General features: G+C 44.9%; 45 protein-coding genes, 1 pseudogene and 1 riboswitch (1 of these 47 running past the window's edge). Of the genes and pseudogenes, 18 read left to right on the plus strand and 28 right to left on the minus strand.

Going from position 1 to position 57,671, the window contains the following annotated elements; translation table 11 throughout:
• Window positions 1-148: 148 nt before the first annotated feature.
• The 4 genes from QT996_RS13560 to QT996_RS13575 all read right to left on the minus strand — a co-directional run bounded on the left by QT996_RS13560 (window position 149) and on the right by QT996_RS13575 (window position 3,380).
• Window positions 149-1,207: a DUF2207 domain-containing protein gene (locus QT996_RS13560; protein WP_333047087.1), complete on the minus strand. Its 1,059-nt coding sequence runs from the start codon at window positions 1,205-1,207 to the stop codon at window positions 149-151.
• Between the two features lie 317 nt (window positions 1,208-1,524).
• A complete protein-coding gene (gene cbiQ / locus QT996_RS13565; RefSeq protein WP_333047088.1) occupies window positions 1,525-2,328 on the minus strand; it encodes a cobalt ECF transporter T component CbiQ in 804 nt (267 codons plus the stop codon).
• Window positions 2,325-2,657, minus strand: a complete 333-nt coding sequence (locus tag QT996_RS13570; protein WP_333047089.1) for an energy-coupling factor ABC transporter substrate-binding protein — start codon at window positions 2,655-2,657, stop codon at window positions 2,325-2,327. The genes cbiQ and QT996_RS13570 overlap by 4 nt, the downstream gene beginning before the upstream one ends.
• A 3-nt stretch (window positions 2,658-2,660) precedes the next feature.
• A complete protein-coding gene (locus QT996_RS13575) occupies window positions 2,661-3,380 on the minus strand; it encodes an energy-coupling factor ABC transporter permease (protein ID WP_333047166.1) in 720 nt (239 codons plus the stop codon).
• Between the two features lie 61 nt (window positions 3,381-3,441).
• A riboswitch (cobalamin riboswitch) is annotated at window positions 3,442-3,588 on the minus strand.
• Window positions 3,589-3,821: 233 nt separating this feature from the next.
• Here QT996_RS13575 and QT996_RS13580 point away from each other — a divergent pair.
• Both QT996_RS13580 and QT996_RS13585 read left to right on the plus strand, forming a co-directional pair.
• Window positions 3,822-4,583, plus strand: coding sequence for a Uma2 family endonuclease (locus QT996_RS13580; protein ID WP_333047090.1), 762 nt, complete (start codon window positions 3,822-3,824; stop codon window positions 4,581-4,583).
• 248 nt (window positions 4,584-4,831) lie between these two features.
• Window positions 4,832-6,406, plus strand: a complete 1,575-nt coding sequence (locus QT996_RS13585; protein WP_333047091.1) for an FAD-dependent oxidoreductase — start codon at window positions 4,832-4,834, stop codon at window positions 6,404-6,406.
• Window positions 6,407-6,688: 282 nt separating this feature from the next.
• Here QT996_RS13585 and QT996_RS13590 read toward each other — a convergent pair whose 3' ends face one another.
• Genes QT996_RS13590 through QT996_RS13600 form a run of 3 tightly spaced genes read right to left on the minus strand, consistent with a single transcriptional unit; the run spans window position 6,689 to window position 9,553 of the window.
• Window positions 6,689-7,048: a DUF2834 domain-containing protein gene (locus tag QT996_RS13590; protein ID WP_333047092.1), complete on the minus strand. Its 360-nt coding sequence runs from the start codon at window positions 7,046-7,048 to the stop codon at window positions 6,689-6,691.
• Between the two features lie 30 nt (window positions 7,049-7,078).
• Window positions 7,079-9,211, minus strand: coding sequence for a pentapeptide repeat-containing protein (locus tag QT996_RS13595; RefSeq protein ID WP_333047093.1), 2,133 nt, complete (start codon window positions 9,209-9,211; stop codon window positions 7,079-7,081).
• Between the two features lie 15 nt (window positions 9,212-9,226).
• Window positions 9,227-9,553, minus strand: a complete 327-nt coding sequence (locus tag QT996_RS13600; RefSeq protein ID WP_333047095.1) for a hypothetical protein — start codon at window positions 9,551-9,553, stop codon at window positions 9,227-9,229.
• A 97-nt stretch (window positions 9,554-9,650) separates the two neighbouring features.
• Between QT996_RS13600 and QT996_RS13605 the strand changes: the two genes are divergently transcribed.
• Window positions 9,651-10,100, plus strand: coding sequence for a hypothetical protein (locus QT996_RS13605; protein ID WP_333047096.1), 450 nt, complete (start codon window positions 9,651-9,653; stop codon window positions 10,098-10,100).
• A 102-nt stretch (window positions 10,101-10,202) separates the two neighbouring features.
• Here QT996_RS13605 and QT996_RS13610 read toward each other — a convergent pair whose 3' ends face one another.
• The 5 genes from QT996_RS13610 to folK form a co-directional block, all read right to left on the minus strand.
• Entirely contained in the window at window positions 10,203-10,850 is a 648-nt protein-coding gene (locus tag QT996_RS13610) for a Uma2 family endonuclease (RefSeq protein WP_333047098.1), read from the minus strand.
• A 17-nt stretch (window positions 10,851-10,867) separates the two neighbouring features.
• Entirely contained in the window at window positions 10,868-11,479 is a 612-nt protein-coding gene (locus tag QT996_RS13615; protein WP_333047100.1) for a Uma2 family endonuclease, read from the minus strand.
• A 301-nt stretch (window positions 11,480-11,780) separates the two neighbouring features.
• Window positions 11,781-13,226, minus strand: a complete 1,446-nt coding sequence (locus tag QT996_RS13620; protein ID WP_333047101.1) for an FAD-binding domain-containing protein — start codon at window positions 13,224-13,226, stop codon at window positions 11,781-11,783.
• Window positions 13,227-13,364: 138 nt separating this feature from the next.
• The gene (locus QT996_RS13625; protein ID WP_333047168.1) at window positions 13,365-13,913 is read right to left on the minus strand and encodes an NUDIX hydrolase; all 549 of its coding nucleotides are present in this window, start codon (window positions 13,911-13,913) and stop codon (window positions 13,365-13,367) included.
• A gap of 178 nt (window positions 13,914-14,091) precedes the next feature.
• Window positions 14,092-14,580 (minus strand): 2-amino-4-hydroxy-6-hydroxymethyldihydropteridine diphosphokinase, encoded by a 489-nt coding sequence (gene folK / locus QT996_RS13630; RefSeq protein ID WP_333047102.1) that lies wholly within the window; start codon window positions 14,578-14,580, stop codon window positions 14,092-14,094.
• Window positions 14,581-14,870: 290 nt separating this feature from the next.
• Here folK and QT996_RS13635 point away from each other — a divergent pair, with 290 nt between their 5' ends.
• Window positions 14,871-15,338, plus strand: a complete 468-nt coding sequence (locus QT996_RS13635; RefSeq protein WP_333047103.1) for a hypothetical protein — start codon at window positions 14,871-14,873, stop codon at window positions 15,336-15,338.
• 188 nt (window positions 15,339-15,526) lie between these two features.
• Window positions 15,527-17,878 (plus strand): PhoX family phosphatase, encoded by a 2,352-nt coding sequence (locus tag QT996_RS13640; protein WP_333047105.1) that lies wholly within the window; start codon window positions 15,527-15,529, stop codon window positions 17,876-17,878.
• Between the two features lie 202 nt (window positions 17,879-18,080).
• Here the strand turns inward: QT996_RS13640 and QT996_RS13645 are convergent, their stop codons facing one another.
• The 3 genes from QT996_RS13645 to QT996_RS13655 form a co-directional block, all read right to left on the minus strand.
• The gene (locus QT996_RS13645; protein ID WP_333047107.1) at window positions 18,081-18,644 is read right to left on the minus strand and encodes a Uma2 family endonuclease; all 564 of its coding nucleotides are present in this window, start codon (window positions 18,642-18,644) and stop codon (window positions 18,081-18,083) included.
• 255 nt (window positions 18,645-18,899) lie between these two features.
• Entirely contained in the window at window positions 18,900-19,133 is a 234-nt protein-coding gene (locus QT996_RS13650) for a hypothetical protein (RefSeq protein WP_333047108.1), read from the minus strand.
• A 252-nt stretch (window positions 19,134-19,385) separates the two neighbouring features.
• On the minus strand, window positions 19,386-20,948 hold the full coding sequence (locus QT996_RS13655; RefSeq protein WP_333047109.1) for a glycoside hydrolase family 75 protein: 1,563 nt from the start codon (window positions 20,946-20,948) through the stop codon (window positions 19,386-19,388).
• Between the two features lie 1,209 nt (window positions 20,949-22,157).
• On the opposite strand from QT996_RS13655, the gene QT996_RS13660 reads away from it, so the two are divergent.
• Window positions 22,158-23,513, plus strand: coding sequence for an NB-ARC domain-containing protein (locus QT996_RS13660; RefSeq protein WP_333047110.1), 1,356 nt, complete (start codon window positions 22,158-22,160; stop codon window positions 23,511-23,513).
• Window positions 23,514-23,527: 14 nt separating this feature from the next.
• On the opposite strand, the gene larC is transcribed toward QT996_RS13660, so the two are convergent.
• Window positions 23,528-24,928, minus strand: coding sequence for a nickel pincer cofactor biosynthesis protein LarC (gene larC / locus QT996_RS13665; protein WP_333047112.1), 1,401 nt, complete (start codon window positions 24,926-24,928; stop codon window positions 23,528-23,530).
• Between the two features lie 75 nt (window positions 24,929-25,003).
• Here larC and QT996_RS13670 point away from each other — a divergent pair, with 75 nt between their 5' ends.
• The gene (locus QT996_RS13670; protein WP_333047113.1) at window positions 25,004-25,669 is read left to right on the plus strand and encodes an L-threonylcarbamoyladenylate synthase; all 666 of its coding nucleotides are present in this window, start codon (window positions 25,004-25,006) and stop codon (window positions 25,667-25,669) included.
• A gap of 69 nt (window positions 25,670-25,738) precedes the next feature.
• On the opposite strand, the gene QT996_RS13675 is transcribed toward QT996_RS13670, so the two are convergent.
• Window positions 25,739-26,023, minus strand: coding sequence for a DUF427 domain-containing protein (locus QT996_RS13675; protein WP_333047114.1), 285 nt, complete (start codon window positions 26,021-26,023; stop codon window positions 25,739-25,741).
• Window positions 26,024-26,120: 97 nt separating this feature from the next.
• On the opposite strand from QT996_RS13675, the gene recQ reads away from it, so the two are divergent.
• Window positions 26,121-28,316, plus strand: coding sequence for a DNA helicase RecQ (gene recQ, locus QT996_RS13680; RefSeq protein WP_333047115.1), 2,196 nt, complete (start codon window positions 26,121-26,123; stop codon window positions 28,314-28,316).
• Window positions 28,317-28,928: 612 nt separating this feature from the next.
• Here the strand turns inward: recQ and QT996_RS13685 are convergent.
• Together QT996_RS13685 and QT996_RS13690 are read right to left on the minus strand one after the other, a co-directional pair.
• Window positions 28,929-29,669, minus strand: coding sequence for a peptidylprolyl isomerase (locus QT996_RS13685; RefSeq protein WP_333047116.1), 741 nt, complete (start codon window positions 29,667-29,669; stop codon window positions 28,929-28,931).
• An 85-nt stretch (window positions 29,670-29,754) separates the two neighbouring features.
• Window positions 29,755-30,603, minus strand: a complete 849-nt coding sequence (locus tag QT996_RS13690) for a hypothetical protein (RefSeq protein WP_333047117.1) — start codon at window positions 30,601-30,603, stop codon at window positions 29,755-29,757.
• Window positions 30,604-31,331: 728 nt separating this feature from the next.
• Here QT996_RS13690 and QT996_RS13695 point away from each other — a divergent pair.
• Window positions 31,332-31,634: a hypothetical protein gene (locus tag QT996_RS13695; RefSeq protein ID WP_333047118.1), complete on the plus strand. Its 303-nt coding sequence runs from the start codon at window positions 31,332-31,334 to the stop codon at window positions 31,632-31,634.
• 279 nt (window positions 31,635-31,913) lie between these two features.
• Entirely contained in the window at window positions 31,914-33,674 is a 1,761-nt protein-coding gene (locus tag QT996_RS13700) for a DUF4347 domain-containing protein (RefSeq protein ID WP_333047120.1), read from the plus strand.
• Between the two features lie 146 nt (window positions 33,675-33,820).
• Here the strand turns inward: QT996_RS13700 and QT996_RS13705 are convergent, their stop codons facing one another.
• The 6 genes from QT996_RS13705 to QT996_RS13730 all read right to left on the minus strand — a co-directional run bounded on the left by QT996_RS13705 (window position 33,821) and on the right by QT996_RS13730 (window position 42,558).
• On the minus strand, window positions 33,821-35,134 hold the full coding sequence (locus QT996_RS13705; RefSeq protein WP_333047121.1) for a calcium-binding protein: 1,314 nt from the start codon (window positions 35,132-35,134) through the stop codon (window positions 33,821-33,823).
• A 240-nt stretch (window positions 35,135-35,374) separates the two neighbouring features.
• Window positions 35,375-35,845, minus strand: coding sequence for a HetP family heterocyst commitment protein (locus QT996_RS13710; protein WP_333047122.1), 471 nt, complete (start codon window positions 35,843-35,845; stop codon window positions 35,375-35,377).
• A gap of 59 nt (window positions 35,846-35,904) precedes the next feature.
• Window positions 35,905-37,707 (minus strand): HlyD family efflux transporter periplasmic adaptor subunit, encoded by a 1,803-nt coding sequence (locus tag QT996_RS13715; protein WP_333047123.1) that lies wholly within the window; start codon window positions 37,705-37,707, stop codon window positions 35,905-35,907.
• A gap of 178 nt (window positions 37,708-37,885) precedes the next feature.
• Window positions 37,886-41,029, minus strand: coding sequence for an ABC transporter transmembrane domain-containing protein (locus QT996_RS13720; RefSeq protein WP_333047124.1), 3,144 nt, complete (start codon window positions 41,027-41,029; stop codon window positions 37,886-37,888).
• Window positions 41,030-41,752: 723 nt separating this feature from the next.
• A complete protein-coding gene (locus QT996_RS13725; RefSeq protein WP_333047125.1) occupies window positions 41,753-42,121 on the minus strand; it encodes an ISAs1 family transposase in 369 nt (122 codons plus the stop codon).
• Window positions 42,013-42,558 (minus strand): ISAs1 family transposase, encoded by a 546-nt coding sequence (locus tag QT996_RS13730; RefSeq protein WP_333047126.1) that lies wholly within the window; start codon window positions 42,556-42,558, stop codon window positions 42,013-42,015. The genes QT996_RS13725 and QT996_RS13730 overlap by 109 nt, the downstream gene beginning before the upstream one ends.
• A gap of 311 nt (window positions 42,559-42,869) precedes the next feature.
• Here QT996_RS13730 and QT996_RS13735 point away from each other — a divergent pair.
• The 8 genes and pseudogenes from QT996_RS13735 to QT996_RS13765 all read left to right on the plus strand — a co-directional run.
• Window positions 42,870-43,103: pseudogene (locus QT996_RS13735) on the plus strand (DEAD/DEAH box helicase); the annotation flags it as partial.
• Between the two features lie 258 nt (window positions 43,104-43,361).
• On the plus strand, window positions 43,362-43,448 hold the full coding sequence (locus tag QT996_RS28655) for an RQC domain-containing protein (protein ID WP_445304569.1): 87 nt from the start codon (window positions 43,362-43,364) through the stop codon (window positions 43,446-43,448).
• Window positions 43,449-43,657: 209 nt separating this feature from the next.
• A complete protein-coding gene (locus tag QT996_RS13740; protein ID WP_333047127.1) occupies window positions 43,658-44,620 on the plus strand; it encodes a hypothetical protein in 963 nt (320 codons plus the stop codon).
• Window positions 44,621-44,835: 215 nt separating this feature from the next.
• On the plus strand, window positions 44,836-45,960 hold the full coding sequence (locus QT996_RS13745; protein WP_333047129.1) for an AAA family ATPase: 1,125 nt from the start codon (window positions 44,836-44,838) through the stop codon (window positions 45,958-45,960).
• Complete coding sequence (locus QT996_RS13750) at window positions 45,960-46,649, plus strand: hypothetical protein (protein WP_333047131.1); 690 nt, start codon at window positions 45,960-45,962, stop codon at window positions 46,647-46,649. Before QT996_RS13745 ends, QT996_RS13750 begins: the two co-directional genes overlap by 1 nt.
• Window positions 46,650-46,792: 143 nt before the next feature.
• Window positions 46,793-48,742, plus strand: coding sequence for a long-chain fatty acid--CoA ligase (locus tag QT996_RS13755; protein ID WP_333047132.1), 1,950 nt, complete (start codon window positions 46,793-46,795; stop codon window positions 48,740-48,742).
• A gap of 144 nt (window positions 48,743-48,886) precedes the next feature.
• The gene (locus tag QT996_RS13760) at window positions 48,887-49,327 is read left to right on the plus strand and encodes a YlqD family protein (RefSeq protein ID WP_015179467.1); all 441 of its coding nucleotides are present in this window, start codon (window positions 48,887-48,889) and stop codon (window positions 49,325-49,327) included.
• A 173-nt stretch (window positions 49,328-49,500) separates the two neighbouring features.
• A complete protein-coding gene (locus QT996_RS13765) occupies window positions 49,501-50,796 on the plus strand; it encodes a dihydrolipoamide acetyltransferase family protein (RefSeq protein ID WP_333047133.1) in 1,296 nt (431 codons plus the stop codon).
• A gap of 317 nt (window positions 50,797-51,113) precedes the next feature.
• Here QT996_RS13765 and QT996_RS13770 read toward each other — a convergent pair whose 3' ends face one another.
• The 3 genes from QT996_RS13770 to QT996_RS13780 form a co-directional block, all read right to left on the minus strand.
• Window positions 51,114-52,544 carry a DUF3370 domain-containing protein gene (locus tag QT996_RS13770; protein ID WP_333047135.1) on the minus strand — a complete coding sequence of 477 codons (1,431 nt, stop codon included), beginning with the start codon at window positions 52,542-52,544 and terminating at the stop codon, window positions 51,114-51,116.
• A 107-nt stretch (window positions 52,545-52,651) separates the two neighbouring features.
• The gene (locus QT996_RS13775; RefSeq protein WP_333047136.1) at window positions 52,652-52,786 is read right to left on the minus strand and encodes a hypothetical protein; all 135 of its coding nucleotides are present in this window, start codon (window positions 52,784-52,786) and stop codon (window positions 52,652-52,654) included.
• Window positions 52,787-52,880: 94 nt separating this feature from the next.
• Window positions 52,881-57,671 carry the 3' portion of an AAA family ATPase gene (locus QT996_RS13780; RefSeq protein WP_333047138.1) on the minus strand. Its footprint extends 501 nt past the window's final position, so the window shows 4,791 of its 5,292 coding nt (coding positions 502-5,292); its start codon lies off the right edge, out of view — the gene reads right to left on this strand; its stop codon occupies window positions 52,881-52,883.

The following is a 57,671-nucleotide window of genomic DNA, read 5'->3' on the forward strand; positions in this document are numbered from 1 at the left end:
ATCGCTGGCATTTATAATTATGAACTTTCTTTAAAGACTAAATTAGAGATCGCCTGAGACTTTCGCAAGAGGTCTAATACTTCGTTACAACCCACAGATTCAGTAAAAACCCGGTTTCTTTAATTGTGATGCGTAAGTCGCGTTGATATTAACCACCGCCACCGCCACCGCCACCACCACCGCCACCGCCGCCACCACCGCCACCGCCACCGCCACCACCACCGCCACCGCCATCACTGTCATTGCTCAAGATTCCCATTACTACTTCATACTTGTGATGGTAAGAGCAGTTTCGACATTTGCAGGTAACTTCCTTGTTTCCTGCACTGGTATATGTAGGCTTCAACAAAACTTTATAAGTCCGTTTGAGTTTGAGTGTTTGGCACTCAGGGCAGCTTCGATTCTTGATGTCCTCCTCAATAAAGCTGCGGATGCAGAAGATAGTTGCTACAATGCCGGGAAACACCACAAAGATTAGTACCCCAAAACTGCCGTCGTGGTCTTCCCCTTCCGAAGAAGATTGAGATTGATTGCCAGTTTGTTGCCAGCGAGGTTGAGGTACATTGAGAATTTGCTGGGGAAATGCGATTTGTACTTCTAATTCTTGTTCCGGTAACACAGGCTGACTTGCCACAAATTCAAATGTTTTAGCATCTACTTTGTGAGGGATGGCTGGCGTACCAAAATTCGTAAACGAGAGAACTTTACCTGACAAAGGTTCTGGTAATTTTACTCTAACTTTTGCGGCATTGATCGGAGCTTTGCGACCTGATGAAATGGCTTTCCAATAAACTTGAGTATCCTGACCATCTAGCTGCAATCCACCTACTACGCGATATTTGATCACAAAAGTATGTGATTCTGGCGCTTTTAATTGATGTTGCCAACGAATCCAAAGTTGATTGTTTTCAATCCCGGTGGTACTGGCGATTTTTTGATTATTTTCGGCAACTGTCACATCTTTGATTTCATCGACTTTGCCTAAAGGAATATAGCGATATCGTTCGGTGTTGTAGTCGCCAGTAAATACATATTTTTGCGTTTCGGTGACTAACATATCTCCGTTCGTCTGAACGTCGATTAGGACGTTGATATTCTCCCAGTAGAAAGGTAGTTGTTGGGCGGCTACATGAGTGACTGTGACCATAAATATGGTCAATAAGGTGGTGAATAAATAAAGTATTTTTTTGAGTTGCCGTGGATTCATAATATAATTCCTACTGAACAGCTATTGATAACTATTATTCAATAGGTTTCTGGTGAGGTCAACTCATATAATTCATTGATTTAGTTCATAAAAGTCATATTTATAAGATGAAGCTTGGGAGAGTGGGCTTTTTTGGGACGGGCTAGAAGCCCATCCCACATTTTTTTTTGATTGCTAAGGTGGTGTTAATCGGATTTTTATAATCCTGTCTTTTGAAACTATTGTGGGGTGGTCTTGGAGCAGCGACCCAAAGTTTAATTTTTACAATCCTGTTTATTGAAACTATTGTGGGGTGGGCTTCTAGCCCGCCCCAAGGTTTAATTAGGTTGAAATACAATACTTAACAGGGTTAAAACCGTGCAGCCAAACACAGCTTCAAATGTATATCTTCGCGAAGGCTTGTAAGGATAAGAATTCCAAACGCGCAGTTCTCCATTAAAGCCGCGAGACGCTAAACTCAGCGAGACTTGACGGTAGTTTTCTAAAGTTCGCTGCAGCAATTGCCCGATTAAAATGCCTAAACTACGCATTCCCAGTTTCCAAGTGCGATAGCCGCAGCGCGAGTTTTGTGCTATCCAAAGTTCATCGGCGATCGCCAATAAGCTAAAAATAAACCGATACATTAGTAATAGCAGTTCTGTGACTAACTCTGGACAGCGTAATTGTCTGAGAATCTGCAAGATTTCGGTAAATGGCACCGTCAAGAGGATGAAATACATACAGCTTGTCGATGCGAAGGCACGGGCAAATAGCAAGCTCACTTGGTATATTCCTGTGCGACTTAGATACAGATAAAAAGTGCCGATGCTAATGCCCCAACCTTGCCAAATATCCCACTGAATCGCGGGGATACGATCGCCCGCAACCGCACCCAGCGCCAAAGCAGGCAAACTTGTCAGCAAAAACATCAACGGTAGCGACAGCAACCGCAAATACAGTTTCCCCGGAATACCCGCATAGACGACGATCCAGACGGCCAACCAAAGGCCGATCGACAATTGGACGATCGCCCCAGAAACTAGAGACAGAATTAAAAGGGCGATCGCAAATGATAACTTGTGAGCTGGCGGCAACCCGCGCAAGCGATTGCTATAAGCCAGACTATCAATCTGATGGTTCATTCCGACGATTTATTATCAGACTGCTGCCGAGATTGCGATCGGCCTTTATACAACCCAATGACGTACCCAACTACGCCAGCCCCCATCGCCGCTTGAGACGCAAACAATAGACTGGCAATTTCTCCGCTAGCCGGCTCAAACAAATGATTAAACCAAGGTTTATAACCCGGTTGAATTTCGGTAATTGCTTTCTTAGCTTGGTCATCGGAACCCCCGTATTTACCGCGCACAAAAACGAGAGGAAACGCTGCCAGAACAATCACAGCGCCAGCCAACAGCCAATTTTGCCGCGAAGTAGATTGGTGATTTTTTGTAGGTTTTTGATTCACGGCTTATGACTCCTGTCTCAATAATTTCAAAGTTTCCAACTCCGGCTTCCCGTAAGAATGCAGCCAATTCCAAACCAATAGAGTTAGCAATCCCTCACTGATGGCCAGCGGTACTTGAGTGATAGCAAAGATGCCAGCAAACTTGAGAAACGAAGCCATAAAACCGCCACTTGCTGCCGGAAAAGCTAATGCTAATTGAATCGAAGTCGTTACATAAGTCAGTAAATCTGCCAAAGCCGCCGCACAAAAAATTGCCGCCCGCTGGCTACCAGTTCGCAACAGCAATTGATAGATAAAATACGCAGCGAAAGGGCCGACAATCGCCATCGAAAACATATTTGCTCCCAGCGTAGTCAAGCCACCGTGCGCTAACAGTAACGTTTGAAACAACAAAACTAAAGCCCCCAGTACAGCCATCACCGAAGGGCCGAACAAAATTGCACCCAAACCAGTACCCGTCGGGTGAGAACAACTGCCCGTTACCGAGGGAATTTTTAAAGCAGAAAGCACAAAAGTAAACGCACCCGCCAAAGCAAGCAATAATTTAAGTTCCGGGTGTTCTTTTGTAATGCGAGTAATCGATCGCAAACCTACTGCAAAAAAAGGCAACGCCACCATCCACCAAAATGCAGCCCATTGCACCGGCAAAAAACCTTCCGAAATGTGCATAGCTGCGGCAGGCGTTGCCGAACCCAAGACAATATAACAACTCAAGCCAGCCATCAATCCCAAGCTGACCAATTTCCGATTTCTGGTCTTCACACTGAACCTCGCAGATGAGACTATGTAAACTAACACATCGGCGGGCATCCTGACTCAGAAAGCGACAATACTCTCATTACAGTTGCGGGACAGCGCCGGACTTGCACCGAACTTTCCCCGTTTCCTCTAACGGCTGCTCCCCATTAGAACCGACTGGTTAGACATAGTTTAGTCGATCGCGTAAGTCTCAGCAAATCTTTTACAAAAATTCATTTAGATTAACTCAGTCGAGATTACCTATCTTCTTCGTTCTATTTTTTCTCTTCCTTCGCGTCCTTCGCGCCTTCGCGGGTGGTTAAATAAATATTCTTTTAGTATTTACAAAGTAGTTTGTAGCCAGATAAACAAGTATCGCAAAACAAGTAAAGGCTATAATCTTAGTGAGTTTTGAGGAAAGTCGCCATGTTAGATTACAAATTTCCGAGGCACTGGCCCTCAGCCGATGAACTACCCGACTCTGATGAAACGCCTGTGGATAACGAACTGCAAGAACTAATACCAGGGTTGTTAAAAGCAATATTGCTCATACTTTGGGCAGAACGCATGGACTGGTTTTTTGGCATAGATATGGGTATCTACTATCACCCCGACAAACCTGCCATTGTGCCAGATGCTTTCTTGAGTTTAGGTGTAGAAAGGTTTTATGATGAAGAATTGCGCCCCAGTTACGTGCTGTGGGATGAAAATGTTCTGCCGACTTTTGTGCTGGAAGTAGTTTCCCCAACTTATCGCAAAGAATACACCACAAAGTTAGAGGAATATCAAGCTTTAGGCGTACTTTATTACGTCATTTATTCTTCTCGCCGCCGTCGTAAACCTCATTTGGAAATACACAAGTTAGTCAATGGGAAGTATGAGTTACAGTCAGGAAATCCAGTTTGGATGCCAGAGATTAGTTTGGGGATTGGTTGTGAAAGGGGAAGTTATTCTGGGGTGACAAGGGAGTGGTTGTATTGGTATGATGCCGATGGAAAACGTTATCTGACTCCTGAAGAACAGGTGAAAGAATCAGCCCAGCGCGCCCAACAGGAATCGCAACGCGCCCAACAGGAATCGCAGCGCGCCCAACAGGAATCGCAGCGCGCCGATCGACTGGCTGAACGTTCCGATCGACTGGCTCAGCGATTGCGGGAGTTGGGGATAGATCCTGATAATCTGAGTTGATGGCAATCAAGAGTACCAGACTGACCGACTCTAGATGCTCAGAAACCGGGTTTTTCAACAGAGATCGATCGTCCTCAACGAAAGATTTTCTGGAAAAAACCCGGTTTCTGCATCCAAGAATGTGTGAATATTTATCGCAAAAATCAGGAAAGATCGAGCTAGATTTGGGAAAAACAGAGAGTTGGACGGCAAACATTGAGATTCAGCTCGAAAAGATGAAAATTAGGAGAGGGTATTAAATAATGGTCATGGATGTGCGTTCTTACGATGTCATCTGTTTTGGTGATGAAGTTCCTGGAGTTCTAGCTGTTATCTCTGCTTCCAGAGAATATCTTCGCCGAACAAAGCGTTATCCGCGAATTCTACTGATGTCGAAAGCAAGCTTGCAAGAAGGAATTGGCGGGCATTTGGTAAGAGGGGGTCTTGCTTATTTAGATAGAAGTCAGATTAGTGAAGAACTTCAACAATCTTTAAAGTTAGATATCTTTGGTTCACCCGCGACAATCTATAAAGAATTCTTACAAAAATCCGGTGTCACCGCAATTGCACTTGACCCCCGCAAAGCCAGTGCAGCGCTGAAAGAAATGCTGGTACAAGCTGGGGCCGATCTCCTCAGCAAAGTAGAAATTCAATCAGTCACTAAAGCCGGTCAAAAAATTGCCAGTATAACCACCTCTAAAGGCGTAGTTTATGCCGGTAAGCAATTTATTGATGCCACTGTCAATGCCGAATTAGCTCAAGCTGCTGGTGTGAGAAAGCTGAAGGGATTTGAAACATTTGGTCTGCCTAACTCAGAACTTCCAGTCACCCTCGTTTTTGAAACCCAAGGACTCAGTGCAAGAACACTGAAAGAATTCGATTATCTGTATCTAAAACGGTTCACAAACCTGGCAGATTCAGAGAGTCAAAAATTTTTGCTGTACGCTGCAGACAAGGATGCCCAACTAGCAGAAGAACTTCGGCGAGAAATGATCGACACCCAAGGCAATGTCAAAACTCTGTGGGCGGGCAACGATTACATCGATGTACGCTCGCCGGCTTTGTCTGTAGCTTACCACTCTTTTAGAGGAATAAAACTATCTTTTCGTGAAAGCGGCGTAATTTTAGACGAGGGAAATATAGCCATACTTCCAAATGATAGACTTTCCTGGAATGCGCTTTTATTTGCAGTCACCAGCAGCGAAGCGGAAGCCTTAGCGAGAAGCGGCAGCAAACCCACGGCTAATATGCAAAGAGAGATGTTATTTGTTACAACTTGGCTGAGGAGTTTGGGCGCTACTTCTGTTACTTATGCCTCAGAAATTTATATCAGACACGCTGGCAATGTGACGGGAGTTGTAGAACCTTTAACCGGCGCACAAATGCTGTTAGGTGGCGTACCTGCTAATGAGGCGCTGGCAACATTTAGCTATCATTTTGATGTACGCGGAGGCATCCCAGGTATTGGCGAGAAAGCAAACAGTCTAGGATGGTTTAAAAGTCTGAGTTTTAAACACCCTATCTTTAATGTTGGCATCCGCCACGCATTAATTAAAAACGTTCCTAACCTGGCAGTGGTCAGTCCGTGTTCTGGATTTCAAGGGTTTGCTTGTTCTGTCGGCAGAATTGTGGAATTCAACGCCGCAGTTGGTCAAGGTGTGGGTATCGCTGCGGTTAATGCAATTCTAAATAACAAAAATCTAGCCGATGTATCTAACCGAGAAGTGAGACAAGTTCTCGCTGAAACAGGTCAGTTACCTAAAATTTTTGGAACTCCAAATAATGGTGATGCAATGCTATTGGCGCAATTCGAGACTCTTGCCAGTTCGGATGCTATTGCGTAATATCAATTTCAATAAACAATGCAATACTAGGTTTGGCCCGGGGAACGAAACTCAACACAACACTTTTTAGCAAGAAATGAGTAAAAATGCTATTAATATTATGTCCCCTCAAACGACAACAATCACGTTGGTTTGTAATGACGAATTTAATCCTGATAAAATTCTGAGGACTTCCGTCGTCACTACAAACATATAACGGTGATTTTACCGGAAATTATATAATACCTCGATCGCCTGCACCGAATTATTGTGCTGCGTGGCACTAACCGGTTAAAAAACTATTCAACTTGAGACTTCGCTTGATTTTTCCAGCTTGGTTTCCCGCACAAACAAGAAAAGTGGGAAAGCACATGAAAACGAAACAAGCACACCCAGAAGTATGTACAGCCCTACAAAACTTATATCCAATCGTTTTGACTCAGCGTACATCCAAGTGCTGCCTGCTACAGTTGCGATAAACAAATCTAAACTTACCGATTTCGCCGCAAGATTAGTCGAACTCTCGTTTACAAAGTCGAGCAAGCCAGCATTGCTAAAAAACTGCAAGTTATAGTACCAAGGCAGCACAAGGCCCAGAATTGCTAGGATGAGGTAAATGATTCGCTTAACGCTCATAATTACCCTACCTGTTGGTTGATCCACTGTATTAGCCTACTCGCTAACAACCAATCCTTACTTCTTCTGCGGGCACTTCGGATGAATCCCCCCCTGCAAACAAATGTAAGCAATTTGACTTTTATCTAAATTCTTAGCCTCCGTAAAATCAACTCCTAGGAATCGACCCGATTTACTCCCCGTCGGACTTTGAATAAATTGATCCGGAGCTGTTTTCCCCAGAAACACAGCGCCTTTAAAATTCGCGCCCGCTAAATTCGCGCCCCTAAAATCAACGGAACTCACCTCCGCATTCCGAAAATTCGCATCTTGCAACCGAGCATCTTTTAAATTCACGTTGGCGAGTTTAGTTGAACTCAAGTCGGCATTTTGTAAGTTAGCGCCGCTCAAATCAGCACCGGACAAATCAGCACCTTGCCATTCAGATTTAGACAAATTTGTCAAGGACAACTGAGCGCCTTGAGCCTTCACTTTGGCCAAACGGGCACCTGACAAATCCGCTCCCGACAAATTAGCGCTTCCGATATCTGCACCAGTAAAACTTGCATTTTTTAACTGTGCTTCCTGCAAATTGGCGCCGATTAAAATAGCACTGCTGAAATTAGCTGAGTTCAAATTGCCGTTTGACAAATTAGCTTTGTTCATGACAGCGCGCACAAAAGTAGTGCGGTTCATTACAGCACTGTTCAAAAACGCCCCGGTCAAATTTACTCCTTCCAAATTAGCGCCGCTCAAGTCAGAAATCCAATCGTCAAATGTAGCCGGACGCCTGTCTTCGCCGGTGCCGTAAAAGCGAGATCCCTGCAAGCTGGCATTGGTTAAATTGGCATTTTTCAGCTTAATTCCCGACAAGTCAACTTTGTTTAATACTAAAGTAAACTGAGACGGGCCGGCAGGACTTTGAGCTAAATCGGTGCGGCTGAGATCCGCGCCGTTGAGTTGGCTGCTATACACTGTGAGAATTTTGCCGATCGCCCTTTGTACTGTTCGCTGGCGGGCGGCCGCTAACTCGCGTTCTGGGGCCTTGCCGCCAAAGCGCAGTGAATCGAGGTCGTTGCTGAGGGCTTGGTTCAACCGCTGCAACTCAGGCAAAGCTTTCGGCCCGCTACTGACTAAAGCTTGCTGGATCGCGTCCAGCATGGCGCGGTTGTCTTCTTGAGCGAGCAAATCCGCTAGCAGCGGTACGGCGCGGGAGTCTTCCACGGCCCCCAAAGCCAAAATGGCCGATCGCCTGCCCGATGCCCCGCTAGCCGATGTGGGAGACAATTTGCTCACTAAAGCTACAAATAATTGGTCGTTCCGCTGCCGGGAATCCCGCATATTTGCTTGACTTTGAGTGTATATAAGAGTGCCGACAAACAAAGTTAAAATCAATCCCGCGCTACCGATGGTAACTATCACTAAAGTTGTGCCCGGGTGTTGGCGCATCCAATTCCACAAACTGCGATTTACTTTCAGGCCGCTTTGCGGAGTCACAACCAAAGCCGCAATCTGCGCGTCTTCCTCTGTCCAATCTTGAGTCTGGACAGGATTGTCAGACAGTTGATTCGATCGAGCGTTGACGACCAAAGTATTCGCGAGGCGATCGTGTCCGGATTGCCGTTTGTAACGCCATGCAACAGCGCCGTCTGCGAGCACTGCCAAGCCGCTGAGCCCCCCTAAAATCAGCAAATCAGGAAACGCCCCGCTCAAGCGCCAAATGCCGTAAGCGAGGCCCAGAGGCACTCCCCAGCGCCCCAAACTTTCGCGAATTAGCACTTGCCCAAAACCCGGAGGAGTGCCCGACGCTGTGACAACTTTGACCCCAAACCAGCGTTTGGGGGTAGTTTGACCGGTTCTGGCGAGCAAAAACAGTTGCCAGCCCGCTAAAACTGCCGGTGCCAGCAACGCCCCTGACCAGAAGAGATTAGTTAGGGGTGCGACTCTGGGGCTGCGATCGCGCACCGGTATGCCCAAAGTACGGGCGACGGTTTCGGATGCTGCTGCTACTGAGGAATTGAGCGGCACGGTTTGAGATTCCTTGTTCACCAATGCCCCGATACTGAAGGGAACGAGGGCGCTGGCGGCAATTAACGAAATTTCCACGGCCCAAGCGCCGCACCTGCGAACCAGCAGTGGCATTTGCTTGGATTGTGTTGGCCAAGACGGATCGGGTTGATTGATGCCGCTGGGCGCGGTGGGGTTAGCCATATTTAGAAATTCCTATTATTTGTCGTTAGTATTTGAGGACTGCGGAGAAATTGCCAATTTATACGCTATGTAGATTAGCACTCCGAGAACGGCAAGAGTCATCAGCGCTGAAATTAGCTGTACGACGCTATTGAAGACTGTCAGGACAATTATCGCTCCGACGGCAAAGGCTGCCACCTGCCCCGGTTTAGGGAGTCTTTGAAACTTGTCCAGTAATTGATTGTATAAGGTTCCGACGGCTTGATAGCTGTCTGAATTTTGTGTGATGAGTGGCGATCGTTCTACTTTAGCTTTTAGTTCTCCGATCGCTTGCTGCCAATTGAAGTTATTTTGAGGATTCATAAAAAAATTCAGTAGTTATTTTAGATTAATGTGTTTGGAACCGCCATTATCCCCTACCGTCAAAGAACTAGAACCAAATGCCATTGTGTGAGGAAACATGAAGATCCATTATCCGGGCGATCGCGGCAAACTGTGGTTTAGCCTGATCGTGACCGTAGCCTTGGCAATGATTTTAGCGGATGCCGGTGCCCTTCGGAGCCAACCGCTACAAATTGCTCCGGGATTTCCCGAACCGCTGGGAGTTTCTGGAGTTTCCGGCGGCCCGAACAATAGCGGCGACTGCGGTTTTGTGTCCCAAGCACCAAACCACGTCATCGAAGTAACGCAGGATTTGCCTTACTGGCGGATTGCAGTACAAACCGCTGGAGCTCCGAGTTTGATGATTCAGGGGCCGAGGGGGCGTTTCTGCGTGCTGCCGGCGAATGCTGCTGCGGGGAATGTAGAATTTTCCGGTTATGGGGACAAGGGGACTTATGTTATTTTTGTGGGCGATCGATCTCAAGGTCAACACCCTTACTCTCTCTCTATTTCCCAAAAGCGAAATTAACAAGACAAGGGGATTAGGACGCTTGCTGTGAGAAAATGGCTTTTTTGCGATCGTCAAGAAGCCTGCTTTTTAACAGCCCGTGCGTTAACTAGGGATTTCCTATCAATTTTGTATTTGGTCTTTAACCCACTTCCGAAACAATCTGAGAGTTTGACTCGTGCCCGCTGTTTGGCTTTGTTCGCAATATTGAGAAATAGCTTCAATAATTGGCAGGTTGGGAAAAATCGGACTAATTTCCGATGCAACATATTTCCCATCTTGAAGCACATTAATCTGAAGCTTCTTATTTTCATAGCGCCAGATTTCAGGCACTCCCAGCGCCTCGTAAGCATCGAGTTGAGTTTTGGAAGTTAGATCAACTTCAATTGCTAAGTCAGGCGGCGGATCGATGGTTAAGTCTATCCGCTTTTTACCAATCATTAAAGCATAATTCTGAATGTAAAAGCAGTTGTCAGGTTCAATTCCTTGTAACATACTTTTTCGCTTAAAAGTCGTCGAACCAAAACATTCTCGATCAATTTCCAGTTCTTCGAGTAATATTTTCACCATATCGCCAATGATTTCCTTATTGAATTCATGTTCTGGTAGTGGCATCCTAATCTCCAAAGTTCCTTGACTGTAAGCTATTCTAGAGCCACGGTGTTCTCCCAACTCTTCTAAAATTGCTTCAAATTCCTGCCAGTTGACATCATGGAACAGCACTCTATGTCCTGGGGGTACACTGATTTGTCTTAATTGCAGAGTTACCATTTCAACCTCCGATTTGTTTAAGTTATAGAGCTAAAAACCTGCTCAACAGTCAGATTAATTTCCCCGAAGGCAGACGAAATAATCGTATCGCCCTCTCGGAACTGGCTAACCTGGTACTCCCCATCAACCAACTGGTAAATCGAGACAGTAGGTTGTTTGGGATTGCCGATGAAGCGCCGGCCACCCAAAGCAGCATAGTCAACAACCCAGTATTCCGGGATACCCAATCTTTCATACTCAGCCACTTTTACCAAGTAATCATCTTGCCAGTTAGTGCTAACCACTTCGACAACAAGCTTGACAGAGCTACCTTGAGAAATAACTGATGATTTTTTCCAGAGTGGCTCTGAAATTAAGGCTGTTTTGTCTAAGACTATGAGATCAGGCTGGTAGCCCGTGGTCGTTTCGGGAGGTCTGACAAAATAAGTTGACGGTGTTACATAAGGAAGATTTAAACGGTCAATTTCTACGTTAATTTTTCGGATGAGAAAACCTGTAACTTCCTCATGCTCGCCATTTGGGTTCATCTCAACTATTACTCCATTGCGTAGCTCGAAACGTCCTTTTCCATCTGGATACCATTCTAAAAATTCTTCCAATGTTATCGATTTGATTATGGTTTGAATCATAAAAAATTCTCCGTTTATATAACCATTAATAGTTTTTAGTGAGTACGACCGCTCTCAAATAGAGTGAGGATAGGACTAAAGTCCTTACTACAAACAACTTTTTTAAGGGTAATTAATAGAACATGATATCACATATTAATTACGTAGGTAACAGGACTGAGGCACAGCCTCAATATATATGTTTTGTAGGGGCAAACCCCCCGTGGTTGCCCCCATACCTGGGATGATTGCGTAAGTCCTATATCATAATGTCCGCTAGAACCCCGACTTATGGAACAAGTCGGGGTTCTGGGTGTGATGTTTAAATTTTTTGCTGCTTGTAAAGTTCCTTAAACTTGCGCTGCTGCTGGTTGTGATCTACGATCGGATCGGGATAAGGAAGAAGTCGGCGTTCTAAAGGCGAAATATTTCCTGTTAACAAAAGTTTAGTATCAACGCGGCGCAATTCGGGAACCCAGTGCCGAATATATTCCCCTTCCGGGTCAAATTTTTGAGCTTGACTGGCGGGATTGAATATCCGCAAAGGTTTCGGATCCATGCCGCTAGATGCACTCCACTGCCAGCCGCCATTATTAGCAGAAAGGTCGGCGTCTATCAATTTTTGCATAAAGTATTTTTCCCCCCACTGCCAGTTAATAATTAAATCTTTGGTGAGGAAGCTGGCGACTATCATGCGGCAGCGATTGTGCATCCAACCTGTCTGATTTAACTGCCGCATTGCTGCATCGATAATAGGATAGCCAGTTTTGCCTCTACACCAAGCTTGAAAGAGTTTTTCATCGTTCTCCCACGGAAAGTCTTTGAATGCTTGACGATAGGGGCCGTCTGCTAATTCTGGGAAGTTATACATGGCGTGTTGGTAAAATTCCCGCCACGCTATTTCCTGTTGCCAAGTACGGATGTTTGTGCACGCTTCTTCGCTGTGGCAAGTGTCCATTACTATCTGAGTAGCTTGCCAAACAGTGCGGATGCCTATTGCACCAAACTTGAGGGCGGCGCTGAGTTGGGATGTGCCGCTAACTGCGGGGAAATTGCGCTGTTCTTGATATTGGTAAATTGCCCGATCGCAAAATTCTTCCAACTTTTCTCGCGCTGCATCTTCTCCCGGTTCTATTACTAAGGGATTTTCCCAAATAAATCCCAAACTAGAGGCAGTGGGCAGTGTTTCAATTGCACCTGCTTGGTTAGCGAGTTCTTGTTCTTCTGCCGTTAATCCGGTCATTAATTCCAGATAAGTTATCGGCAGTGTCTCTACGGGTTGGGCTTTGGGTTTACTGTTCCATTTTTTCCAAAAAGGTGTATAAACTGTGTAGGGTTGTCCTGTACCGCTGCGAATTTCGTCTGGGGCGTGGAGGACTTGATCCCAGAAATTTTGGACTTGAATTCCTGCTTGTTGGAGGGCGTTTGATACGGAGAGATCGCGCTGTTTTGCGTAGGGTTCTACATCCCAGTTCCAAAATACTGCTTGAGCATTTATCGCTGTTGCTAATTTCGGTATTCCGAGAATCGGGTCATCTTGAATTATCAGTAATTGACTGCCTGCTTCGCTGTAACGCTGCTGAAGTTTTTGCAAGCAGCCGATCATGTAGGTGACTCGGGCTGGCGCTACGTCATCGCGATTTAGGATATTGCGATCGAGACAAAAAATTCCGACTACTTTAGGGCTTTGCTGGCGCGCTGTGGCCAGTCCGATATTGTCAGAAATACGCAAGTCGCGGCGGTGCCAAAATAAAATTAGATCGGACATTCGATTTTAGATTTTAGATTTTAGATTTTAGATTTTACAGTCCTGGACACACCCGGGGTCAAAAACCCGGTTTCTAAGTTAAAATTTATCGGTGTGATGCACGATTATAAGAAACCGGGTTTTTTTCGTCAGTCCTATTTAAGTCAAAAATGGACGGGCTAAGAAAAAGCTAGAAATTGATTTCGCGTCAATTGGTTCCCCAGCTAAAATAGCTTTTTCTAATTCTTCAGGGGTGAATAAAACTGTTTCAAGGTCTTCATCATCGTCTTGTGCTGGCGGCTTTTCCAGTTTTTCCAAATCTTGGGCTAAAAAAGCATAAATGATTTCGTCGGAATAACCGGGGGCAAGAAAAAATTGCCCTAATGTCTGCCATTTTCCAGCGCGATATCCGGTTTCTTCTTCGATTTCGCGTTTGATAGTTTCGGCGGGGCTTTCATTGATTTCGACTGTACCTGCGGGAAATTCTAAAATTCGCCCTTTTGTGGCAAAGCGGTATTGTCGTACCAAGACGAGTTTACCTTCGGGGGTGACGGGAACTGCAAGTGCTCCGCCCGGGTGGCGAATACATTCCCACTCGCCTTCGGAACCGTTGGGAAGACGAAGGGTGGCTACGTCAAAATTAAATTTGCGCCCTTGGTAAAATAGGCGCTGTTTGAGGAGTTGGGGTAGTTCTTGACCGATCGACATAAGCGACAAGCGAATAATGTTAGAGTGCACCGATTTAAGACATCATAGGCGATCTCATAGGATTTTAGATTTTAGATTTTAGATTTTAGATTGGGAATGACTGATAACTATCACAGTTTGCAGCTTACCTACGGTTGCATTTTTTTTATTGGTACGATCCGTGAATTTTGCTCAATTTTTACAGTGGCAATTTTTGCACTCCGGAACAGTCTGCTGTTTGCAGGAGTTGGACGATCGCACTTTTCGTCACCGGATGCACCCAATCCGGGGCAATTTCTGCTAAAGGTACTAATACAAAAGCTCTTTCGGTCATCCGGGGATGAGGTAGAGTCAGTGTCGGAATTTCTAGGATTAAATTGTCGTACAGCAGCAAATCTAGGTCTAGGGTTCTCGGCCCCCATTTTTCTCGGCGAATTCGATTAAATTTTCTCTCAATTTCTAATAAAGTTGCTAGCAATTGTTCGGGTTCTAGTGCAACTTCTAGGATTGCACAGGCGTTGATGTAATCGGGTTGGGGCGGCCCAACGGGGGCGGTTTGATACCAGCTTGAATGGGATTTTATTGCTATTCCTGGGGTGTTGTTGAGGGTTACGATCGCGCTTTTGAGTGTGGCGAGGGAGTCGCCTAAGTTGCTACCGAGGGCGATCGCACATTTTGTTGAGTTCATAAAGAAGGAAGAAGGAAGAAGGAAGAGGGAAGAAGGAAGAAGCAAGAGGAAAGGGGGGATAGGCAAAAGGGAAGAGTAAGGCGGGGCGCGTTTATCGATATCCTTGGATACCTAAAAAGATTTCGGGTTAAACCCGCCCATACAAGTTGTATTTTTGCGGAAATTTCCCCCTCAAGGCTGCATTTTTGGCGCATTATGATAACACAAAATATTATTTTAATCTAAGTTTAACTGGCTGTTAAATTTTATTGACTATCATTGACAAGTGTTAGTATTTAGTTTAAAACATAATGAATTTTTACCTACGCTTATTGTCGGGCCTCATTCTGGCAATTATCAGTTTAACAGCAAGTATATCGATAGCTTTGGGTGAAACCAAAGAGCGCTACCTTACCCTAGATTCGGACGGTAGTCAATCTTTTGCGAGTTTAGTGCAGCAGGCGGAAGATTTAGCGAAAGAGTCGATCGCCCGCGAGTTTCAAGAAAATCCGGCATTAACAGAAGTTACAATCATCATTACAGCCGATCGCAGCCGACAAAGGGTTCCAGTTTTGCGATCCAGAGTATCCCGCCGCGACTGGCACAAAGATGCCAGAATCGAACAGTGGACTAGATATTTTGCCGATGCTCAATTGCTCTTGGGATTCAGAGACGGCAATATTTCGCCCGCAAATTCTGGGTATTCGCAAGTGATTAATGTACCTAGGCCCAGTCGATCGACATCCCGACAAAATGATCCGGGTTTTCGAGATGATTGAAATCGGGCATCGGGCATTGGGCATTGGTAGCAAACAACAAATAACAAACAACAAACAACCAATAACCAATTATTAACCCAAACATCATCCAATTTTAATTAACCTGAAGGTTAACTTTTCTTAATTTAGGAGTGATAGAGTTTCATACGGAATCATCTGATTAGGGATGTTGGTTTGAAAAGGAATTTATGTCTAAAATAACTCGCCGACAACTTCTAATTTTCTTCGGCAGCAGTGCGGCTACCACTGTGCTGGCCCCTCAACTAACTAAAACACTATTCGGCATCAATTCCACCTCCGCCGAAGCTGCTGTAGGGCCACTATCTTTCACTCCGTTAAGACTTCCCCACCCGCTGCCGGTTTATCGAGAATTGTCCAGCTTTATGCCGATCGCCCTAAACGGACAGGGAACCGTGATGGCGGCCTCGCAGAATACTAAATTAACCAGCTACAGCGTTGTTGACGATGTGGTTGTGCCGCCGGAATACGAACGGTATGTGATTCTCCGCTGGGGCGATCGAGTTTTCCCCGATCCAACCGACTATTTCGGCTACAACAACGACTACACAGGCTTTGTAGGCATTCGCGGCAGCAAGGACGACGGTTATCTCTGGGTTAACCACGAGTACGTATCCTTCCCGATGTCGAAAGTGGTGCCGGAAGCGCCGCCCGATGTGGCACCATTTCCAACCACCGATCGCGCCGTACTCGGTATAGACTTATCGGTAAAGAATCAGGCTACCCTTGGCGAATTTCTGTACAATCTCGGCGGTTCGATCGTCCGCATTACCAAACAAGCGAACGGACGGTTTGGGGCGATCGCCGGCGACCCCCTCAACCGCCGTATCCACGGACTTTCCGGCCTCGGAATCAACAGCCAGCGTACCGACAAATACAAAGATGTCACCTCCTGGGGAACCAGACAAGGCGACGACAAATATCTTACAGCCACAGGCCCTGCTGCCACTCAAGTCTTCGCGCAAGTCAACAGCGACGGGCTCGGAAACCGCATCATCGGTACAGCCTACAACTGTTCCGGCGGCACAACCCCGTGGGGCACCATCCTCTCCGCCGAAGAAAACTTCCAAGGTAGCGAACTATTCTTCGTGGGAGTTCAGGAAAACATCAAACCCAACGGCGGCCAAACCGGCTACGCCAAGGGCACTATCGGTGAGGAATTCGGCTTAGTCGGCGAAAAATACGGCTGGATGGTAGAAGTCGATCCCCAAGATCCGAGTTTCCGACCCCGCAAACATACGGCTTTAGGCCGCTTCCGCCACGAAAACGTCGCGATTCGCGCCGAAGCGGGACGCAAGTTAGTAGTGTACATGGGGGACGATCGGCGCGGCGGACACACCTGGAAATTTGTCAGCAACGGTAATGTCACCAATCCCGCAGATAAAACCAACAGCCGATTGTTTGAAGAGGGGGTTTTGTACGTCGCCCAATACAACCGCAACGGTACGGGAAGATGGCTGCCGCTGACAATCAATAGCCAAACCAATCCGGTGAGTCCAAAAAAAGTTGCTGAGGCCGAATTGGCAAGTTTTGGCAAAGCTCAAAGAGATGGAAATACTCGCTTGCCGAAACGCGCGGGAATTGCTGGTCAAACCGAGGACGGCGGTTCTTTTGTAGTAGATACAACTAATGAAGCAACAGCGCTTCCCGGCTACAGAAATAAAACTCTTGCTAATTTCTACAGCAGTCAAGGTGCTGTTTTAGTTGATGCTTTCTTAGCTGCTAATTTGATTGGTGGCACTCCGACGGCGCGGCCGGAAGATTTGGAAGTTAATCCTACTACTAAGGAAGTTTTTATTTCCTATACTGACGGCGCACCGGGAAGCGATGGCTATCCAGATTCTCGCATTTTTACTGTGGCTAAATACACTGCCGGACTCAATAGCACCCAGCAGTCGGGAGGAATTTACAAAATAATTGAAGATAGTCCCGACGGTGCTGGTTTGACTTTCCGCTGGCAGCGTTTTGTCCAAGGCGGAGAAGCCGGTGCAGTAGCTGGGGCAGGATTTGCTAGTGTTGACAATTTGGTTTTTGACCCTCAAGGCAATATTTGGGGCGTGACTGATATGTCTACAAGCACGCACAACGGTTTTGATGTGGGTGCTGCTGGGAAACCGACTGCGATCGACCATACGAAAACAGGAAATGTTTCGGATTTTACCGGTGTTTTCGGCAACAATTGGCTGTTTTATATTCCGACATCGGGGCCGAATGCGGGAAGTGTAGTTCCGTTTGCTTACGGCCCGAATCGGTGCGAAATGACGGGGCCGACTTTTGTGGGAGATACGCTGTTGCTTTCGGTGCAGCATCCTGGGGAAGATTGCCCGATCGATGATGGTACTGTACTTAGTCGGCAAATTGAAATGTTGGATTTAAACGGTGCTGTTTTTAATCAGACTCGTAGTGTTGCTCGCGGCAGTTTGTGGCCAAGTAATATTGAGAATGACAGGCGTCGTTCGCCGATGCCGTCGGTGATTGGAATTCGTCGGGTGCGATCGACTCCAACGGGTCAGTTTGTTTAAATAGGACTTACGCATCGGGGCTCAGAAACTGGGTTTTTACGACTCTGGAGTAAGATTAAATGAACCGCGAGGCACGTGGACGCGAAGAAAGAGAAAGAATAAGATACTGTTCTTTATTCGCGTTCTACGTATCTTCGCGGTTCGTTCAAATAATAAAAAAATCCTAGGATAATTAATATAAAATCCCTTAACAGCGGATTTTCTAAGAAAATTGTACTTGGCGATATAAATCGGAGATCGCAATTTCTAGGTTCACCGATTCTAGTTGCAAGGAATCGCCTAAACCATACTCGGAGAGAACCCATTGCCCCTGTTGATTGCGCCGAAATATCTCTAGTCCGGGCTGTTCAACTTGCACCAAGACATACTCTTGCAGTGTGGAAAATTGGCGATATTTAGCAAATTTAATACCACGATCTGCTGCTTCTGTGGAAGGCGATAAAACTTCGATAATTAAGGAAGGAAATTGCACTACTTGCGGATCGTCATCATGCTCATCACAAGTTACTACAACATCAGGATAAAAATACTTTTGTCCTGGTTCCACTTGGACTTTGACATCGGCGATATACACTTCGCAAGGGCGATCGACAAAGGCATCATCCAGGATTCTGAAGAAATTTCCTGAAATTCGATTGTGATTGCGGGTGCCACCGCTCATGGCGACGACTTCGCCATCCCAATACTCGTACCGCTCTTCTTGGGTGGGTTCCCAAGCCAGGTATTCTTCTGCGCTCATCGATGGGCGATCGGGTAAGGCAACCATAATGCGATCGGGAATCAAGTATGTTTCTAGAATAGCTCGAATCTACCTGTGTAGGCTACAATAAAGTGTAAATATACCTTTTACTCGCAAGAATCAGAAAGTAGGACGATCGCCCTATTTTGTTGTAGGGATTTTTACGTACTTATTATCTGCGGATACAACAGTAATTTTCCCGCCAGAAAGTGACATGGTTTTATAACGCTTTGTAAATTGGTAAGTTGTCGAGGTAGAGGAAAGGGCGATCGCAGTTGAACCTCATCTACGATCACCAGATTTTACAAGCACGTCGGCTGTTTTAAAGGAGAAATGTAAAATTCCATTGCGAGCGAGAGGCATTGCCATTGGTTCCAACAAAGCTTGTGTATCACCAACAAGTAATGTTGGATCTACTGCCCTCAGTGCATCACTTACGGCACTATTTGGATTCGTAGGATCTACCTCAGATAAAGCATCACTCACAGAAGAAGCTGTTTCACTGAACCAACTCATGATTAAATACTCCTTCAATAAATACGACTATGAAAACTCACACGTTATTTGATGATTGAAGCCACCAAGAGCTTTTCAATTACTTCCCTCACTAAAAACTCAAGCCACCTAACTGTTCAAATCAGCGGCGGCAGATAACCTCGAACTCCTCAACAGTGGCTTTCAACCGTCCGCTGCATTTGAGTTGTTAGACCGTCGCTTCCGATACTACATTTGCAGAGCAGGGTCAATGATGAGAAGTAGGTTCTTGAATTATGGCTTGCCACCAAGAGCAGCAAATAATGCTTGCCCTTTAGCCCTTATCAAATCTACAGTTTGTGGTGTACCATCGCCAGAACCAGGAAAGATAATATAGATAACATCTTCATCAATTCCGCTCTGAACAATACCATTAACTAGAGGTTCGTTGCCTAATGAACGTGAAAGAGTAATAGAACCTTCGCCAATCTTATTCGTTGGACCAATATCTGCTAGAACAGCATACTCAATTCGGCTCTTATAGATTACCGCTGCAATATCGCCCAATCTAATTCCGCGTGACTGGAAGAAACCTCCTGGTAATACAAAGTAGGGAATGTTTTCTGCATTAACAGATTGCCTATCAGAATAGCGCAAGCTTGTTTCCGTTTGACCACAACATGGATCAAGTTCCCTGGCACGAGGCGAGCCATCGGCATCAATATCCATATCGCCATCAATATAGAGTTGTCCGCTTGGCAACCGGAAAATGACCTTTCCTCCTAAAAAAGTTTGTGTTACCTGCGTTGCACTACTTAGCAGCGAAGGAATCGAGCCTAAACGACTAACGGACGCAGTTGGTGGTGAGTAACCAGGTGCATTCGGCTGATTAATTAGAAGAATGGTGCGCTCACTATTAGCAACTTGAGTACCATCTTTATCAAAGCCTTTAACAATAATTTTTCGCTGGCCGCCCTGAGTAAACTTATAAGGAACAGCCCAGTTTCCAGCAGCTACAGCAACCTCACCACCAAGATCAAAACGATTTTCTGCCAAAAGCTTGACTGTCTCAATGCCAGTCTCAGCAGTGCCAGTAAAAGCGACAGTATCTCCTAATGAAAACTGTTGTCCTTCAGTAGGAGTGGTAACAGTTATAGCTCTAGCAATCGGTGCACTAGCTCCAAATGCTTTACGAGCAATAGCGTTTAGAAAGTTCAACCATACACTCTTAGATCGTAGGCTGCCACTAATACTTAAGGCGGATAAAGCTTGGCTAACGCCTCGGTCTGTATTGGGACCATAATCACCGTCAATATCATCTGGGTCAGGTAAATTACCCGACCCTATGGAAATACCCATTACATGAACTAAAGCACCTTGAACAAAAGTCACTTTGTTGCGTGCACCTGAATCAAATCCAACTGGCGAGCTATCGTCAATGTGGAAATGATCTCGATGATCGGTATTGAAAAGGTAATTGAGCACTACACCAAAATGTTTTTGGAACACAGCATTAATGCCGAAATAAAACTTTTTGTCCCCGCCTCGGAACCCATCGTCAAATGTTACAAAACTGCGGTTCGACCAGAATATCCCGTCTAGATCAAAGGCACGTCCATCACCATGTAGCCCTGGGTTTTCAGGAACAAATGTACCAGCAGATGCAATAACTTCGGGTTTCCCCAATGGGCAAATTGTCCACAATTCATCAAAGCATAGCTCTAGCTCATCGTAGAATTGTTGTTCAGCAAAAAACTGAAGCGATCGTCCACGAGTTCCGTAGTCTTCTGGTCGGTCTCTGTCGTAGTGAACTGCTACACCAGAAATCTGTGAAAATTTGACATCTGTAGGAGACATATGGAAACCTTCTTGTTTTGTACAGAAACGTTAGATGCGATTAGGATTGAAGTTCTCACAATCAACTGTTCAGCTACTACACATTCATAAATAACTGAGATTCTTTAATGACTAACTTTATCGGCTTGCAGTAGGGATAACGGGTTCAATGTACCGACTATTTGCTCTAGCGAAACATTCGACTTTACCTCGAGAATATCTGGAAGAGTCAGTAACCATAAACCATGGTAAGCCTCGGTTATCTAATTTAGTAGGATTATTATGCTGATCTCTACCTTCAGATGTTTTCACTTGAAAAGTTTCTCTAAATGTCAAAACCTTAACAACATCAAATTCTGTTCCAGAATTACTTCGACAGTTAAGACCGCTAGAGGTTATGACGCGCCATGTGCTGATAACATAGTCTGGCTGGGATGGATAAACTGGGAGTGTTTCTCTAAAGTAATCACCACTTTGATTCTGTGCATAAGTACTAGTTGGAAACATGAGAACTTGCCCTAGGATTAGGAAAAAAACCAAAATACACAATCTAATTTTTTGTGCAGTCACTTCCACATTACCTCCCACATATTTGCAAACAACTCCTTGGGTTGTTCTCAGAAATAAGATTGTCACTGAGCATATAACTCATCGACGACAGAAGAGCTTTCACCCTGGAGGCGGGCTGCGTGAGGTCTAACAATTCGTTTAGTAAAGAGTACGAGACTCATTTATGGCTAACCGGAAAAATTACCGTAAATCTACGGGCTTCACTAAAACTTTGCACATTTGGCGATCTCACTCAACCCTTAACCTCTCGGTTACGCCCAAACAAATAACCCAGCGGTCTAACTTATAATTGTCCCGCAGTTGCAGTACAATACTCTTCCCGATCGGCTTATCCCGCACATCTGCTGTTTAACCCTGAACAGTTTGAATAGGTTGTGCTCTGCCTTAACTCAAAGAATAACCCACTCTCGATCGCCCTGCCGGTGAGAAAAAGTGACAACTTTTTGTAAACTTACGTAAATTCCCTTAAAGGCTGCTAGCAGTCAATCGATTTTAGATGTTAAATTTTAGTTAGATAATAAAATTGACTTCACAGCCTGTACCTGGGGCTTGTAGCCCTATTGATTTCGCTCAATTGTGTAAATTTGTTTTCTTTCCTGAAAAGCAACTCCCACTCATGAAACATCAGTAAATTTACTGAATAGGTCAAATTGGCAAGCTATGAAAGGACAAGAGGCGATCGCCCTAGTTGATAGTCTGTTACAATCCGCAAACAAAAAGCAAAAACTCAATGACATTCAATCCCGCATCTTTCTGGAAACTTGGGAGGGACACTCTTATCAAGAGATAGCCGATCGCTTAGCTTACGAACACGATTATATTAAACACATCGGTTCGCATTTGTGGCGAAATCTCTCTCACATCATCGGCGAAAAAATCTCCAAGCAAAATCTTCAAGCAGTCTTGCGCCGCTACCAGCATTGCAGTGCGGGCATCTTCCACGCTAGCGAAGCAGATAGCAGCACTCAAGATTGGGGAGAAGCGATCGATGTTTCCCAATTTTACAACCGGCAACAGGAACTGGAAACTTTAGAAACTTGGATTAGCGGCAATTCTACTCGTCTGATCGGTATTTTTGGAATTGGCGGTATCGGCAAAACTTCTCTGTCTGTCAAACTCGCCCAGCAAATTCAATCTCAGTTTGAATTCGCGATCTGGCGGAGTTTGCAGCAAGCACCGCCATTAGATGTTATCCTCAGCAATATTTTACCGATTTTAACTGGTTCAGAAGCGACAACAAATAACTCTATTGATGCTCTCATGGAACAGTTGCGGCAAAAACGCTGTTTGTTAATTTTCGACAATCTGGAGTCGATTTTGCAAGGGGGAAATCGCAGCGGACAATATCAACAAGGGTATGAAGATTACCGACAGTTATTGGCGCGCATTGCTGACGAACCGCACCAAAGTTGTGTGATTTTAACCGGAAGAGAACAACCGGGCGGGTTTGCTGTGCGATCGGGGGAAAATTTACCAGTGCGATCGCTCAAACTCTTCGGAGTTTCACCGCCAGTATGCCAGCAAATCCTCGCGGCCAAAGGATTAAAGGCAACGCTATTGCAGTGTCAAGATATTGTCAACTACTTTGGTGGCAATCCCCTCGCCCTCAAACTTGCTGCAACGAGTATTAAAACACTTTTTGGTGGTGATATTCACGCATTTTTAGTGCAAGGAAATACTGTTTTTAGCGATTTGTGGGATTTGCTCGATCACCAGTTCGATCGCTTATCTCCCCTGCAACAAAAAATTATGTACTGGCTGGCAATTAACCAAGAAGGAGCGACTCCTGCGAAGTTAAAAGCTGAAATTTTGCCCAAAGTTTCTGCAAGGCAACTGATGGAAGCATTGGAGGGGCTGGCTGAACGATCGCTCATTGAAGATCGGCGATCGCCCGACAATACCGCATCGACAAGTTTAACGCTACAGCCTGCGATCGTCGAGTATGTCAGAGAACGCTTACTCCAAAATGCTGAGCAAGAAATGATGACAAACAAACTTAGCTTATTGAAAGCTTAAGCCTTGGTGATTTATTAAGTGCGATCGTACCAACTTTGCAGCGCCAAACGGTGAACTTCGCGCCAGCTAATATTTTTAAGTCTGGCAATTTCCGCGCAATCTTCGTATTCCGGCTGCACGTTAACAATCGTTTGTCCAGACTTCGCAACTTTTATTTGCACTTCGCCGTATTCTGTTTGAACTATCTGGATTTCCCGGTGCAAAATAGTTCTCTGTTGAGTCGATCGCCTAATTCCCAGAGTAGTAGTCTCGCGAAAGATCACAGCTTCGCAAGCATCCTGAAATTCTGGATGACAAATCGCAGTTAACAAAACCCCCAGCCGCGACTTCTTCATCACAATTGGGGCAGTAAAAACATCCAGAGCTCCGGCGGCAAACAAAGCATCAAAAACATAGCCGATCGCCTGCGGACTCAAATCATCAATTTGCGTTTCCAGTACCGTAATAGTTTCTATCGAATTGGGCATTGGGAATTGGTTAAATACTTCCTTCTCCCCTATTCCTTCTTCCTTCTTCCCTCTTCCCTCTTCCTTCTGACTTCTGACTTCTGCCTTCTCCCCAATCCAGAGGCGCAAAATATTAGGAATTGCCAGCATCCGAGAACCTGCACCCAAACCGATCGCCTGAATTTGCATCGGCGGTGGCGGGCCGAAAGCGGAGGCGAGAGTACAGGCGATCGCAGTTCCCGTAGGAGTACACAATTCGCGATCGAGCCCGTTGCTATAAACCGGGACTCGGTGCGTTTCCCACAACCGCATCACCGCTGGTGTCGGCACCGCTAACTTACCGTGGGCAGCCTTCACCGTACCCCCACCAGTCGGCATCGCCGAAAAGTAAAACTCCTGAATATCTAACCAATCCAAACCCAAACAAGTACCCACAATATCAATAATTGCATCCGTCGCCCCCACCTCGTGAAAGTGAACCTCGCTTGGGGGGATACCGTGTACGGCAGCTTCTGCCTCTGCTAATTTGCCAAATACGGCCAAACTCCAGGCTTCCACGCGCGGAGGCAATTTTGCAGAGACGATGATCTGCTCAATTTCGGGCAAGTGGCGGTGATGAGTGTCGCTAATTTCTGCATCTTCTTCCCCGTGACTGTGAGAATGTTCCTCACCGTGATGATGGTGGTGGCGGGCGTCGAAAGTCGGGGATTCCGTTTGCGAGGGATCGAGTTCGGTAGCGGGATTTTCTGGTTTTAACGACAAATCCGCAGCTAAATCCACATAAAATTTAGTTGCTTGTTGAGTATTCCGGTGGACTAATTCCGTCCGCAACTGGTACTCTGTCGAAATGCCGAGCAAATTGAGTTTTTCGATTAGGTATTCTAAAGGAACGCCGGCGTGGACGAGAGCTCCGATGCACATATCGCCAGCAATGCCGGTGGGACAGTCAAAATAAGCTATTTTATTCATTGTTAACAATTAATTTTTCGCATTGATTGTTTCACTCGATATTTCGATCGCCCACTTAGCCTGCAATATCTTAACATGGCAACTATTTACGAAGTGCATCCAGTTGCACCCCAAAGAGACCGGATCGAGAAAATTAAAAAAGCTCTGAAAGATGGGGCAGTGATGCTTTATCCGACTGATACAGTTTACGCGATCGGCTGCGATATCAACTCCAAGTCTGCTGTAGAACGAGTCAGGAAGATCAAGCAACTATCCAATGATAAGCCTTTAACGTTCTTGTGTTCGTCTCTGTCAAATATCACCGACTACGCTGCCGTCAGCGATGAAGCATACAGAATTATCAAGCGATTAATTCCCGGATCTTACACATTTCTGCTGCCAGCTACCAAGTTAGTGCCACGGTTGGTAATGAACCCAAAACGCAAAACCACGGGAATTCGCGTTCCCGACCACCCGCTTTGTTTTACACTGGTGGAAGCTTTGGGAAATCCAATTATTTCAACATCTGCTCACATTACCACGGACGATGAAGGTAAAGCACCAGTGCCTGCAGCAACAACAGAAAGCTTTGGCAAAGCTGAACTATTTGACAGTTTTTCAAAGTTAGTGGATGTCATTGTCGATGACGGTTCCGATCCGGGATATCAAGTTTCTACCATTCTCGATTTGACAGAAAGCGAACCGATTGTTGTTCGTCGCGGTTTGGGATGGGAAGCTGTCGCCGTTTGGGAAAAAGATTAAATTTTAAAGGGGCGGGTTTTGTGGCTAATTAGCACAAAATCCGCCCCAAAATTTTAAGTCAAAACTGCTTTAAGCCTCTACCTTAACTCCTTTCCAAAAAGCAATATATCCGGCAATATTTTTAGCAGCTTCTTTCGGAGTAGGATAGTACCAAGCAGCATCTTTATTAACTTGTCCGCCGACTTCGACACTGTAGTAACTAGCAACACCTTTCCAACCGCAAGTAGTGTGAGTGCTGCTGTCCTTGAAATACTCACGGTTGATGGCATCGGCGGGGAAATAATAGTTATTGTCTACAATTTCGCACTTGTCGCTCTCGGCCAAAACGGCACCATTCCAAATTGCTTTCGGCATCAGTTTCTCTGCTTAAATTGAGATTCTCAATTATTGTAACTGTATTTGTGCTCAAAAGGCATAGAATAGTTGAGAAGCCAACAACCAACTACTGCAAATGTCAGCGTCGAATCCGCCCATATCTTCTGTGCCGCTGTCCCTGGAACAAGCTCTCAAACATTTTTTTGGCTATGACTCTTTCCGCCCGGGGCAGCAGGAAATTGTCGAAGCTGCTTTACAAAAACGGGATATGATGATTGTCATGCCGACAGGCGGTGGCAAGTCTTTGTGTTTTCAATTACCGGCACTGTTGAAACCGGGATTGACAGTGGTTGTGTCGCCGTTAATTGCTCTGATGCAAGACCAGGTGGAAGCTTTGCAGGATAATGGAATTGGGGCGACTTTTCTCAATAGCACTTTGAGCTCTCAGGAAACGCGATCGCGCGAAACAGCAATTCTCGAAGGTAAGATTAAATTGCTCTACGTTGCACCCGAACGCTTGCTCGGTGAGAGATTTTTACCGTTTTTAGATATAGTAGCAAATAAGTTAGGAATTTCGGCATTTGCGATCGACGAAGCCCACTGCGTTTCGGAATGGGGGCACGACTTTCGACCAGAATACAGGCAAATGCAACGAGTGCGCGATCGATATCCCGACATTCCCATTATGGGACTAACCGCCACCGCCACCGAGCGCGTCCGCCAAGACATCATCCAGCAGCTAACTCTGCGAAATCCCTACATCCACGTCGCCAGCTTCAACCGCCCCAATTTATACTACGAAGTCCGCCCCAAAACCAAGCACAGTTTTGCCGAAGTTTTGCAAATCATCAAAAAAAAAGGCGGTTCGGGAATTATCTATTGCCTCAGCCGCAAAAAAGTTGACGACGTTGCCTCAAAATTGCAACAAAGCGGCATCCAAGCCTTACCATACCACGCTGGCATGAACGATGTCGATCGCACAACCAATCAAACCCGCTTCATTCGCGACGACGTGCAAGTAATGGTAGCAACAGTTGCCTTCGGTATGGGAATTAACAAACCCGACGTGCGGTTTGTAATTCACTACGACTTGCCCAAGAATCTCGAAGGATACTATCAAGAATCCGGCCGCGCAGGCCGAGACAACGAACCAGCCCATTGCAGCTTATTTTTCGGCTACGGCGATGTCAAAACCATCGACTACATCATCGAGCAAAAACCCGACCCCCAAGAACAACGAATTGCCCGCCAACAGTTGCGCCGAGTAATCAACTATGCAGAATCCAGCGATTGCCGTCGCACAATCCAGTTAAGTTACTTTGGCGATTCCTTCCCCGGAAACTGCGGTACTTGCGATAACTGTTGCAACCAAAAACCAGTCGAAGATTGGACGATTGAGGCAATGAAATTTCTTTCTTGCGTCGCCCGATGCCAAGAAAAATTCGGCATGAATCATATTATTGATGTGCTGCGCGGTTCAAAAAATCAAAAAATATTGCAATACCAGCACCACCAACTTTCTACTTACGGAATTGGCAAAGATAGAAGTGCTGATGAATGGAAAAAGTTGAGTCGTTCGCTGTTAAATCAAGGTTTTTTAGACGAAAAAACAGACGGCTTTCCCATTTTGAAACTGAATGAAAAAAGTTGGGAAATCATGAAACGTCAGCGCACAGTTGAAATCGCCATTGAACCGCAGCGGGAAGTACAGGGGAAAGTTCGGTCTTTGGCAGTAGAAGTCGAAGGTTTATTTACCATACTGCGGACGCTACGCAAACAAATTGCTGACGAACAATTTGTGCCTCCTTACGTAGTTTTTGCAGATAAAAGCTTGCGAGACATGGCAGAAAAACGCCCGCAAAACCTCAGAGAATTTGAGGATGTTTACGGCGTTGGCAGCAACAAGCGAGATAAGTACGGTAAGGTTTTCTTGGAGGCTATTCGCAATTTTTGCCAAGAACAAGGATTGTCAAGTGGTGCTGCATCTTCTGAGGTCGCTAATCTTCCCAATCTTTCCAACGTTGCGTCTTATTCGCAGATGCAAACCTGGGAATTATACCGACAAGGTTTGACAGTTCAAGGAATAGCCAATGCGCGGGGGATGAGTCCTAATACTATTTCGGGGCATCTGATAGAATTGATGGAAATGGGCAGGGAAGTTGATATAAATTTATTGGTTGAATCGGAACGCCAGCAGGCGATAGTGTACGCTCTTGAAGTTATGGGGGATGAGAAACTGAGAGCCATTTATGATTTTTTGGAAGAACGTTATACGTTTGAGGAAATTAAGTTTGTGCGCGCTTGGTGGCGGCAAAATTATGTAGGTTTTTAACCGCAGAGGTAGGCAGAGGAACGCTGATGGACGCAGATAATTAATAGATAGGAGGGAAAAATGATAATTTAAAAAGTAGCTTTTTGGGATAATATATTAGAGGAGCGTTTTTAACCGATACATTTTTTCCATTGGGCTTTGCTAGCTGGCCTATATGGGGTTGGCAAAACTCAAATTTAAAAAGTAATTTTAAGAGCGCTATAAGTCAGTAAAATTGGGTTAGCTAAGTGTGTCATTGTTCGCTATTTTTCGCGCATTGGGGACGTTACTAAGAAACCCCCAAGCAATCACCGAGACTTTCTTCAGTTCTCTATTTTTTTGAGCGGCGAAGGCGCGATCAATTACATTTTTAACTGAACCTTATTGAGCTATAAGCACCTCGTAAAACCACTTTTTATCTAAGTAGTAGAGTGCGTGAGAGGGAGCAATATTAAAATCCACACGCATGAGACTATTTACGCTCACGCACCGCCCCAATGATTGAATAATATTGATGCAGCCGGAAGCGATATTAGGTCTCTCTGTTCACCCAGAAGCACCCTAAATTTTAGCATTGTATGTGGTTGAGGCAAAATTATATATATGGGTTTTTGAGGGCGAGAAATTATGTTTCTACGCTTTAGAAGTGTACAATAAATAGTTGAGCTCATTAGCCAACCATTCCTTAAACAGATTGTGCAATATTTCTTGATACCGTTCAGGGGTTAATTCCGCCGGGAGAAACTTTTCAACCAGGAACAAGTGATGTCCTAGCTCTGTTTCAATTGGACGAATCACTTCTCCGGGTTGAGCGCTAAATACGGCGACGGCTATGTCTGGTTTTAAACCCCACCGATAAACTTTGCCTTCGCAACCGCATAAATGCCGACGATTTTCGTCAATATCGTAAAGGTGAGCGGCATCAAAAAAGCTGATTTCTCCTTCTTGAATTTGATAAAATAGTTCCTGAGCAAGCTGCGGGTTGGCAACAACTATTTGATAAAGAATTATTTGGTCGAATTGCAATTTGTTTTGAACAAAAATCTTTTCTACTTCTTTGCTAAACAAGTGTTCGGCTAGTTTTTGCATGAGGAGCCGATCGCGAATCCCTGCCTCTAAATCTTCTACAGAAATCATCTGATCGACCAGCCAAGCAATCGTATCCGCCGCTTTCTCCAAACGCTTCTCGCGGCGGAGTTGGTCGCCCACAGCTTGAATTTCGTCGGGAGTCACAGTTAACCCCCGTTCGCGGGCGGCTTTCTCAATAACTTTTTTCTGCAAAACCTTTTGACTAAAGGTTTTTAATTGCATCTCTTGTCTGAGTTGTTCGATGATTTCACTTGATTCAATCAATGGCTCGTAAAAGTCTTTCATCTTTCTATCTCAACCTATATAAATTTATTAACTTCATCCCCGGACGCTTCCTGCTGGGTAGTTGGTGTTAACGGTTAATGGTTAGCTACAAGATGTCATTTGGCAAACTAATAAAATTAGCATTGCTCAAAGTTGTTGCACCCGCTGCGTTAACTGTTCCCAAAACAACAGCTAAAATTCGATCGCCATTATTGGAACTAAACTTGACCAGAGTGGCGTCGGCCGTACCGTCACCATCCGTATCAAACGCGACGAGTGTCAAGTCTGTTACCGAAATTCCCCCTATCAGCTCAATTTTATCGCCTTGAGCGGGATTGAAATCAACGACTCGATCTGCTAACAATGGATTAGCTGCTGCACTTGCTGTTTCGGGTCTAAATGCAAAGGTATCAGCGCCGCTACCTCCAATCAATGTATCAGCGTCGAAGTCGCCACAAAGAAAATCGTCGCCGTTGCAGCCCATCAGCAAATCCTGACCTTTTCCTCCCCGCAAAGTGTCGTTTTCATCGGCTCCATCGATCGCATCGTCACCTCTGTTACCTATGACAATATCGTCGCCGCTTCCTGCAAAAATTTGATCGCTCCCGCTACCGCAAATAATGACATCGCTATCGCTGGTTCCCAGCCACTGTTCGCCGCCGTTGCTGTCGTAGGTCGGAGGAGCAACAGAAGAAGTGGAAGCTTCTGCGCTCCCGCTGCTAGAGGTAGCTCCTGCAGCGTAGGTTGTCTCAGTGCTGGTACTGCTTCCTGTAGGGGAAGTGGCTGTCGCACTGCTGGTGCTGCCGGCGCCGCTGTTATCTACGAAGGCACTAGATTTGCTGGAACTGCTGCTGCCGGCACCAGGGTTATTTGTCAGCGAATTTAAGGTGCTTAAACTATTGCTATTTCCCACAGTATTTAAGGGATCAGCAGCTAGTGAATCTAAGGTCGGCATCGCGATTGCTCTCCTTTTATCTATAAAGACGAAAAGCAGTTGCGTGAATAGAGACACTGCCAATTTCAAATAAAAATGTATGATTTTGAAGACTGTGAAACAATTGGTCTTGCCTTCAGATTAAAGACTGAAATGTTTTTAATAAATGAACCTTGAACCATCCCTAAATTAGGGTGGAACAAAACTGTTACAAACCCAATCTGGGCGATGGCGATCGGCATTGCTTGCCAATGGCATTTGATTTAGCCATCACCATCACCCTCAAAATGTCTGTTTAAATTTAAACAGCACCTTCCTTTCGATGTATCTAAATATATCTGGACTCATTAGAGCTGTGTTGCCAATTTGGCAGATTTGTTTGAAATTATAGAGTTGCTGTGGGATATGGTTGCATCCAATGGATGCGGAGTCATCGGGGGTGCAGGGCGAACCCCGGCTCGCACTTAATCTCAAAAAAAAATCATAAATCTGCCAAATTGGCAACACAGGTGGGAAAAGCCTAGCTATCTTAAGGACATCGAAGGAAACAAAGTTGTTCAGCCAAAACAGAAAATATTTCTGCCAAATTGGCAACACAATCATTGTTAGAATTTGATAAATTGATGAGATAAAAATCAAATTGTTACCGAAAAAAGCTTCTGCCAAAATGGCCACACAAATACCACAAAGCAAGCTAAGTTAGGTGACGGGAAAACAACAACTCACTCATTTTAACAAGGAGCAAGACCATGATTATTTCTGACCTGAATTACTTGGAAGTCGTTTCAGAATCTACTGCCGTTCAAGGTGGTTTCAGCGAATATGATAGCGTTTCTATCAACTTCAACACCACAAATACATTCTCGACATCTGTCAACAGCCCAAAAACCTACAGCAACAGTGCTGCTGCTGGTGCTAAAGGTGTAGCCAATAATAACACTTGGTTCCCTACTTACAGCTACACAAAAGCTGATACCCTGGCTGTAGCGGATTACTTGGGTGGTTCTTTCTCTGGCAGCACTTCCGTTGCTGTGATCAATGGCGTTCATTAATAAGCTTACTGGTTATAGGTAATGGCACTTAGGTGAATGTTATCTATGACCCTTCAAGCATTCAATTTCACTCTAAACAGATAACAAAAATTAAAATTTTGTTATCTGTTTATAATTAGCAACGGTTTGAAATTACATAAAATCCGGTCTGCCATTTGATTTTGGTTTGTGAAACTCAGAGTAGGGACATTTATCCCGATATCTTACTACTTAAATTGGAGATTTCATAAAATTCAATAAACAATCAGTAAAATTCTGATCAAAGAGGAATCAGTATATATGGAAATATGGCGTTCTGCTGACAATTCAGCACTTTCTGGTATTCCCGCGACCTCCAGTGCGATTGCTTATTTAGGGGGAACTGGAGAGGAGCAGTTCAGCACCCTTAGACAAACTTCTAAGTCTTCCAACATTGCTTTCATTGACTCCACTGTTGATGACTATCAAGACTTAGTTAAGGGTGTGCAGAACACAGATATATGGGTACTCGATCCATTACAAGATGAAATAACTCAGATTACCCAAGTTCTATCAGGTCTCAGTGGTATTAAGAGTTTGTCTATCTTCTCTCATGGTAGCGATGGGCATTTACAACTCGGAGCGACAGATATCAATCTAAATAACTTGGGTAACTATGCCGATGAGCTGACCAATTGGAGAGGAGCCCTAACCGAAGATGCGGACATTCTGCTTTATGGCTGCAATCTGGCAGCTAGTACAGCGGGGCAAGACTTTGTGCAAGAAATTGACCAGTTAACTGGAGCCGATGTAGGAGCTTCTAAAGACCTGACAGGTAGCGCATCTGTGAAGGGAAACTGGAACTTGGAATTTTCGACTGGGGCGATAGAAAACCCTGACATTTTGCAATCCTGGGCACAGGAAGGTTACAATCACGCGCTGGCAACGTTTTCAGTGACCAATACCAATGACAGTGGTGCTGGCTCATTGCGTCAGGCAATTTTGGATGGCAATGCCGGTGCTGGTGCTGATACGATCAACTTTACAGGAGTGATGGCTGATACTACTCCAGATACCATTACCCTGACAGGTGGGCAACTGCAAATCAGCGGCGATGTCACGATTAATGGTGGGGGGGCAAGTCTGCTCACGATTAGTGGCAATAATGCTAGCCGCGTGTTTCAGGTAGACCCCAACGTAAATGCAACCATTGTAGGAGTCACCATTGCTAACGGCAAGGCTTCTGATGTTGGTGGTGGTATTTTCAACTATGGCGGTTCTCTAGGACTCTTCAACAGTACGCTTAACAATAACGTTGCACAAGCTGGCGGTGGGATATACAACTATTATGGCGGTATGTTGGTGAACGGTGGCACCTTTAACAACAACATTGCGACCTCTGCTCAAGGTGGTGGAATTTACAACCTGGGTGGTCTGGAGGCAAGAAACAGCACCTTTAACACCAACCAGGCACAATCTGACGGAGGTGGAATTTACAATGCTGGTGGTGCTTCCCTGACAGTAGACAACGATACATTCTCCAAGAATACGGCGGGACGCTTCGGGGGTGGCATCCATAACAGTGGTGGAGCCACTGTAACTGTGACTACCAGTCTGATTAACGATGGCACCGCAGGTATCCTCGGTGGCGGTATTTCCAACTTCGGCACAATAGTTTCTCTGGACAACACGCTGATTCGAGGCAACAAGGGAACGAGTAGTGGTGGCGCTGCCGGTGGTGTGTTTAATGGCGGAACTGCCAATATAACGAACACCAGCATCCTGAACAATTCCACAGCAGGACAAGGTGGCGGTATCTATAATGACACAGGCGCTACCCTAACCCTGAGAGCCAATAGCTTGGTCTCTGGGAACAGGGCAGCCAACGGTGGTGGAATTTACAACCTCGGCACAGCCAGAGTTGGAAACAGCACCATGATCTCCAACCGACTCACATCCTCTAGTGGAACCGGCCCTGATGTTTGGGGTAACTACATCAGCGAGGGCTTCAATACGGTCTACAAGACTGCTGGCAGTACAGGCTTTAGTGCTGCCAACGGAGATACTGTGATTTTTGGCTAAATGGTCGAAATATTAAGTTAGTCACCGGAATTGACAGCGATCAAAATAGAGGGCTTCCTAGCTGAGGAAGCCCTCTATTTTGGCTGTTAATTTCATTCTAGGACAGAAGCACTCTGTTGGCAAAAGCCCCTCATTTGGATGCCTCTTTAAGAAAACATGAAATTCTTGGCACTGAGTTGAGTTAATTTCACACCTTCCAAGAGAACTTTTCCACCAGAACTAGAACTTAAAAGAGTACCATCTTGGGTATCGCTGATCTGGAATGGTGATGTCGCGCTCCCCCCCAACAAATCTGAGGCATTAATCGTACCCCATCCCTGCAATCCAATCTGATCTTTATCAGCTTTGAAGTTCTTGATAATATCTAACTCCCCTAGGAGCAAGCTATCACGATTGTGGAACAGAAAGAAATCGTTGCCCTCATTGCCCCTCATCACATCATTGCCAACACCACCAACCAACGTATCATTACCTGCACCAGCACTCAGGGTATCATTACCATCGCTGCCATAAAGTTTATCATTTCCGTCACCACCGTCCAACCGATCATTGCCTGAACTGCCTTCAAGGATATCATCGCCTCCTTCTCCAGTGATTTGATCGTCTCCCAGGCTGCCATATATTTTGTCTGCGCTGTTGGTTCCTTTTAGTTGACGATCGCCATCTTCGCCTTTAGTTTTTTTTCCGTCTGCGTCTTTAGTTCCATCTATTTTATCATTCCAAATTGTACCATAGATGACATCTGAACCCAGTTTTCCGATTAAAGTATCTTGCTTAAATTTAGTGTCACTGGTATTCAGTTCCACTATGGTGATGTTGAGATTGCGGTTAAACTGCCTCTGATAACTGCCAATAGCCGCGTTTGTGACCAAATCTATGCCATTGTTGCCATCAATATCAGTATTTTTCTGCTGATTAGTAATGGTAACGTTGCGGCTAGAACCCAACTTCAGATCGCCGATTTGGTCAGAAGAGATTAACTTCCCGTTTATGCCAAAATAATCTAATACTTTCGGCTTTTTGGCATCGGAGGTGTCTAACACAATGAAAGATGTTTTACCCTTAGCCCAGTTATATTCAGCATTAGGATTATCAATTTCTTTTGCTTGTATCTGTAACTCGGCTGCAAAATCGAAAGAGAAAGTTTGATTTTTTGATACAGAAAAACTAGCAATTACTTTCGCTTCACTACTAGAACTTCCCTGAGCTGTGCCAAGAGCAATTACAGCACTGTCAGTAAAGAGAGCAGAGAAACTTTGGTCATTGCTAAAAACAGCTTGGGCATCAGCAATAGCAGCAGATACCCCACCTTTGACTAACGTATCTGCCTCGGTGGCAGTCAAAGTTCCTGAAGCCGTTTGACTATAGTGGGAAAAAACAGCCCCTCCTGTAGCACGAGCATAGTTAGGGTTAGGATTATCAAAGGGATAACTTGGTTGTAAAAATAGAGTATTTGCCATAATATTATGTGTTTGTGATTCCCACAAGTTCAGTTTTTACCATAATAAATCAAGATATTTAGTGGGTGTTGCCATTTTGGCATTTTTAATTTTAATCAGGACTTATTTTGGGGATAATAATTTAATAGCATCCACTCCTAATGTTGTGTGCCTACTGAAAAACCCGATCGCCCGCGGTGAGTCAACCAAAAAATTGGTACACCCAACGCCCGCAATCGGGTTGTCGGTCAATCGACTAAATTACTTACCCGCCCAATTAAACCAGCGCCTCTTAAAGCCAGCACAAAATCCTTGACTTGGAATTGGCAAATACTCAACCTTCGGCATCGAGAGATATTGCCCTTCCTTGACTTCAAGTCCAAAACCTCTGGTATCTGAGTGCAACTCGCTAAAAGCCTCAGTTACATAACCCCCTCGAACTCCGGCTCGTTTTTCCCTAACCACTTCCACATAATCTAAATCAGCAATTCTGCCCAATGCAGGCTTAGTTTCGGATTTACTCGACTTGCTGATTTGACTGTTTTCCTTAAGCAAACGGTTGGAAGTACGGTAAGGGATATAGTCGAGGGGGTTGTAACCCGTGGACCGCAAAAGTAAAAAACAAGCCCAAGAATACTTTCCTGCCAGGATGGCTGAAATTATCTCATCCAATTGTTCTGGTTTGATTCCAACTTGGGAATGCTTGGCAGAATTGTGGAATTGCGAATTCATTATTTTATCCTGTTTTGTGTATATAGAGTGACAAAAGACAACAACCACTTAACTAAGTTCTACAAACTCATGCCGCCTTTTTGTAGCTGCTTGAGAGGGTCAAGCAAAACGTCGGCTATGCTGCGCTGGCGGATGACAATTTCTGCAGTAGCTGTCTGGCCAGCTTTGAGTTTCCAGGTTTGATTTTGGGCTTTCACTGAGTCTCGATCGATACTCACTTCCACCAGGTAGAAAACACCCAATCGCTCGTCAGTTTTGGCATCGGGCGAAATAGATAAAACTTTTCCCGGAATCACGCCGTAATTTTGATAAGGAAAAGCATCGAATTTGACTTGCACCGGCATTCCGGTTTTGACAAATCCCGCTTCTCGGTTCGGCAAACTGACTTCCAGCACCAGAGGAGCCTGATTCGGAGTCATTTCTGCAATAGTTTGACCCGGTTGAACTACTTCGCCGGTGTTGTGAATGTTGAGTGCGGAAATCACTCCGCTTACGGGTGCGTAGAGAAATCTTTGTTTGAGCTTATTTTTTGCTTGATCGAGCAGGGTTTGGGTTTCAGCAATTTTGGATTTGACTTGATTTAATTCTATTTCCAACTGCTGAATTTTTTGCTCTTTTTCTAACTGCGTTTGGCGCGCTGCGGCTTGTTTGCTGGCGGCTTCGGCTTGCAGTCGATCGACTTCTGCCAGTTGTTGGGCTAATTCACCTTGGGTTCTAGAAATGGCGCTACTGCGATCGCGCAAATTTTGCTCGACTTCAAACAACCTTTCCTTAACCCCAGTTGCATCAGACAGTTGACTCCTGATCGCAGCACTTTGTCTGTCCCGAACGGTTTGCTCAACCTCAAAGGCGCGATCGTCAGCCTGAGTTGTCTCCCCCAATTGGCTTCTAATCACGGCATTTTCGCTTTCCCGCAGAGCTTCCTCAGCTTGAAACAATACGTCTTTTGACAGCGCTCCTTCATCTACCAAAGGTTTGAGCCGCGCTATCCGCTCTTTGTGAGCCGCCACTTTTGCTTGCAATTGTGTCAGCAAGTCTTGACTCTTATTTTGCAGCGGTTTCACGCGATCGCGCCTGGCCTCTTGAGACGTGACATCAATTTGCAGTTGCGACAACAGAGTTTGTGCCTGCTTTTCCAGAGGTTTGAGCTGTTGCTTGCGCCCTTGCTGAGACACTAAATCTGCTTGCAATTGCTCGATTTGAGACTGTGTGGTGGCGGCTGAAGCGCGAGCACGGGCGATCGCAGCTTCAGCCCCCCGCTGGTCTGCAGCAGCAATAGCTTGGCTCGCTTCAACTTCCAGTCGAGTTCTCTCGATCGAACTCATCTCTTGCACCAATTGAATCCGATAAGCGTCCAGAATTTTATCAAGACGCTCCACCTCGCTCTGGGCATTCGACGGGTCTAATTCGGCTAATAATTGTCCAGCTTTGATTTTTTGACCTTCTTTGATAGGGAGGTTAATTATTTTTCCCGTCTCCGTCGGGTGAATTTTGTAAACAGCGCCTTTGGGAACTAATTTGCCCTGAGCATGACCAACCTCGTCAATTTTTCCCAAAGTAGCCCACGCTCCAAAAGCTACGGAAAAAACCATTCCTCCTAATATCAAACGCTGCGGAAAAGATACTGGTGGCTGGTCGAGTACCGAGTGCAAAGAAGTAGACCAATTATTCGCCTCAGGCTGGCGTAACTTGGCAATATTGATACCGTCATTAGTTTGAGAGGATCGCTTTTGAGGTTCGACTACTTCTAAAGAGCGGTCTTTTTTTCGGGCTTCGTTTTCTTGCCTTGAAGCTACGCCCCCATAGACTTCACCTATTTCGTTAGGAGCAGCGCCTAATTCTTGCTCATCTTGTGAAACCATTATCCTTACTCCCCACTTGTAATTTTAAAAAATTGGTAATTAGAAATTGGTAATTGGCAATCGGAAATTGGGACTCGGTAATTAGTAAATTCGATTTGAGATTTGAGAGGGGAAAATTCAAAAATCCGTTACCTCGATTCAATCTCGTACATTACTCGTTGCCGAACTTCCTGCTTCCTTAAATATCGAGTTGTTGCTGAGCGAGGTGATAGTAAAGTCCGCGTTCAGCCATCAATTCGTCGTGGTTGCCTTGTTCGGCTAAAATGCCTTTGTCTAGAACCAAAATTCGATCGGCATTACGCACCGTAGACAACCGATGAGCGATAATAAACGCAGTGCGATCGCGACTAATGCGGGCGAGATTTTGCTGAAACCTGCGCTCAGATTCGGTATCCAGCGAAGAAGTTGCTTCATCCAAAACCAAAATCCGGGGATCGCCCAAAAGAGCGCGGGCGATCGCAATTCGCTGCCGCTGGCCCCCAGACAAACTCGTTCCCCTTTCCCCCACAGGAGTTTGATAACCCAGCGGCATATCTTGAATAAAAGCATGAGCTTCTGCTAGCTTCGCCACTTCTATCACCTGTTCCAAGCTTGCACAAGCAGCATCGTTTCCGTTTTTATACAGCGTAATATTTTCCAAAATCGTTCCCGAAAACAAGAAACAATCTTGAGGAACAACACCCAACTGAACTCGCAGCGACTGCAAAGAAATGTGCCGAATATCGTGGCCGTCAATTGTCAGCCGCCCCTTTTCTGGATAATAGAAACCTTGCAGCAGCTTTACCAAAGTGCTCTTACCCGAACCGCTGCGGCCGACAATTGCCACAGTTTCTCCAGCTTGCACCTCAAAGGAAAGATTTTGCAGCGTATTACGTTCCTCATCCTGAGCATAACGGAAAGAAACATTGTCAAACTTGACGTTTCCCTGAATGCGAGGCAGCACCAGCATTGGCTTGTAAGGGCTTTCTTCAGGTTGGGCAGAGAATACATCATCCAAACGCTCGATCGAAACGAGCACTTCTTGAAACTCATCCCACAGTCCCACCACTGAAAGCACAGGAGAAATCACGTTCCCAATCATCATATTAAAAGCAACAAATTGACCGATCGTCAACTCGTCTTGAATCACCAGCATTGCCCCGTACCACAGCAAAGCCGTACTCCCCAAAGTATTAATCCCACCCCCGATCACCTGCAAAGAATTCGCCAACTTCTGCCCGCGAAATTTAGCATTAATCATGCAGGTTAATTGGTCTTCCCAGCGCCAGCGCATTTCTCGCTCAGCAGCAGTTGCCTTAACCGTCGCCACCCCAGTAATCATTTCCACCAAAGATGAATTTTGCTTAGCACTTTCGGTAAAAACCTCCCGCGACACTTTTCGCAGAAAGGGAGTTGCGACTAAAGTCAAAATCACGATCGGCGGAATCAACGCCAGCACCAACAAAGCCAGACGCCAGTTATAGTAAACCATCAGTCCGATGTAAACTACAGCCATCAAAGCATCCAACCAAGCAGTAATAGCTTGGCGAGTCAAAAATGCCTGAATTTTTTGATTTTCCTGAACCCGCGTCAAGATATCGCCCACCTGACGAGATTCAAAAAACTTGATCGGCAAACTGAGAGTGTGACTGATAAAGCCGCTAATTAAAGTCAGGTCAATGCGGTTCGACAAATAATCCAGCAAATACTGTCTCGTTGCACCCAACAGCGTTCGCCAAACACTAAACAGCAGCAGTCCGATCGCAAAAACGTGCAGAGTTACTACGCTTTTGCTGACAACCACTTGGTCGAGAATTATTTGGGTAAATAGGGGAGTAACTAGACCGAATATTTGGAGCAACAAGGAGAGGATCAGAATTTGGGCGATCGCAGCGCGGTAGGGCCAGACTATGCCAACAAAATTTTTAAGTTTGATGCCTTGATGTTCGGCACTATGATTGCGGTATAGTTCCGCTGTCGGGTCTAAAATTAGGGCGTACCCAGTCCAATTTTCGGTAAAACTTTTAATGCTCATCCACCGCTTGCCCGCAGCCGGATCAGCCACTAAAACCTGTTGATTTTTAAAGCGGTAAACTGCCACGTAGTGATTGCCTTGCCAGTGAGCAATCCAGGGATTTTGATTTCGCAGCGGAGTTAAAGAAGCTCGCACGGGACGGGTTTGAAATCCCATCCTTTCCGCTGCTTTTGCCAGACTCTTGAGTGACGCGCCACTGCGGCCGACTTCTGCCAATTCGCGCAAGTAATTTAGGCTGAATTTTTTACCCCAATATTCGCTAATCATCGCTAAGCAAGTAGCTCCACAATCTGCTGCACTCTGTTGTTGAATGAATGGGTGTCTGCTGCTCAACCATCGCCGCTGCTTGGGTTTGGGAAAGCTGATGATTCCGGCTGTGGGTTTTTGCTGAGCAACTGCGGTTAATTTTGATGGCTCGGTTTGTGAGGTAGATGTGGCATTTTGGGGCGGCGTTACTAAGCTTAAAATTGGAGGTTTGCGGATGATTTTAGGGCGGGAATTACTTTCGGAACTAATTGTGGCTTGGGCGATTTCCCACTGTTCGCTGCTAAGCTGGTAAATTAGCAGATCTGTTACCGCTATCCAGTCGCTCTGTACCTCTGAATGTTCCCAGTTACTGCCGATAATTGGCGGTGCTTGACCTTGAATTTGACCGCTGCGGAGCCAAAAATGATTGTTGGAGGTTTGGCAATGGTCAGCGAGGGAAACTCCTGCGGGAATTCGGCTTTCTTCTATGTAAGGAAGTAAGTGCGCCCACAGAAGCTGTTGTTGGTGGGGAGAGAGCGATCGCAAATCTGTTTGTGTCTTGAAAAATATTAACCGCTGTCGCTCTTGAAATTCTTGCTGCAAGTGCTGTTGCAGTTGCGGCAATTCTTCTAAAATAAGCTGCATTGTGGTGGCCGCAATTCGAGCGATTTGGCAAGGGCCGGTCGCAATTGCTCTGTAAGGCAGTCCGCTTTCAATAAATCGGTTATCTGTCCCAAATATTGCTCCCACTTCCAGTACCGCCGCCGAAATCTCCTGCTGTTGAGACGCTTCTACCGCTAGCAGTCTGACTCTTCCCTCGCAAACTAAATAAAAATTGCGATCGCTCTGTTCTTTTTCAACGAAATTGTTGCTATCTGATGTTTGATAGTGAGTGATTTCATCTCCGAGCTGAAACTCGCAAATTTCAGAGGCTGTATTTAATTTCGCCACTACTGTCGGTCCTGCACCGACTTCCTCGAAAATTTTCTGAATAGCCGGGAAATTTTCCAAGGCTTCTCGGGTTTTAAAAATGTGATTTTTAACCCCAAATTGGTTTTTCATAACTTACCCTGTCAAAAAAATGAAACAATTTTTTTGAATGACAACTAACCCGGTTATGAGAAATTTTTATTGGTTGAGTTGCAATTTAGTTGGCTTAAAAACTGTTTGTCGATAGATCCGACTAACACCTCTTAGTTACGACATCCCTTCAACGCCTTTAGGATATATAAAGTTGCGTTTTTCAGGATTTTGTGGTGATTACGTAAGTGTGGTTTTGGCTGGCTCCCAGTTTAACTTACAGAATCGTGATTTGGGCTACCTTTAAGGGCAATCTTTACCTAATCTTTATAAACATACCGTATTGTTACGGATAATTATGAAGATTGTGTGAAGCTGTAGAGGCTAATGTTCTGCCCGGTATACGTGTATCTACGCAAAAATTTACGTTCAGGATTCAAAAAACCCTCAATTTTCGACGCTTGTTTGTGAAGTCCCGATTCCCAACATTGTAAAGAAATATTGATAGCTGTTAATTTGTAGCAGCAATTCAAGCAATTAATTGACCATCGGGTCTGGGTATGTAACCCAGGGTAAGAGCCTCTCAATCCGGCTTGACATAAGGACTCAGAGGAATCTAATGTAGAGTCAATGAAACAAGAACGGAAAACTCGAATCATATAATTGTTGTCCATACCCGTCCGCTTCATTTTTTGTCAGAGACTACGTTTGTAAGTCGGTTCGCGATTGAAGGCATTGAGAGCAATGCGACGGAGGAGAGAAAAATTATGGGGACTGTGGAAAGAGCGAATGCCGCAAGAATCTTCTGCAAAAGTACAATAAGCGTGTCCAGTGAGCCTGGTTTTCAATCCCCCAATGTTTTCGGATACCTCGACCTAAAAGTTGAGCATCACTGTGTAAACAAGTCAGATAAAACTGAACTTCACGGGTGGTTTGATTCCAAAGATGACGCACCCGGACAACCATAACAACACTCTGAAGTCCTGCCCATAGTCGAGGCTGGTAAAGAACACCAATGGCAGCAACTAGAACAGACCAGACTGGACGAATTTCTGTGCGATAGTGCCCTTTATCGTCTTTCCATCTATGGGAATTATCTCTCCTCCCATCTTTGTAACCAGAGTTTCTACCCATCTCAAGAAACAACGATTCAATTCTTCTGGGTTGATGAACTCCAATACCCGTCGGAAGGTGTCATATGAGGGGATTCCAGTGGGTAATGCCAAAAACTCTTGTAACCACTGTTGCTTACTGCTCCCGTAATCTTCTATGTCTTCCCATCCTTGCGCTCCGGCTATGACTGCGAGAATCGAAATTATCAAAATGTCTGTGAGTTGATGTTTCTTAGTCCGCTCTACTCTTGGGTCTTTGATGTCTCCAAAATGCTCCACTAAGCTCTGTTGAATAGCTCCAATGGATGCTCCTTCTGTAGGCTTTCTCTGAGGAAGAAAACTTGTCTTTGCCTCGGCAGATTTAGTATCAAATCCTTCAGACATAAAACTTAATTTTGTGAGTTTTTCAACGTCCGTATTGTTGTTATCACACTTATCTTGCTCTAATGTCAAGTTCATATTATACCAGGTTACTTATCCTGATATTGTTGGATTTGTCAAGTTCATATTATACCAAATTAGATGAGCTTACCCTCGGTAGGTAATCGATTAAACTAAAGTGGAAAATTCTGCTGTTGATAACGGCTTTCCATTTGGGGGTGACTTATGTGATGGCCCAAACCCATCACTATCGATACCCATCACTATCGGTCTAAACCCCGATTAAAAGTATCGGTTTCTCTGCTTAACGAATTTTGTGCGATCGCACTCTGTGTATTTGTTCTCCAAAAGCATGGAATAGTGTAGAATCCAACAAACAACTACTGCAAATGTCAGCCTCTAATCCGCCAACATCTTCTGTGCCGCTGTCCCTGGAACAAGTTCTCAAACATTTTTTTGGCTATGACTCTTTGAGCCCGGGGCAGCAGGAAATTGTCGAAGCTGCTTTACAAAAACGGGATATGATGATTGTCATGCCGACGGGCAGTGGCAAGTCTTTGTATTTTCAATTACCGACACTGTTGAAACCAGGATTGCCGAATCCAGCGATAGCCGCTGCACAATCCAGTTAAATTATTTTGGGGATTTATTTAGAGGAAATTACGGCAATTGCGACAACTGTTGCCATCAAATACCACTAGAAGACTTGACACTTGAGGCTATAAAATTTCTTTCTGGCGTGGCGCGGTGCCAAGAAAAATTCGGAATGAATCGCATTATATAGCAATCCTTGCAGGAGTCGTAAATTTTTTACCCCACCCCAACCCTCGCCGAACCCCCTGCGAATCAGTAAGAAATTCACAAATGATGCGAGGATTGCTATAGACGTGCTGCGCGGTTCTAAAAATCAAAAATTGTTGCCATGCCAGCACCACCAACTTTCTACTTATGGAATTGGTCAAGACTGAAGTATAGACGATTTATGGGAGGAAGGCTACTCTTCGGCACATCTTAGCCGTATCATCTGTTGTTTAGTTCACCCTACTTCATGCCGTTTCACCTGACTTCGGCTCAGTCAAGGCAACTGCTAGTAATTGAGCAGCCTGCACGTTACTCATTGCGACTTCCCAAATGCCTTTTGCACAATAGCTGTAAAAGTTACGAACAGGCAGAAACAATGAAAACTACTGGTAATGTGTATACAATTGATTTAGCTGGGAATCAGTATCAAAACCCTCGCTACTTGCAAAGTCGAGCCAGGATTAACTCCCTCATCGACCATTATATGTCATTGGAAGTTTTGAGCGATCGACTTTCCGATCTACCTCAGCAATTTTCCACCCCGCATCCCCGCCCTTGGGAACCCATAGATTGGCAAGGAATCAATCGCGACCAAATTATTGGTGTCAAGCCAGAAATATTTTTACAAATTTTGGCAAGTGCGGCAGAAATTGAAGCTCCCATCCGCAGCTACGGTAGAGAAAGTTGGTGTTACTTACAGCATATTTATCCGCAAATGGCGCGGTTTATGGGAGGAATTTTTGATGCCAATGGCAACATTCTAGAGATAGGTGTCTGGGAAAAAGAAGAACGCCAACATTGCCCGACATTTAGGAAAATTTACCAGCAGTTGACCGAAGAAAAACTGCAAGTTAAACCCAACTCTGTTAATGGCTGTCAATCCACAGGTGACGCTTGGCAAGATACCTACAAACACGTGATTAGTCGCCTGAGTACCGAGTGGGGAGCTACTTCTGTTTATTTATGGTTGATGGTACACTCCACAGGAGCGTTGCAACAGGCAATTTCCCAGCCTTTACAGGATGAGATCAATCATTTGGCTAAGTTTTGGGGTTTCAGCCGCTGGGCATTCTCCCAAAGTTACTTCAATCAACTGAAAGGCTCTACCAAAAACCTGATTGCTTTGCTGAAACACCATCAGATTGAACGCACGCACGGCAATGATGTGTTTAATACTTCACTCAGTCTCAAACAGCTTTCTTTGGTGTTGGAATTGACTTTTACATTCACGCGAGTGATGGTGCGTCTGCGGCGCTGGAACCGCGAACTCAGTCGCAGTTATCTCAGACATTTGTTTGGCACTGCACCGATGGTTGATGCACCGCGCCGTGTCGCTTAAATATGATTTACGCGAGGGAGGAATTTTGATGCTATTTGTGGGGGTAAGGTGCGCCATAAGCACCCAGCCATGTTAAACTGAGTGCGATCAATTTATGTACTCGTTTGCTCAGCATATAGTAGAATTGATGGAGATGGGACGGAAATCGGTTTATAATGGAAGTTATTAACCGCCGATGCAGGCTGAGGTACGCAGATGATTGAGGGGAGCGGGAAATGAAAATTAAAAGAATAGCTTTTTGGGATCATGAATTAGAGTGGCGTTTTGAGCCGATATATTTTTCCAATTTGGCTTTATTAGTTGGGGTATCTGGTGTCGGCAAAACACAAATTTTGCAAGGAATTTTGAATTTACAACAGATAGCTAATGGTGCTTCCTTAAATGGTTTAGTGTGGGACGTTGCATTTTCGACAGTAAACAATGTTGAGTACCGCTGGCAAGGCGAATTTGAAACCCAAAAAGTTCCTGCCATCATTCCTAATGAGGAAGACGAAACCAACAAATTTAGAATTGTTCGAGAACACCTCTCCAGAGAAAAAAATGTAATAATAGAAAGAACACCTAATGAAATTCAATTCAAAGGTCAGACTACTCCCAAATTATCGCCGTTTCAAAGCGTAGTTGAAATTTTAAATCAAGAAGAAGATATTTCACCCGTTCAGCAGGGTTTTAATAAAATTATTTACAGCGATAATTCTAGGTCATTTAATGGCATTTTTGGCATAGCTATAAGGGATTTATCTCGACTTGCAAAAGAAAATATTCCCTTATATAGTATTCAAGCAAGTAATATGCCAATACTTCTTAAGCTGGCTTTAATTGCTCGCCCTTATCCAGATATTTTTGATAAAATAAAGCACAAATTTATCGAGATTTTTCCTCAAGTGGAAGATGTCAAAATAGAAGCAGTGGAAGATAAAGATCATCCATCTATTCCTGATTTTCCACTCCAAATCAAAGAAAAAGGTGTCAATAATTGGATTTTCCAAAATAATATTTCTTCAGGAATGCTGAAAACGCTAATTCATATTAGCGAACTGTACTTGTCTCCCGAAGGCACGGTAATCCTGATCGATGAATTTGAAAACAGCTTGGGGATTAACTGTATTGATGTGGTGACAGATTTAATTGTAGAAAATAGAAATATTCAATTCATTCTTACCAGCCACCATCCCTACATCATCAATAATATTGGGATGGAACACTGGAAAATAGTCACTCGCCAAGGTGGGGTGGTAACTGTGAAAGATGCTAAAGATTTGAATCTGGGAAAATCGAGGCATCAAGCTTTTACGCAACTGATTAATCTGGAAGAATACAGCGAAGGAATCAAAGTTTAATGAATCTGTATTTTTTAGTTGAAGGGAAGCAATCGGAGAGAAAAGTTTATCCCGCTTGGTTGGCTCATCTTTTACCGGAATTGCAGCGAGTTGACAATTGCGATGATGTGAATGAAAAAAATTATTACCTGATTAGCGGTGAAGGATATCCTTCATTAATATACGATTTTATCCCGCGTTCGATCGCCGAAATTAACTCAAACGGAAAATACAGCTATTTTGTAGTATGTCTCGATGCCGAGGAAAATACTGTTGCCGAACTCACAACAGAAATTGATGATTTTTTAACTCAACAAAAATTGAAATTAAACAAGGCAGAACTTGTGCTGATATTTCAGAATCGCTGCTTGGAAAGTTGGCTGTTGGGTAATCGGAAGATTTATTCCAGAAATCCTCAAAACAAACCTTTGCTAGATTATACTAAATATTACGATGTTTCAGTTAACTGTCCCGAAAATATGGGCAGATATCAAGACTTTAATACTCACGCTCAGTTTCACGGAGCTTATTTGAGAGCGTTATTTGAAGCTAAAAATATTACCTATTCAAAAAAAAGGCCGGGAGATGTACTCAAGCCATTTTATTTAGAACAGCTATTGGCAAGGATTCAAGTTCAGCCAGAACAACTGACTACTTTCCGTCAGTTCATCGATTTTTGTAATAAAATTAAAACCAAATTGCCAAATTAAACGATCGCACTTAAGAGAAAACATAAATTAAAAAATAGAGACAGATTCGCAAACTGTCCCTACCCAAGCAGATACAGTTAGGATACATTCCATACTAGATTTAGATAAAACACTTTAATCTCGCACAAGTCACAAAAATAACTATGAACGGCCCAGCATCTTACACATCATCTCAACTGACCGATCGCGATCGCGCTAACCTCAGCCGCTTAATTGATTACAGTTCCATCGAATCAGTACCCGAAATTTGGGCGATCGTCAAACAAAAATTCGGTCAAACCGTCGCCCTCCACGACCCCCACAGCAAGCCAGAAATCAAACTCACCTACACCGACCTCTACCAGCAAATCCAGCAATTCGCCGCCGGCTTGCAGGCCCTAGGCATCGAACCAAATCCCGAAGAAGCAGTCCCTCCCCGCGTCGCCCTCTTCGCCGACAACAGCCCCCGCTGGCTGATAGCCGACCAAGGTATCATGATGGCCGGGGCCGCGAATGTTGTTCGAGGCGCCACCGCCGACCCCGAAGAACTCCTGTACATCATTCAAGACAGCGGCAGCACAGCCGTGGTAGTCGAAAACCTGGCATTACTCAAAAAACTGCAACACCGCCTCCCGGATTTGCCCATTCAACTCATCGTCCTCCTCTCCGACGAAGAACCGGAAACCAGCCAAACCCTAAGCACAGTCAAATTTTCCCAAGTGATGACCACAGGGGCAAACCGTCCCCTCAAACCCTCCAACCACAAGCCTCAAACCCTCGCCACCCTCCTCTACACCAGCGGCACCACAGGTAAACCCAAAGGCGTCATGCTGAATCACGGCAATCTGCTGCACCAAGTCACCACCTTCGGCACAATTCTCCAGCCCGAACCGGGCGACTCTGCACTCAGCATCCTGCCCAGTTGGCACGCCTACGAACGCAGCGTCGAATACTTCCTGCTTTCCCAGGGATGCACCCAAATTTACACCAATATTCGCTATTTCAAACAAGACTTTAAAACTTGCAAACCCCAGTACATGGTCAGTGTTCCGCGCATCTGGGAATCGATTTATGAGGCAGTACAAAAGCAGTTTCGGGAACAGCCACCTAACAAACAAAAATTGGTGAACTTCCTGTTATCTTCCAGCCAGCAATACATCGAGAACCGCCGCATTTTCCAAGGATTAACTCTTAGTTTGAAACCGGCTTCTGCTTCCGAAAAATTAATCGCCCGCACCAAAACCATTCTGTTGTCGCCGGTACACGCCCTCGCCGAAAAATTGGTTTATCAAAAAGTCAGGGAAGCTACGGGAGGACGTTTTAAGTGGGCGATTAGCGGCGGCGGTTCTTTGGCAACGCATTTAGACACTTTCTTTGAAATAGCGAATATCGGCTTGTTGGTGGGATACGGTTTAACCGAAACTTCGCCGGTTTTAACTGTGCGCCGCCCTTGGCACAATCTTAAAGGTTCCGCAGGACAGCCGATCGCCCATACGGAAATTAAAATTGTAGACCCAGAAACCAGACAGCAACTGCCCACAGGCCAGCGCGGCTTGGTATTGGGCCGCGGGCCACAAATTATGGCAGGTTATTATCTTAATCCCCAAGCGACTGCCAAGGCGATCGACTCCGAAGGCTGGTTCGACACCGGCGACTTGGGCTGGCTGACACCGGGAAACGACTTAATCTTAACCGGGCGGGCCAAAGATACGATCGTCCTCAGCAACGGCGAAAACATCGAACCCCAGCCCATAGAAGACGCCTGCGTCCGCAGCCCCTACATCGACCAAATTATGCTAGTAGGTCAAGACCAGAGATCCGTCGGCGCCTTAATTGTCCCCAATCAAGAAGCCGTGCAGAAATGGGCAGAAACTCAGAATCCCCCATTACACGAAATTGACTGGAATAGCAAGACAATTCAAGACTTATTCCGCAAAGAATTGACCCGAGAGGTGCAAAATCGCCCCGGATACCGCGCCGACGATCGCATCGGCCCGTTCCGGTTGATTCAGGAGCCATTTTCGATCGAAAATGGAATGTTGACCCAGACCCTGAAAATTAAGCGCCCGGTTGTGACGCAACACTACCGCGATATGATTGACGGGATGTTTTGAAATATTCGCAGGACTTGGGGAATGGAAAAGAAAAAATTATCCCAACACCCAAGTCCCGAGTCCGAGTCCTCAGCCCTCAGCCATTAGTTCAGGTTTACCAACTAATGACTAATGCCTAATTCCCAATTGACAAGCAACAACTTTATGGAACCACAATTACTCTTGAAGCGATCGATTAACGTTAAAGTCGTCGTTACTCCCCGCTGGAAAGAAGAAGCTCAACAGCAACTCCAAGCCCAAATCAACCAAATAGACTCTCAGCTACAACAGTTAGAAATGCAAGGGCAGCGGATGATTTCAGAAATCCAAAAGCAAAATCTGCAGCCCCCAGGCCCGCAAGTAATGCAGCAAATAGAAAACATTCAAGTGCAGGTGAATCAAAGAAAAAGCGAACTGCTAGAACAGAAAAACCAAAACCTGCAACAGCTTCAGCAAGTGCAGGTGCTAGACCTGGAACAAGAAGTGAGTCAAGGTCAAATTGACGGCACGTTCACTGTCGGGCTCGGAGAAAACTTGATTCAAAAAATGCAAGTAGAAATTCTCCTCCGCGACGGCATAGTCGAAGAAATTCGAGGTGATATTTAGAAATTGGTAAGTGGTAATTGGCGATCGGTAATTGGCAATTGATTTTGAGTCAACATTCACACATCGAGAATGCGAGAGACTGGCATAATAATAAGTATTGCCGATGGCCGATCGCCAATGATCAATTGCCAAATACCGATTACCTATTACCACATCAAAAGGACTTTTTACAGATGATTCGCGAAGTTTTCATGCCAGCCCTGAGTTCTACCATGACAGAGGGCAAAATTGTTTCCTGGGTCAAATCCGCTGGAGACAAAGTAGAAAAAGGCGAAACGGTGGTAGTGGTTGAATCCGACAAAGCCGACATGGACGTGGAGTCTTTCTACGAAGGTTATTTAGCAATAATTATCGTAGCTGCGGGCGAAGTTGCTCCCGTGGGAGCGGCAATCGCCCTAGTAGCAGAAACAGAAGCCGAAATCGCCGTCGCTCAGCAGCAAGGAGCCGGTGCCCCAAGCGCAGCAGCAGCCCCCGCTCCCAGCCCCGCTCCTGTTAGCGCAGCTACATCGTCAGCAGGTTTGCAGCAAAATGTCAGCCGCCAAAACGGCCGCAGCGTCGTTTCTCCCCGCGCTCGCAAGTTAGCCAAAGAATTTAAAGTAGATTTGAATTCTCTCAAAGGCAGCGGGCCCAACGGCCGCATTGTCGCAGAGGATGTGGAAGCAGCAGCCGGCAAAGCCCAACCCGCTCCGGTTCAGCAACCAGTAACAGTCCCCGCAGCACCCGCACCAGCACCCGCAGCACCCGCCCCAGCAGCAGCCAAACCCGCACCCGCACCAGTCCCGGCGATCGCACTTTCGGGCCAAAAAGTACCGATGAACGCGCTGCAAAATGCGGTGGTGCGGAATATGGAAGCAAGTTTGAGCGTGCCGTCTTTCCGCGTCGGTTACACAATTACTACTGATAATCTCGACAAACTCTACAAACAAATTAAGTCGAAGGGCGTCACGATGACGGGTATGCTGGCGAAGGCTGTAGCAGTAACTTTACAAAAACATCCTCTGCTGAATGCTTGTTATGTGGAGTCGGGAATTCAATACCGCGCTGATATTAATGTGGCGGTAGCGGTGGCGATGGACGGCGGCGGTTTGATTACGCCGGTGCTGCAAAATGCCGATCGCCTCGATATTTATTCGCTCTCCCGCAGTTGGAAAGATTTAGTCGATCGCGCCCGCACCAAGCAGTTGAAGCCTGATGAATACAGTACGGGAACTTTCACTCTTTCCAATTTGGGAATGTTTGGAGTAGACAAGTTTGACGCGATTTTGCCGCCGAATCAAGGCTCGATTTTGGCGATCGGATCTTCGCGGCCGCAAGTAGTGGCTAATGAAGATGGTTTGATGGGAGTGAAGCGGCAAATGCAGGTGAATATTACTTGCGATCACCGGATTATTTACGGTGCTGATGCTGCGGCATTCTTGCAAGATTTAGCTAAATTGATTGAGACAAATCCTCAATCTTTGACGCTTTAATTAGTTAATGGTTAACTGTTGACTGTTGACGGTTAACAGTTGACTGTTGACTGTCAATGTTTTGCCTTTAATATCAACTCCCCTAGCATCGGAATTAATATTACCCACAGTCAGGACACGGCAGTGCCGTGTCCCTACAATTAATCGGGGTAGGAACACGGCACTGCCGTGTCCTCGATATCATTCCGATGCAACCGGAAACGATATTAAATGAACTTTCACTAAAACTTAATGCCTATCTTAACTCATTAATACAAAAACCCAAAGGTTAACAGTCAACAGCCAACCGTCAACCGTCAACCGTCAACCAATAACAACTAATTACTCGATCGCACAGTCAAAACTTGCGGCGGCGTCGCATCCGGCGGATACAAGAAATCCACCTGAACCAAACGGCGTTCCCCCGGCTTCATATTCACATTCACCAAAGGTTCCCCCTGCTGTCCTCTGCGCTGCACGATGTGAATGTAGCGCGTCAAAGTCTTGCCCGTATCATCATTAAACATCACCCGCACCGTACCTCGGAAAAATATCCGATTTTCAGGAGGATCGTAAAACATCAATCCCCCCGATTCTGTATTTGCTTTGATCGGTGTTTGCATTTTAATACTAACAGATTGGGGCTCACGAGATTTGTTGTAAAGCGGAAAAGTTAAGTTGTATTGAATCCCGTAATTGCCATTAGCAAAATAAGCAGTATCGGGATAGCGAGCCAACATTTTTGCGCTTTGAATTTGACCTGTGCCAAAAGTACCCGTATCAGTAGTGCTCAAAGCATAGGAAAATGACTCGCCGCGCTTGGGAATAGTTAAATAATCGGTTCTCGAATTGTCCGTAATTTTAGCTTCCCACTGGGAACCTTCAGCTACTCCTGCCACGCGCCCATAAATTTTTTGCACCGGATTTTCGCCTCTGGGAGTTGGTGCTAAATCTCTCGGCCCCGCTAAACCTTTGGTATATAAAATATTTTCCCACTGTTCTAAAGTCGGATCTTGCTCGACTCCTCCTTGACTTTTAGGAGCAAACATTGCTAATGATGCTACATAAACCGAATTGCTGCTGGACATTCGCATTAAAGTCGATCGACCATTGGAAGAAGGTGTGACATTCCCCACAGGTATCGGCAAATTCATCAGCATTCGGCTCTGATTTGCCGGAATCTCGATCGCAGCAGGCAAAATGCTTTGTCTGTATCCCCGCAATACATCGCTCGTGATGCGGCTTCCAGGCCCTGCAAACACAGTCCCAAATCGATTCTCTAAATACGACGGCAAATCGATAAACAAGGCATCCGGCCGAGTTAAATAAGTCGCTCCTTGCAATACTTTTAAAGTAACAGGTTCGGAGTTGGGATTGTGGACAATTATTCCTTGAAATAAGGTGCGAGTTTCGGCGCGATTTTTAGCTTTGGCGATGTGGTGGGCAAAGATATCAAATCGACCTTTGAAGGGAAAGTTTAAGTGTGCAGAAGGTACTTGTTTTCCTTCCGGGGGAAATGTGGAGAGCAAAATGCCTTCCGTTTGCACAACTTCGGGGCTGTTGCTGTTGAAAACCGGGATGTTGTCGAGTTGTCCCGGCAAAACGCGCACTTGCTGGGGTACTGTCAGGGTTTTCAGCGGGCTGCTGCTTGGCGGCAGCGGCAAATCCAGTTCGTTTTCGGGTACGGGGACTTCGGGCTGGATGAGCAGTTGTTGTTGGGCGGGAGGTGCGGCGATTGTTTGAACGAGGGGGAAAAGTGGCAAAAACATTGCTGTAAGAGCGTTTAACTAAACTTGTATTGATATTTGGCCGATCCTCTTCGTTGGCGTAGCCCCCGTAGGGGCGGGCTCGGCTAACCGGCGATCGACACAAAACTTTACCACAAGTTGGTTGATGTGTTTGAGGAATTTTGGATTTGAGGTGGATGTTTGCAGTAAATTCGCCGATCGCCCAATTTAGCACAGACGTGGCGCTCAGCTTTCGATCGCACCTTCCTGAGTCCGCGCACCATTTCCAAAATTGTTGGGCGTGAAGTCGGTTTCGATCGTCGGAGGCTCAAACAATTTACCAATTACCAATTACCCATTACCAATTACCAACTTGCGTTATTTCTGTTTTATAACTACCAACGTAATGTCGTCAAAAACTGTATGTTTGTCAATATGTTGCAGCAGATGATCGATTACTGCTTGTCGAATTTCTTCAGCCGTTTTGTGGCGATTTTCTTGGGCTACTTGGCACAATCTTTCTATGCCATAATACACTTTATTTATATTTACAGCTTCGGTAATTCCATCTGTGTAAAGCACTACTACATCCCCTGGATTAAGATGCACTTGAACTTGGGAAACAAAATCAGCAATATCTTCCTCTAATCCCACAGGGAAGCCGAGTTCCATTGTATCGATACGTTCGATGTTACCATCAGTACGGACTACAATTATTTCTTCGTGTTGACCGCTGAGGGTAAAGTTACTATCTTGATAATCTAACAAAGCCAAGGTCATGTTTTTAGACGAGTCGATGCGCTCGATATTGGCATAAAGGGTGCGGTTTAACACATCAAGAAACTTCACCGGATCGGTTTCGTTCATTTGTTGGAGAGTGCGGACGGCGGTTTGCGCCATAATCATTAATACGCCACTTTCTAAACCGTGTCCCGTAACATCGCCGATGGTAATTTTTACCTGATCATTTTGGGTTAGCACGTCGTAGTAGTCGCCACCAACTTCATCGGCAGGTTCCATATATCCAGCTATTTCTAATCCTTTAATTTTATCTAGTTCTGATTGTTTGGGCAAGATCATTTGTTGGAGTCGTTTCGTGACTTCTAACTCAGCACTAAGGCGAATGTTTTCGGCTTTAAGTTTGTTATTGAGGCTGCTAATTTCCTGGTTTGCTTGGGCGAGTTGGGCGGTGCGCTGTTGCACTTTTTCTTCTAAAGTTTGATAGAGACGGGCATTTTCGATGGAGATCGCAGCTTGGGCGGAAATGATGTTGAGGACTTCTAAGCGATCGCGCGTAAAAGCTCCCGCTGTTAAATTATTTTCTAGGTATAAGATGCCCACCAACTTACCTTGATTAATCAGGGGGCTACACAAGATAGATTTAGGTCGCTGCTGAATAATATACGGGTCAGATGCAAACCTAGTTTCAGTGGTTGCATCATCGATCGCAAGAGTTTCTTGCGTGCGTTCTACATAATTAACCAGCGAGATAGGAATCTCTTGACTTTCAGTCGCTGACTTGGAGATTAATTGACATCGTTCACCCGTACATTGAGCTTCAATTTTCCACTTACCTGCTGGGTCAGGTATGATGAAATAAAAATTTTCTGCTCCGGCGTTTTCCAGCAAGACTTGCATCAACTTCGAGATTAACTTATCTAAATGAACTTCCCCTGAGAGCGCTTGGGAGGCTTTGATAATTGTTGATAAATCCAGCTCGCTTGCAGCACCTGAAGTGGTAGAAGTGACAGTGGTTCTGCTCTGAACAACCGTTTCGCCTCTTCCACTCGTCAGGCTATTTTTCCTACCGACGATAGGTGCGAGTAATTCAGCATGGCGCTCTTCTAAATCTTTAACTTTTGCCTTGGCTCCCCAGCGAATATAAGCATAGTAAGCGTCTATCATGTAGGTACGCGCTACTTTCTGACGACCTAAAGTTAAATAAAATTCTGCTGCTAGTTCATTGGCGAGGGCTTCGTGCTGGACATATCCATTTTCCTTGGCTCCATCTATCGCCCGGTCGTAATATTCCATTGCTGAGAAAGATTGCCCCAATACGCGGGCTTTTTCTGCCTCTACTAAGTCATACTCATGCTGGTAATTCATTGGGCAATGTTGAGCCCAATATTTCATCTTTTCCTGATTTTCTTCTACTTGTTTCAGGTATTGTTGCTGCTTTTCCTCACTTTCCTGAAAATACTGAGCTAAGAGAGCCAGAGAATAGTAATAAACATGGTTATTAAAGCTAATATTAGCTTGAACAAGCATTGAATTCTCTAACGCTGTTTTAGCATGAATTATAGCATTTTTATAATCTTTAAATAAATAGCAAAGTAGGGTTTTTGCAAAAAGCACTCTAAATAAAGACATTAAGTTATTAATTTTTGTCAAATAAGCAATAGCTTCTCCCTCATTCAAAAATTCACCAGTTAAAATCAGGCTATTATCTGTTATGCCTCGTAAATTTGCGACTAATTGACCAATTATTTTGAGCAGATAAAACTGATATTCTTGGGAAAGATTATCAGCAAAATCAATATAGTGTTTTTGTTGTTCTTGCACGTAGTCTAGATGATCGCCATTAAAAAACAGATGAGCGCAGTAGTAATCAGCAGCATGACAAGCATATTCTATATCTCCAAATTCTAAGCCGCTATTAATTGCTTGACGAAGGGGTTCTATAGTTTCCCTAGTATGCTTTTTGAAGTGCGTAATACAGATGGAAACATTAACCAATATTTTAGAACGAAACTCTTTGGCATCTAACTGCTCTAATACTTGTAAAGAAAGTTTACCAAGTTGATAGGCAAAATCTATATCTGGTATGAGCCAAGACACCAGTGCTCCGTAAATAGAATAGGCAAAAGTACACTGTGGCGAATTCCCATAGTAACGAGAAAGTTCGATCATAGTATATAGAATTGGTAGCGATAGCGGGCTTTCTGCGAAGCAAGCTGGTGGGAAAATTCGAACTAAAAGCTCCATACCCGCCAGCTTGTAGGGATCGGTCATTTTTGGCAGCGTAGCTAACTCCTCAATATTAAGTTCTTGCGGGGCTAATTGAGATATTGTCACTCCCAGTATTTCTAGGATTTGTAGCCCAGTATCTAAAGCAGATTTAATCTGGTTTTTAGCCAGTTCAAGCCTAATTTTCAGCACATATAAGTTGACTTCTTCGAGGACTGTTTTGGCTTTTTTGAGAGTGCTATCGCACAAAATTACTGCTCGTTCTAAATTGGCATTGAGATATTCGGCTTCCGCCACTTCTCGATAAAAATCAAATGTCAGATCGTATCTACTTTCCCAGCTATCTTGACTCAGGAGTTCTATACCTACATTCAAATAATTAACAGCGGCTTCATATGCAGTAGCTGCCTTGGCTTTCTGTCCAGCAATCAGGTTTAATTGGGCCAACTCATCTTTTTCTGACTGATTAGTTAGCAAATCTGTGCCAAAATTCAGTTGGTTAACCAGAGCAAAAATATTATCTTTTCGCTCTAGCTCTGTTGTATTATTCAGCAACAGTTGACCAATTTTCAGGTGAGTGGCTTTTTTCTCTGACTCTGGAATCAAAGAATAAGCAGCTTGCTGCACGCGGTCATGCAAAAATTTGTAGTCAACTTTGATATCGCGTATAGATGCCAACTCTTCCTGGGCAAAGAGTAGAGGAATTTTGTAATTTTCAGACAGCGGCAGAATCAAACCCGCTTGCAGTGCTTCCCACAAATGAGCAGCCGTCGCTATGTTTGATTCTTCATTGACAATTGATAAAACTTCTAAGTTAAATTGGTTACCGATACAAGCCGCTAATTTTAATGATTTCTGGGTTGTTTCAGGGAGTTTGCGAATATTGCGAGCAACCAGTTCAACAATATTGAAGTCGGCGATGCCAATTGCTTGTATTTGTTGAATATCCCACTCCCAGCGGTCTGTGTCTACCTGATAAACCAGCAGATTTTCCGAATACAGGGTTTTGAGTAGCTGGGTTAAGAAAAACGGATTCCCTTGGGTTTTATTAAAAAGTAACTCTGAAAAAACTTTTATTTTGTCTGAATTTACGCTGGCATCGAGAGTGTCGGCGATTAATTGGTTGACGCTATCCAAAGCCAGCGCCTGAATGGTGATATTATTCACCACCGTTTCATTTTTTTGAATTTTTTCTATTGTCTGAATTAAAGGATGAACGGGACTGACTTCGTTATCTCGATAAGCTCCAATCGTTAACAAATATTTGTTATCTGGGTCAGTTACTAAGAGTTGGATTAACTTTAGAGATGCCGAATCTGCCCACTGTAAATCGTCTAGGAATATGACTAGCGGGTGTTCGGGTTGACAAAAAATACGAATAAATTGTTGAAATACGCGATTAAATCTGTTTTGAGATTCCGATGAACCCAGTTGAGGAACTTCAGGCTGTTTACCGATAATTAGTTCTACTTCGGGGATAACATCAATAATAACTTGACCGTTATTATCTAGCGCATTTAATAAGTTTTCTTTCCAAATAGCAACCTGTTCGGAACTGTCGGTTAATAGCTGACGAACTAATTCTTGAAATGCTTGGATTAACGCCGCATACGGAATATTGCGCTTAAACTGGTCAAACTTACCCGCAATAAAATATCCCCTAGCTGCTACAATTGGTTTATGAACTTCATTGACAATTGAAGTTTTACCAATCCCGGAATAACCCGAAACTAACATCATCTCGGTGGCCCCGAGGCTGACTCGTCCAAAGGCATCTAGAAGAATTTGGACTTCGGTTTCTCTACCATAAAGCTTCTGGGGAATGAGTAATTGGTTGCCGCGATCGCGTTGACCGATGGGAAAATTTTCAATCTTTCCAGTTGTCTGCAATTGCTGCAAACAAGTTTCGAGGTCAAATTTTAATCCCGCCGCACTTTGATATCGGTCTTCCGCATTTTTTGCTAACAGTTTCATCACAATATCTGAAACCGCTTGAGGAATTTCTGCTACCTCTTTAGGTGGGACTGGTTGTTTGGCAATATGACAGTAAACCAACTCCATCGGATCGGTGGTAGTAAATGGCAACTGATTGGTCAGCATTTCATAGAAAGTCACTCCTAAAGAATAGAAGTCGGTGCGGTAGTCAATTGCTCGATTCATCCTCCCCGTTTGTTCGGGTGACATATAAGCCAGAGTCCCTTC

Origin of the sequence: Microcoleus sp. S13C4, from assembly GCF_036700865.1 — a bacterium.
GTDB lineage: Bacteria > Cyanobacteriota > Cyanobacteriia > Cyanobacteriales > Microcoleaceae > Microcoleus.

Excerpts from the sequence above, each read along its gene's own strand:
- QT996_RS13645 (WP_333047107.1), bottom strand. The coding sequence starts at position 18,644 with ATGGTTGCCTTACCCGATCGCCCATCGATGAGCGCAGAAGAATACCTG.
- QT996_RS13695 (WP_333047118.1), top strand. The coding sequence starts at position 31,332 with ATGATTATTTCTGACCTGAATTACTTGGAAGTCGTTTCAGAATCTACT.
- QT996_RS13720 (WP_333047124.1), bottom strand. The coding sequence starts at position 41,029 with ATGAAAAACCAATTTGGGGTTAAAAATCACATTTTTAAAACCCGAGAA.
- QT996_RS13775 (WP_333047136.1), bottom strand. The coding sequence starts at position 52,786 with ATGGTGCGCGGACTCAGGAAGGTGCGATCGAAAGCTGAGCGCCACGTC.
- QT996_RS13750 (WP_333047131.1), top strand. The coding sequence starts at position 45,960 with ATGAATCTGTATTTTTTAGTTGAAGGGAAGCAATCGGAGAGAAAAGTT.
- QT996_RS13705 (WP_333047121.1), bottom strand. The coding sequence starts at position 35,134 with ATGGCAAATACTCTATTTTTACAACCAAGTTATCCCTTTGATAATCCT.
- QT996_RS13745 (WP_333047129.1), top strand. The coding sequence starts at position 44,836 with ATGAAAATTAAAAGAATAGCTTTTTGGGATCATGAATTAGAGTGGCGT.
- QT996_RS13580 (WP_333047090.1), top strand. The coding sequence starts at position 3,822 with ATGTTAGATTACAAATTTCCGAGGCACTGGCCCTCAGCCGATGAACTA.
- QT996_RS13575 (WP_333047166.1), bottom strand. The coding sequence starts at position 3,380 with ATGGCTGGCTTGAGTTGTTATATTGTCTTGGGTTCGGCAACGCCTGCC.
- QT996_RS13615 (WP_333047100.1), bottom strand. The coding sequence starts at position 11,479 with ATGATTCAAACCATAATCAAATCGATAACATTGGAAGAATTTTTAGAA.
- QT996_RS13700 (WP_333047120.1), top strand. The coding sequence starts at position 31,914 with ATGGAAATATGGCGTTCTGCTGACAATTCAGCACTTTCTGGTATTCCC.
- QT996_RS13625 (WP_333047168.1), bottom strand. The coding sequence starts at position 13,913 with ATGTCGATCGGTCAAGAACTACCCCAACTCCTCAAACAGCGCCTATTT.
- recQ (WP_333047115.1), top strand. The coding sequence starts at position 26,121 with ATGTCAGCGTCGAATCCGCCCATATCTTCTGTGCCGCTGTCCCTGGAA.
- QT996_RS13610 (WP_333047098.1), bottom strand. The coding sequence starts at position 10,850 with ATGGTAACTCTGCAATTAAGACAAATCAGTGTACCCCCAGGACATAGA.
- QT996_RS13685 (WP_333047116.1), bottom strand. The coding sequence starts at position 29,669 with ATGAAAGACTTTTACGAGCCATTGATTGAATCAAGTGAAATCATCGAA.
- larC (WP_333047112.1), bottom strand. The coding sequence starts at position 24,928 with ATGAATAAAATAGCTTATTTTGACTGTCCCACCGGCATTGCTGGCGAT.
- QT996_RS13730 (WP_333047126.1), bottom strand. The coding sequence starts at position 42,558 with ATGAACTTGACATTAGAGCAAGATAAGTGTGATAACAACAATACGGAC.
- QT996_RS13690 (WP_333047117.1), bottom strand. The coding sequence starts at position 30,603 with ATGCCGACCTTAGATTCACTAGCTGCTGATCCCTTAAATACTGTGGGA.
- QT996_RS13740 (WP_333047127.1), top strand. The coding sequence starts at position 43,658 with ATGAAAACTACTGGTAATGTGTATACAATTGATTTAGCTGGGAATCAG.
- QT996_RS13600 (WP_333047095.1), bottom strand. The coding sequence starts at position 9,553 with ATGAATCCTCAAAATAACTTCAATTGGCAGCAAGCGATCGGAGAACTA.
- QT996_RS13605 (WP_333047096.1), top strand. The coding sequence starts at position 9,651 with ATGAAGATCCATTATCCGGGCGATCGCGGCAAACTGTGGTTTAGCCTG.
- QT996_RS13755 (WP_333047132.1), top strand. The coding sequence starts at position 46,793 with ATGAACGGCCCAGCATCTTACACATCATCTCAACTGACCGATCGCGAT.
- QT996_RS13765 (WP_333047133.1), top strand. The coding sequence starts at position 49,501 with ATGATTCGCGAAGTTTTCATGCCAGCCCTGAGTTCTACCATGACAGAG.
- QT996_RS13660 (WP_333047110.1), top strand. The coding sequence starts at position 22,158 with ATGAAAGGACAAGAGGCGATCGCCCTAGTTGATAGTCTGTTACAATCC.
- QT996_RS13595 (WP_333047093.1), bottom strand. The coding sequence starts at position 9,211 with ATGGCTAACCCCACCGCGCCCAGCGGCATCAATCAACCCGATCCGTCT.
- QT996_RS13650 (WP_333047108.1), bottom strand. The coding sequence starts at position 19,133 with ATGAGTTGGTTCAGTGAAACAGCTTCTTCTGTGAGTGATGCTTTATCT.
- QT996_RS13725 (WP_333047125.1), bottom strand. The coding sequence starts at position 42,121 with ATGGGTAGAAACTCTGGTTACAAAGATGGGAGGAGAGATAATTCCCAT.
- QT996_RS13655 (WP_333047109.1), bottom strand. The coding sequence starts at position 20,948 with ATGTCTCCTACAGATGTCAAATTTTCACAGATTTCTGGTGTAGCAGTT.
- QT996_RS13670 (WP_333047113.1), top strand. The coding sequence starts at position 25,004 with ATGGCAACTATTTACGAAGTGCATCCAGTTGCACCCCAAAGAGACCGG.
- QT996_RS13710 (WP_333047122.1), bottom strand. The coding sequence starts at position 35,845 with ATGAATTCGCAATTCCACAATTCTGCCAAGCATTCCCAAGTTGGAATC.
- QT996_RS13640 (WP_333047105.1), top strand. The coding sequence starts at position 15,527 with ATGTCTAAAATAACTCGCCGACAACTTCTAATTTTCTTCGGCAGCAGT.
- cbiQ (WP_333047088.1), bottom strand. The coding sequence starts at position 2,328 with ATGAACCATCAGATTGATAGTCTGGCTTATAGCAATCGCTTGCGCGGG.
- QT996_RS13715 (WP_333047123.1), bottom strand. The coding sequence starts at position 37,707 with ATGGTTTCACAAGATGAGCAAGAATTAGGCGCTGCTCCTAACGAAATA.
- QT996_RS13560 (WP_333047087.1), bottom strand. The coding sequence starts at position 1,207 with ATGAATCCACGGCAACTCAAAAAAATACTTTATTTATTCACCACCTTA.
- folK (WP_333047102.1), bottom strand. The coding sequence starts at position 14,580 with ATGAACTCAACAAAATGTGCGATCGCCCTCGGTAGCAACTTAGGCGAC.
- QT996_RS13635 (WP_333047103.1), top strand. The coding sequence starts at position 14,871 with ATGAATTTTTACCTACGCTTATTGTCGGGCCTCATTCTGGCAATTATC.
- QT996_RS13585 (WP_333047091.1), top strand. The coding sequence starts at position 4,832 with ATGGATGTGCGTTCTTACGATGTCATCTGTTTTGGTGATGAAGTTCCT.
- QT996_RS13760 (WP_015179467.1), top strand. The coding sequence starts at position 48,887 with ATGGAACCACAATTACTCTTGAAGCGATCGATTAACGTTAAAGTCGTC.
- QT996_RS13770 (WP_333047135.1), bottom strand. The coding sequence starts at position 52,544 with ATGTTTTTGCCACTTTTCCCCCTCGTTCAAACAATCGCCGCACCTCCC.
- QT996_RS13620 (WP_333047101.1), bottom strand. The coding sequence starts at position 13,226 with ATGTCCGATCTAATTTTATTTTGGCACCGCCGCGACTTGCGTATTTCT.
- QT996_RS13675 (WP_333047114.1), bottom strand. The coding sequence starts at position 26,023 with ATGCCGAAAGCAATTTGGAATGGTGCCGTTTTGGCCGAGAGCGACAAG.